The sequence below is a fragment of the Synechococcus sp. UW140 genome (genome assembly GCF_900474295.1).
GTDB lineage: Bacteria > Cyanobacteriota > Cyanobacteriia > PCC-6307 > Cyanobiaceae > Synechococcus_C.
Window position 1 is genome coordinate 1 of the sequence record NZ_UCOB01000003.1, and the last position, 56,745, is coordinate 56,745.

Below are 56,745 nucleotides of genomic sequence, written 5' to 3' on the forward strand. Positions count from 1 at the left end.
GGTCCTCGCAATCACGGCTGGCGAGGAAGCCACCTCCGTTCGGGCCGCGACCACCAATGGCGACTGAATCACAGCCGCCGGCATCGCCAAAGCTGTTGTAAGGATTGGCTTGTGCAGCAGGGCCTGCAACAGACATCAAGGTGGCACCAGCGGCGAGGGAGGCAGCGGCGGCGGCGATGGTTTTGATCGTGGTCATTGCTCTGATGGCGGTGATGCGTGGGGCGGGATCGCTCCCTCCGATGCATTCACCATCTCCGGAATCACCAGCTGGCCTGCTGATCTGACTCAAGGAGTGCTGTGAGCCTGCTCACAACAGCGCAGAAGCCTTTTGGAGACAGGGTTGAGTCATCGATCGCGTTTACCCACACGGCCAAGAGCGCTCGGTCAGACGCGCCACAACGTTCAGGCTCTCGAGAGCAATGCTGATGAGCAGCTGCTGAGCGTGTTCTTCGCAGCTGCCTGCCATTGGCACGCCATCTCCACAATCATGCGGTTCTGCTCAGAAGGCAATGCGCGATTCGACCGATGCCAAACACCCCCTAGCGGGTGGAAAGTAAGGCCATCGAGATCGGAGGTGCCCATGACGGCCGACACTCCACCAGCGCAGATCACAGAAGCAGACTGACTTTCTGGCCCCTGCTCCAACAGTCTCAACCATGACCAGGGTTGGTCCTTTGGTAGGCATGCATCGGTCCGCCACGCCAATCGACGCTCCACTTGCACCGCCCTAGGTGCCCTCGGAGTCAACGACCCAACACCTAGAGCCAATGGCCCCAGGGCGCCTTGAGCCAGACGCTTCCACCCTCTCTCTTCTGACGTGATGGGTTGAACCATGCACAAACGAGCGAGCTAGGCCGTCTCTCCATCGGGAGGGGCGGCCTTCCTCTTTGGAACCGAGTCAATCGGTCAGCCTCGGCTCGATTTTGAACCGAGATGCCCGGCCTCTCCGCCCATTGTTGACCGAGCTGACGTTGAGCATGCGTTGATCACAGATGCCCTCGACCTTTCTCTCGCTGCGAGAACTGATCCGTTTGATGTCTGGGATCGGACAATGAAAAACCCTGTCTGGAACAGGGTTTTAGGTCTCTGATTGGAACGGAGAGGGTGGGATTCGAACCCACGGATGCTTTCACATCGCTGGTTTTCAAGACCAGAGCCATCAACCACTCGACCACCTCTCCAGGTGGATCAGCCCGGCGTACCGGGACGATCCCATTTTAAGGCCTGAGGTCGACTCAGTTCGTCGGTTTTGCCAGCGGTAACAGGCATTTGTCGGAATCGCAGCCTGCAGGCCCTGCTTCGGTGAGCTCACCACTGTCGTAACGCTTGAGTGCGTCGAAGAAGTTGGTGTTGACTCGCCGCTTCACCACCTCTAACTGCATCTGCTCATAGGTCGCCGCATCAATCGGCTCAAATGGCAAACGTGGGAAGGTGGCGTTGGCATCGAAACGAGCTAGGAGGGCAGCGGAGATATAGCCTTCGCCACGCTCGATGGTTTGATGCAAGGCTTCAGCTAGTGGCTCGATCTCATGCTCACGAAACTCGATCGTGGCTGAGGTGTTATGCGCCGTGTAGTGGCTCTGAACCTGCATATAAAAGTCGAACTGTGCCATTGCTGAGAAGGCATTGATGTCGACCGCATCCGCTCCAGGCAGATTGGCCCAGCTCACCTCGGTTGGGATCTCAACCAACCATTCGGTGCAGCGTGAATCGAACGGATCATCGAGCAAACGGCCCTGGTCATCTTTGTCTGACTGAGATGGCACCACGGTGTAGCCGTAGTCCATGCAGGCCATGGCCACTGGATCGTTCTTGCGGAAGGTGATGCGACGGATGAAACGCTGAGCCTTGGGGGGGTGCCAGCCAGGAGCGGCACCTGTCAGCAGACTCTTGGTGCCGGCGGGTTGCACCGTGGTGCAACGGTTCGGCCGACGTAGCCCCTGACGGTCGCAGTAGTCCCACACCGTTTCATTGACGATGGTCTTCCAGCGGCTCAGGAAAGCGGCTTCTTGACGCTTGAATTCCTGTCCCTCTTCTGTGTCGGGGCGTCCGGCTTCCCACCAGTTGAGCCAGGGCGTCCCGAAGGCATGCACGAAGAAATCGAACAGCCCCGTGAAGCTCACCCCCACAATCGGATCCCAATCTCTGCTTTGGCGATAGCGTTCGACCTCGAACTTGTGGTTCAGCAGGCAGGCCACAGACAGAGCGCCTGCTCGGAAGGCATCCCGCTGGCCCTCTTCGTCGCTGGGGTCGATCTGGTTGAGGTGAATCTCAGCCAAATTGCAGTGGAAATCAGCTCCGAGGATTTCGCCACAGGGGTTGAGGCCGTAACGGCTTAAGCGGTGCTCAAGTTCTGCCGCCTCGATTGGGCCGTGGTTCAGGCTGAGCCAGCGAGCCGCTTCCTCGCGTCCCTGGTCGCAGTAGATATCGATGAACTCTTTGCGTAGTTCAGGTGTGGTGAGCAGGTCTGCATTGGAGCGGGCGATCGCTTCAGGGGCGAATTGGATTGCACCTTCACCGCTGTGGAACTGCTTGATCACTGCTTCGCGCAGCACGTCCTTACTGGGACGGGTGTGATAGACGCGTGTGTGGTTGGCCATCCGCAGGGCATCCCGTTCGGGATCAATGCGCCAGTTCCCTTCGTCATCCTGTTGCCAGAGATTGTCTTTGGCCGAGGAGGCTTCCTGGTCATTGGCTGCGAACTGGCGCATGCCTGCACTGCGCCGGATGTTGCCGGCCACGATGGTGACTGCGGCTTCATCAATCAGCAAGCAACATTCAATCGAGGTGAGCCTGCGGTTGATGGCTTTGCCCAGCAGCCGTGCAACCCGCGCGTAGAGATCTTTCAGCTTGACGGGATTGGCCATGCCGCCGAACCCCTTGAGGGTTTCTCCGACAGGGCGTACATCGGAGAGATCAACAGTGACTTGGACCAGTTCACCGTTGAAGCGTGCATCGCTTGAAAGCTCAAGCAGCAATTGATAGCTGTCGACCCAACCGCGACGCGTATCCCCGACTTTGATTGACACCTTGTTCCCCACGATCTCGTGGGTCGTGGTCTCCTGGCGTTGGCCAGCGGGGGTGATGCCGATATCGCTGACGCCCAGGACTTCAATCGGGTTGCGCACGATTGGCAGCCGATCGATCAGTCTCGGCTCAATGATGGCGCCGGTTCCACAGCCCATCATCGCCAGGTCCATCATCAGACCAAAGGCTTCCCAGTCGATCAGATTCGTGGATGTGCAGTTGTAGGCGCCTGAGAAATTTTCCTGCTGCTCGATCCAAGGGGTTCCACCGATCCAGAGCCAACGTCCCGAGGGCAAGGCCTTCTTTTCGGTCTGCATGCGCTGCATCAGCGCAATCTCGTCCTGATTGAGTTGTCCTAGCTGCCGCAGACCCTCGAGGTTGCGCTGACCGACTTGCTCCCAGCTTTCCCGTCCTGTGGTGGTTTTGCGGCTGTAGGTCCTGTAAAAGACCGGATTGGCGGCGGGGGCAGTGGCCGGGAAGTCACCGTTGGTGAGATGGAGCGTTTGTGCGTCCGTCGCACGGCTGGGTGTGAGGGTCACAGAGAGGACTCATTGTCAAGCGTCTCCGCACACTAACGCCACCCATGGGGGCTGCAAGTTATCAATGCCACCATTGGCAGTGGCTTGGTTCGGAAAGGTTGTTGCCTATAGCGGCTCCCGCCTCGTGGACGCTATTGGGCTTGATGGCCAGATTGCTGGATATGAGCCTCTTGATGATTGATGTGCCTGAATCGATCGCTGCGCTGCTTGCTTGCTCTGGCCCTGGGCCTACTCCTGGCATTCATCGGCATCGGTCCAGGTGATTCTGCGGAAACCCAGGGAGCGGGCCCAATTCTTCCCAAAGTTTCAGCGCCTATTCCAATAGAGGAGCAGTCGTTCTATCCCATCCTTGTGCGGGATGCCGATCAGTGGTCGGATGTGGTGCTGGGGCAGGTCGTGGGCGATAGCCCCCAGGCCACCCTGCTCAATTTTTATGCGGTGATGGCAGAGGTCGGTCGGCGTGCTGATCGACTTGGTCGTTTTAGTGAGCTGCAGGAAGCCCATAGTGCTGGCCTTGATCGCAAGGAACAGATTGAAGACACATCGCTGCTCTTCCATCTTGCGGTACGGGCTCTGGATGCGTCGGTGTTCCCGGAAAGTGTCCGACTCGATATGTCTGAAGAGGCGGCGATTCAGCTGAAACATGTGCTGGATTATGTATTTACTCACAGCCTGCACTCGCTTTCTGTTCCCGATGCGGTGGCCATGAAGGAACTGAACGCCAAACGCACCAACCCAAGCGACTCCTGGAGGATTCCTGGAACGGCAATCACTCTCACGACCAGCCTGAATGGAGACCCGACCAATCAGGAATACTTCTTCTCCGCGGAAACGGTGTCGCAGATTGGCGAAATGTACGGAGAGATTTCGCATTATCCAATAGTCGCTCAGCAGTTTGCGACACCAAGTTTTTACAAGGATTTTATTCATACCCCTGGTTATCTCGTTCCCCCTGATTGGTATCTGCGTCTCCCTCGCGCTTGGCGTCATGCTTTTGAAGTGCCAATTCTAGAGCAAACGCTTTTTCAGATTCTCTGTACGGTCGCGATCCTTTCAGCATATTTTGTGCTGACATTCCTTTTGGTCAGGCTCTTCTTGGCAACCTGGCGCGAAACTGCTGCCCAGAAGCGAAAGGCTGATGACCGAGCTCAGATTCGTCTTGTGTGGCAACGATTTGTCTTTATCTTGCCGCTAGCACCCCTAACTAAATTCGCGGAATATCTCATCGACGATGTTGTTAACTTTACCGGATTGCCGCTTGTGATCATTACTTATTCTGCCTATGTGATTCGGCATCTTTCGGCGGCCTTGTTGGTCTACCTCCTGCTTGAAGCTCTTGGGCGGTCTCTATCTCTCACTCGCAAGCGAGGCTCCCAATCGGCGTTGCGCCAGCAAAGAGTATCCAGTTTGCTCATCCCGATGAGCCGTGCAATCGGTGTGTTGCTGGCGGTGTTGATCCTCTATCAACTGCTTCTGCTGTTGGGGCTTCCCTCCAGCACTGTGCTTGCCTTTTCGGCCGTGCCAGGTCTGGCCATTGGCTTGGGAGCGTCGAAGCTGTTGGGCAATTTGTTTGCTGGTCTCTCGATCCAAACAGACCGCCCCCTGCGCGTGGGCGAGTTCTGTCGTGTTGGCGGCAATCTCGGTTACATCACCAAAATCGGTTTGCGATCACTCGAACTTCAGACGCTCGAAAGTCGGGTCACCATTCCAAATTCCGTTGCAGATGAAGCAACAATCATCAATTTCTCCAGCAGAGATCTTGAGCTTCAGCATCGCTCGATGCAGGGCTTGGATCTCAAGCTGCCTTTGTCTGATTCTTTCAACCCTTTTAAGCTTCGGCAGCTGCTTTCACAGGCACGCCGTGTGCTGAAAGAGCACTCTGATCTGCATGAGACGCTCGTCACGATTGAACCCCAGCCTGAAGATGATTCTTATTACCTGGTCGTCTTTGCTTTAGTTGAGATGCGAGGATGGCATTCGTATCTTTCGTTGCGCGAACAATTGCTTGTCCAGCTTGGGCAAGCAATTGCTCGCGCCAAGCGCTCGGAAATTTACCTCAGAATTGCCTACGGCACCAGTCCGGATCTGTTGCGAAAAATGCCTGAGTTGATGGAGGCAGCGGTTGCTTATGACCCTCAATTTCAATTTCTGTCATGTCGTCTAAAACGCATCGGAGACTTTAGTTATGACCACGTGATTCAGATTAGTTCGGAGCACAGCGCCCATGGTGAATTTATGGATGGCCTCAACGCTCTAAATCGTCGCATTATTGAAATCCTGGCTTCCAATGGCATCGAAATTCCTTTGCCCACTCAAACCTTGAAACTCACTCCTTCGGATGCAGCGAACTCCTGAGCCGGAATTGATGGAGGCCCCCCACCAGGTGGAGGCCTATGCCAGCGCTGACTTCAGTGCCAGTGATGCCGCTCTGCTTGAGCGTTTTGCAGGTCTTTGCAACCAACATGCATGCCACGCCGGTCGCGAGCAGGTGCTAATTGATCTTGGTTGCGGCCCTGGAAACATCAGCGAGCGTCTGGCCCAAGCATTCCCTGGTTCCACTGTCATTGGTGTGGATGCCTCCTCCCCGATGTTGGCCATGGCCCGCCAACGCCAGGCCTCGGCCATGCCACCCATGGGTCATGTGTCTTACCTGCAGGCGACGTTGGCCCAGCTCGTTTCGCCCACTACCGACTCGAAACCGTTGCCCCTCGGGGCCGCATCCGCCGTGGTGAGCAACAGCCTTCTCCATCATCTGCATCAACCTGCACAGTTGTGGCAAGCCACTCTGCGCTTGGCTGCGCCTGGTGCTTTGGTGTTACATCGTGACCTGCGCAGGCCGGATGATCCTGGGGCCGCCTTGGCCCTGCAGGACCTGCATCTGGGTGCAGCGCCTGAGGTGCTTCGCCGTGATTATTTAGCGTCTTTGCATGCGGCTTTCACCATGACAGAAGTTCGCCAGCAGCTCAACGACGCCGGCCTTCATTGTCTTGAGGTGGTTGAAGTGAACGACCGCTACCTCGACGTGATTGGTCGACTTCCCTAGCCCAAGAGGCCCGAACCGTTCTGGCAGGCTGTTGCCATCCTCTGAGCCACGCACCGGTGTCCGCCAACCTGAACAGCGCTTCAAAGGCAGATGGCACCTCTGTGGAGGAACTGGCTCAAGCCGTTGATCGGCGACGCAATTTCGCCATCATTTCTCATCCGGATGCCGGCAAAACAACATTGACCGAGAAACTGCTGCTCTACGGCGGCGCGATTCAACAGGCGGGTGCCGTTAAAGCACGCGGTGAGCAGCGCAAGGTGACGTCCGACTGGATGGAGCTCGAGAAGCAGCGCGGTATCTCGATTACGTCAACGGTGCTGCAGTTTGACTACGGCCCCAACACCATCAACCTTCTCGATACTCCTGGTCACCAGGATTTTTCCGAGGACACCTACCGCACCCTGGCTGCAGCCGATAACGCTGTGATGCTTGAGGACGCCGCCAAGGGGCTTGAGCCACAGACCCGCAAGCTGTTTGAGGTCTGCAGGATGAGGGAGATTCCGATCTTCACCTTCATCAACAAGATGGACCGGCCTGGGCGAGAGCCGCTGTCCTTGTTAGATGAGATTGAAGCCGAGCTCGGACTCACCCCCTGGGCTGTGAATTGGCCGATCGGCAGCGGCGAGCAGTTCCGTGGTGTGATCGACCGTCGCACCCGTCGGGTGATTCTGTTCAGTCGTGCTGAGCGCGGCCGTCAGTCGGAGGAGCAGGTGCTCGCCCTAGACGACCCAAAGCTCAAGGAGTTGGTGGAAGACGATCTGCTGGAGCAGGCGGTCGAGGAAATGGATCTGCTCGAGGCGGCTGGCGCAGAACTCGATCTTGAGATGGTGCATGCCGGCGAACTCACCCCGGTGTTCTTTGGGTCAGCCATGACCAACTTTGGTGTGCGGCCATTCCTCGATGCGTTTCTGGAGATGGCACAGCGTCCCATCGCCCGCAGTGGCAGTGAGGGCCCGATCGATCCTTTACGGCCTGATTTCAGTGGCTTCGTCTTCAAGCTTCAGGCCAACATGGATCCGCGCCATCGGGATCGTGTGGCGTTCGTGCGCGTCTGCAGTGGCCGCTTTGAAAAGGATATGAATGTCCGTCACGCCCGCACGGGCAAGACAATCCGCCTATCCCGCCCCCAGAAGCTCTTCGGTCAAGAGCGCGCCGTCGTTGAAGATGCCTATCCCGGGGATGTGATTGGACTGAACAACCCAGGCATGTTTGCGATTGGCGACACCCTCTACACCGGTACGAAAGTGGAGTTTGAAGGGATTCCCTGTTTCAGTCCTGAGATCTTTAGCTGGCTTCGTAACCCCAACCCTTCAGCCTTCAAGAATTTCCGGAAAGGGGTGAATGAGCTCCGAGAAGAGGGAGCTGTACAGATTTTGTACGACACCGATCAGAGCCGTCGTGATCCAATTTTGGCCGCTGTGGGTCAGTTGCAATTGGAGGTGGTGCAGCACCGTCTTGAAAATGAATACGGCGTGGAGACAAGGCTTGAGCCTCTTGGCTATCAAGTGGCTCGCTGGGTCAATGGTGGTTGGGCTGCCCTCGATAAAGTCGGGCGGATCTTCAACTGCAAGACGGTGCAAGACGCTTGGTCCCGACCGGTTCTGTTGTTCAAGAACACCTGGAACCTCAATCAATTGCAGGAAGAGCACGTTGATCTTGAGCTCAGTTCGGTGGCCCCAGTGGTGAGCGGTGTGGAGCCCATCTCTCTCTAGGCCCAGTGCTTGAAGGCTCACCTCACTCGCGCTCTTTGGATCGTTTCGCCAAACTCGTAGGACTGAATTTGAACCGCGATGGTCGACACCATCTGGTTGCACCGAGCCAGCGACGATGGAGGAATTGACTACGTCTGTTTTCGTTCCTGCCAAAACGATGTCGAGATTGTGGAGGGCTATCACCTTCCTCCCCAGATGCCTCTGATCAAAACTCGGTCGTCCCTTGGCTCTCTGCAGGCACGCGATCGGCGTGATCATTTCGAACATTGCCTCGGTTACCGTCACGGCCCACCGGTGTTTTGATTTGCCACTGTTTGATTGGACACGCTGGCTAAGCACGTCGCATCGGCGTCTGTGTCGATACGCTCTAGTTAGCGTTTAAAGGGCTTATGGCCTCCGGGGTTGATTCCGGCTCAGATTCCGGTTCCCAGGATCCCTACTCACGCCTTGGCATTACGCCTGACAGCGGTTTTGAGGCGGTACAGAAGGCCAAGGCATCGGCGCTAGAGGCTGCCGGGGAAGACCCTCAGGCCAGAGCCAAGGTAGAAGTTGCCTATGACGCTGTGCTGATGGCACGTTTACGCGAGCGTCAATCAGGTCGTGTGAGCATCGCTGCGGCTAGCGCCTCCGAGCGTGAACAGCAGGTGAACTCCCAGGCAACCCCCTCCAGCCCTGGTTCGGGAGTGCTAACCCGACTGCGTCAGTTCTCTCTTCCCACTCCATCCGGATCGGCAGGCAGCTGGATGCCGGAACTCTCCATGGTGGAGGGGCAGGGACTGGTTGTTCGAACCGTTGCCGGGGGGCTTGGGGTGCTGCTGCTGCTGGTTGCCTCCGGCACGGCTGAACTCGTGCTCTCTCTGTCCACCATCGGCTTGTTCCTGAGCCAGGTTCGACGGGGGCGTCGTCCACTCGCCTCTCTTGGCTGGAGTCTTCTGCTTCTGGCCGTGGGCTTGGGTTTAGGTGTTTTGATCCTCAGCTTGGTTGGTGCTGCGTCAGTTGGGCTGCCTTTGGCAGTGGATCAGCTGCAGGCTCTCCCGGCCGTGCTTGTGATGCTTGCAGGAGCCCTGTTGCTGGCTTGATCAACCGGCTTGACGAGCCTCGCTGATCAGCTGTTTGAGTCCGTTGGCATCGACGCGATACACCTCATTGCAGAAGTGGCAGATCAGTTCAGCCCCGCCATCCTCCTCAAGCATCGTGGTTAGTTCCTCGGGGCCCAGCAGCTGAAGGGCACCAAGACTGCGCTCATAGCTACAGGGGCAATGGAATCTGATCGCTTGGCTTGGTTCCCCCGCTGGGATCGGCTGGGGGTCAAGATCTGGGAAAACATCGTGCAGCAGTTCTTCGAGGTTGTTGTTGCAGGCAGAAAGCCGTCCGCTGAAGTTGGCGATCTCTCGGCAACGCTCCTCGAGTAACGCCACCAGTGCCGGTTCTTCCGCTGCCTTGGGAAGAACCTGCACCAACAAGGCTCCGCTGCATTGCAAACCGCTGCTGTTGATCTTCTCCCCGACAAACACGGCAGAGGGAGTTTGTTCCGAATGGAGCAGATAGGAGGCCACGTCCTCTCCGATCCCTCCCTTCACCAGTTCTACTGTGCTGCTGAAAGGCTCTCCCTTGCCTTCATCACGCACCACATGCAGATAGCCCGTGCCAGCGGCTTCTGCGAAATCAAAGCTGAAGTGGCCATCCGTATCGGGCACGGGATCCAGTTCGAGCGTGGGGTTGCCGACATGGCCGCGCACAGTGCCATTGCGACCGGCATCCACAATCAGGCCGCGCAAGGGGCCATCTGACCCAATGCGCAGATTGACGCGTCCATGGCTCACCTTCATCGAACTGGCGAGCAGCAGACCTGCACCCATGGCCCGTCCCAGCATCACGGTGGTGAGATAAGAAAGCCCATGCCGACGGCTTGCTTCCCTTGTGGTTTCGGTGGTTGACACGGCGACGAGTCGAATCCCCCCGCCCGCTGCGGTCGCCCGGACAAGGCGGTCACTCATGGCGATCACTCTGCTGCGGCCAATGGTGACAGAGCACGGAGCTGTCCTCCCTGCAGTTTCCACTGCTCGCACTCCCACCGATGGAACAGATCCGGTTCATGGGTGACCACGATCAAGACCTTGTCTTTGGCCAAGTGCTGCAGCAGTGCAAGCACGTCGTCGCGAACCGACCAATCCAAACCTGCAGTGGGTTCATCAAGGAGCAGCACATCAGGCTCCCTCAGCAGTTGAACCGCGAGGGCGAGGCGACGCTGTTGACCACCGCTGAGTCGTTCCGGTGCCTGCTTCAGATCCAGATCATTCAGCCCAACCCGGCGTAGACCTTGATGCAGTCGCTCTGTGCTCATGCGGCGGTGCCCGAGCTTGAGTTCTTGGCTCACGCTCAGACCCAGGAAATGGCGTTCTGGGAATTGGAACACCACACCACACAGCCAGCGACGTTGCCGGCGGTTCAGCTGTTGCCCTTGCCAGGTCACACTGCCCCGTTGTGCACCTGATAGACCGCTGATCACCTCGATCAAGCTTGTTTTGCCGCTGCCACTGGCTCCTGAGATCAGCGCTGGGCGTCCTGGAGACACCTTCAGATCGATCGCTTCCAACACCGACTGGGCTGCCGTGGCCGGTTGGTAGTGAAGGCTTTTCAGTTCAAGCATCGTTCCCCGCCTTGGCCGGTTGCGTGGATTCCGTGGCCACAGCTTGAAGGATCAGCGCCCCCCTGCAGCGATGATGAGGGAGTGATTGCTCGACCATGAACGTACGTTTTCGCGAGGTTGACCCGTTCAACTGCTGGCTGTGGCTTCGCTTCACCGAGATTCCCAGTCAGGGTGAGCGTAACTATGTCGATGGCGTCTTCGATAGTTGGTATGTGCTGGGTCGACTCGGGGGCTTCAATGCCGAAAACCTGCAGACCCAAGAAGAAGGTGATCAGCTCAGTTGGATGAGTTATGACAACGACGCGGCAGCGGCGGCGATGCCTGCCCTGATGCACAACATGGGGCAGCTGGAGTACCACCAGCAATGGGGACGTTGCTGGGTTGATCTCGGAACCACCGATGCCATCGCTCTTGATGTGCTGATCAATTCCTTGCGCCAGCTGGACAGTGATGTCGTGCAGTTGGAGGAATTGTTGGTGGGTGGTGAAAACGAGGATTGGCCAGTGGAAGAGCACCCTGACAGCGTCTTCCCTTCATCCAACTGAGCCGCATGGCGGAACTTCGTCGTCTGCTGATCAGGCCAGAGCGGCTGCAAGACAGCGGGTCTGGGATTCAGCTTCAGACGAAGGAAAGCCATTATCTGCGCCGAGTTCTGAGATTGAGGCCAGGCGATGCTCTGGCTGTGGTGGATGGACAGGGCCACCTTTGGACCGCCCGAGTAGTGGATGGTGAGCACCTAGAGCTGGGTCAGTCGCAGGCGCATCCCTGCCTGAGCGAGAGCTCTCCTTGCCCTCGTTTGGGTTTGGCTGTGGTGGGTGTGCGTCGTGGCATGGATGACCTGATGCGGATGGCGTGTGAGTTAGGCATCGATTGCATCCAACCGCTCAGGTCCCATTGGCGTACGCCCCAAGCTGAGGATCGTCCTGATCGTTGGCAGGTCATCCTCGAGGAGGCTGTTGAACAGAGCGAGCGTCTTTGGATGCCGCGGCTGCTGTCCACAAAGGCTGTGGCTGATTGGTGGGGTGAGCCGGATCCCGCTTGGGCCCGCTGTTACGCCACAACACGGAAGGCCTCGCTGCCCCGCCTGTCGACCTGGCTTGAGCAAAGGCTGATTACATCTGACAACCCTCGTCCAGCCGAGGTTTGGATCGCCATCGGACCTGAAGCGGGCTGGACCGAGGCTGAACAGCAGCAGGCCGGCGCATTGGGGTGGACTCCAGTGCAGATGGGTTGTTCGATCCTTCGAACTGCAACGGCGGCGGTGACGGCCACGGCTTTAATGACCAGCTGTCGGGCGACAGCCGTTGAGCTAGAGCGCAGTCAGTCACGCTCTGTGGAGAAGTAGTCGCACCTGGCTCTCTCTGGTCGGGATTGAACTCAGCGCAGTAGATCGCTGACTGCGACGCAGAAGGTCAGCACCTCGACCTTTCCTTCCTCCTTCAGGACGGCTAAGACAGGCACCTCGTCTGGCCAACAACCGCGAGCTTTGGAAACGAAATGAGCCAGGTCACCGGCACTGACGGTTCCGTGGCCTCGGCGCTGCACATCTTTTCTCCAGGCGTCGTAGAGACCCGCGAACTCACCAGCCTTCTCCAGGTTTGTGTCGCTCAGCATGGATTCGAGTGCTTTTGCGGGGCCCTCATTCAGGGTCAGATTGAGCCACTCCTGGATGAGGGGGTGGTCAACGTGCTCGCACACGGTGAGGTGATTGCCGATCGCACTGACAGGGATGACGACAGCCTCTCCGCACTCTTTGACAAGCACAACTGGTGAGCTGAAGCTCCAGACGTTTTCCTCCCCGATTCGCTGGGCGCATTGGCGCAGGCTGGTCTCGTGGAGCTCGACCAGCGCTTCAGACATCGACTCTGAGTGGCTTGGGTCCCCTGTCATGGGAACAGGTTAGGCATCCTCAGTGTCAGTTCAAACCAGGCCATCAGGTCTTAAGACGCCAGAGGATGTGATGGTGGCGTCTTGACTAATGCCCGGGGCACATAGCCCCTGATGGCTTGCCTCAGGTCGCTGTTCGCTTCGAAAGATCTGCTGCCAAAACCTGGCTGAAACCAGGTTGTCCACCTCCCTCGCAGTCCGACTGGCTCGCAGGATCTTGAGCTACAGAGTGGCAAAGGGAGAGTCTCTTGGTGTTGTCCGTGTCGCTCCTCCTGGCCTTGGTGGTGACAGCACCCCATCCAGGCAGTGTCGACTTCGTCCCCAATCGTTATGCCCTAACCCCTCCAGAACTCGAGCGGCAGGGACTGATTAGCCCAGCTGTGCGTGCGGTGCTGGAGCGTCATCAGGCAACGACCCCGCTTGAGCGTGTGGAGGTGCTTGATCAAGCCTGTAATCGCGGTGAGCTCTCCGCTAGCGAATGTCAGGCCATCGGGCGAGGTCGACGCAGGAGGCGGCGCGATGACTGACTGATTCGCCAAGCCCTTAACGGCGAAAACAGTAAAAACCGTTCCTTGTGGCCACTGAACGATTGAAGGCTCCTAACACAGGGATCGGTTGCCCCTCGGTGAAAGTCCTGAAGGGCCAGTAAGGCCTGGTGTCACAGATCAGCTTTTGGCAACTGCAGATGTACTTTTCTGCGCTGAGTCCTTTTTGATCCCATTCGGCAAAGATCTCGCTAATCGGGATGTTCTGATGCTCGAAGCGTTTTGTCGCTGGTTCCTGTCCGTAGGCAGAGACAGCGGTGAGCAGTGCAAAAGCCAACCCAACTGGTAGGTACAACGTCCGCATTTTCATTCCGACGCAAGTCACTGATCTCATAGTGCGCAGAGGTCTGGATGGGGGCCAGGGTTCAAACAAGGATGAGATCTTCTGGCGTTATGGCTGAGCTCTGGTTCTGGACAGGCTTGGTTGAGCTGGCTCAGAGGATGACCTTTCCGCAGAAACCTGATGGGCGGATCGAGTGCTGATCGGCGCCAGCGTCTTGCGGAATCGTGGCTAAGCAGGCTTGGGCCGGGCTGGAGCTGTTCAGGAGGATCGTATGCATCGCTAAGGCTGAACCCAGCATCAGCACAGAACCTCCTGCGACCCCCGCTGTGAAGGCGAGCAGCGATTTGATGGTGACTTGAACTTGCATTGGTCGTCTTTGTCGATGCCATCAACATCGACTGGGCTTTGGTGAAAGCCCGTGATCCTTTCTGTGCAAGTGCAGGAGGATGTCTGGTGAAAACCTGGTGAACGAGGCCCGACGGACGATCAGCTTGGGGTCGATGGGCGCAGCGCACTTAAGTCGGGTCGGTGCAGCCCCGCTGTTTGCCTGTCTGTGTCTTGTCTTTTGGATGCTGTTGAACCGGTCTCACAAACAGATTGGAGACCCGCTTGGCTGGTATGGGCTCAGAGGTTGAGCATGGCCTTGCTGCACGGAAGCAGCGTTAGAGACTGTTCTCACGACCTGTGTTCGGGCCTTTGAACAGATCGTTGGCCATCGAACGGAAGCCCTTAAGGCTGGCCCCAGGACGACGACGTTGTTGCCGCAGGGCATTCCCCGGTTGAAGGGCTTCGGGCGCAAAGGTGCTCAGGGTCGCCACGGGACGCTCAGCTTCGGCCGCTGCGAGTTCAGCGGCAATCGCCTCGGCGGTTGTGAGGGAGGGATCGCTGGCTGTTTTGGTCTTGTCAGCGGGGCTGGAAGCAGGCTTCGCTGACCCTGCTTTCTGCTTCGGATTGCTCGCTTTGGCCGCGGCAGACTCCTTAACAGGTTCAGCTTCCCTGACAGGCGCAACGGTCACTGAAGCAGTGCTCGAGGTCTTGGCACCATCCTCGAGTTCGAGGAAAAAGCCTTTCTTTTTGAACACCATGTCGTGATCTCGACAGTGACCTTGGCTGATTATCCGTTGCTTCAGCCCCTTCACGGTTGATGCTTAGGGCAGTGCAACACAGGCTGATGGCATTTCCGACTCAGGATCTCACCATCTGGGGGATCGCTTTCGCCCTCAACGGCGTGTTGATCGCCCTCGCTCAACGATTGCCTTTGCTGACCAGAGCTGGCTGGGTGCATGCAGGGATTCTTGGCACGATTCTCTGGGGTTGCCTTGGTTGGCGTGGCTGGCTGGCCGTGGTGATGTACCTGGTGTTGGGCTCCCTTGTCACCAGAGTTGGCCTTAAACGCAAGCAGGAAAAGGGACTGGCGGAGGCCCGTGGAGGACGTCGCAGCCCGGCCAATGTGTGGGGATCAGCTGCGGTTGGTGCCCTAATTGCTCTGTTGATCGGTGCGGGACTCGAGCCGGTTGGCCTCCTGCTGGTGGGATTCGCTGCCAGTTTTGCCGCCAAGTTGGCTGACACCTTTGGCAGTGAAATTGGCAAGCGCTGGGGACGCACCACCGTTCTGATTACGACGCTCCGACGCGTCCCTGCTGGCACTGAAGGGGCCGTGAGCCTTGAAGGAACCCTTGCGAGTGCTGCCGGCAGTGCACTGATGACGTTGGTGACCGTGGCGTTGCAGTTGGTGCCTGCTGGGCCTGAAGCCTTACTCGTCGCCAGTGTTGGCTTGGTGGCCACCCTGATTGAAAGCGTTGTTGGGGCTTTGGTGCAGGAGCGCATCTCCTGGCTCAGTAATGAACTTGTGAATGGGCTGCAGACAGCGATCGCGGCGATGCTGGCGATCGCTGCCGCGAACCTGCTTCAGTGCATTGGCTGAACCCACACCCCGTGTCTGCCTGCCGCCATCTCTTGCAACAGTTGCAGGGATTGCCTGAGCACCGTTGTTACCTCGAGGTGACTTAGGCCCTTCTGGCTCCCAATCTGGCGAACGGTCTCTCCAAGGACGTAATGGCGAATGAGTAGCTGACGGGCATGGTCAGGCAATTGGCGCATCGCTTGATGCAACCATTCCAGTTGGTGATCGGTCTTGGTGTCTGTGCGCGAGTCCGCGAGTTGTTCAATGAACGCCGTAGCTGCTGCACCTGTGGATGCTGCGGTGCTGGTTCCCGGTTGGTGAAGGCTGACCAGATGGCGATGCTGATGGGCCTCGAGCGCCTGCAGCCAGCGGTCCACTGAGACATCAAGAGCGTCCGCGAGCTGTCTGCTCAAAAAAGGAGGCAAGCCTTGTTGAAGCCGTTATTGCTGGAGTTTCATCCCCTTTGCATGCAGGTTCAGCAGCCGCCAAGGAAGTGTCTAGTCCCTGTTACAACAACGGATTTAGGACACCATTGTATCGTCATACCAATGAGATACCAGCTATGCCAAAGGTCACTCAAAAGCACGATGTGCTGAACGGCGCTGGCTCGCTTGTTCAATATGGGTCTGGCACCAGCAGTGGTAAATGGTTCTTCCGTCAGTGGATAAAGAGTGAGAAGCGATACATCCAACGGCAGATACCTGGCGCAAAAACTCTTGATGAAGCAATGTCAGGTGTTTTGGACGTAGCGTTTGAGGTCAAGAACGAGATTGAGCAACCCAACCTTCAGGCGGGTAGCAGCAGTAGGCGAGCTCGGACAAAGAACAAAGACAAGGTGAAGCGTGAAGCTATAGACACAGCGATTGGAAATTTCCTTGCCGTTCAACTAGATAGGGCGGAAGCAGGCTTGATTGAGTTTGAGACAGTGAGAAACCGCTCCAACCTGTTCACTAATTACGTATTGCCTTATCTCAACGGTAAAGGTATTTATTGCACTGATTCCATTGATCTCACGACCTTTGATGATTACTTGGTTTATCGTGCTGAGACCACACCATTGCAAAGACAGCAGGAGGTAAAGCTAATCAAGTATTGGTGTCGATCATACCTTGTGAAGAGAGGACTGATTAATCCAATCCTATTGTTTGATAAGAGCTTCTTGCCAAAGCAAAAGGTGACTGAGAGCGATAGGTTAAAGAATCCTGCGATACCGGCTGAAGATTGGAAGATGATAGTTGATTATGTCAGGGATGAGTGGAGGCATAAGGTAAAGGATAATTTCAACCAGCGTTATTGGTATTGGCGCAATCTGTTCTGGCATTACCTGTTGTTCTCAATCAATACTGGTATGTCGCCTGAAGAGGTCGTAAGGATGAAATGGAAACAAATAGAATTGGTTGATGAAGGAAGGATAGATAGCAAGGGAGATCGTCAGGTATGGGAGGTAGCTTATGTATCAACCATTAGGTCAAAGACTAAGGCACCAAGAGAGATACCGTGTAATCAGGCAAGGGAGCTGAGACGGTGGAAAGATTTCGTTGCTGACTATTGCATCTCTCATAAACTACCTTTGCCTACAAAGGATACGCCTGTATTTGGTAATCCATTCCCTAGGTCAGGTAGTCCTGAAGGGTGGAGGCCTTATCACCGCACTTCATTCAGTGGAACTTGGAGAGAGATCCGTGCTTCATTGAAGGATAAATTGAACGGCCATAGGTACAGCCCACACCCTTTTACCTTGTATTCATTGAGGTCTTCCTTCATTGAGAACCATTTGCTTAAGGGAACCCCAGTGATTGAGGTCGCAAGGATGGCAGGCCATAATATTCAAGAGACGCAGCGTAGTTATGAACGTCTTGACTTGAGAAGGAGGGGTATGGAAATTACTGCGCCAAAGTTTGGTAGCAGCAGAACAAATAAAAAGACATCAGAGCAGCTTTTCTGAAAATGATGACTAGAGAGACCCCAGAAATTAATGATTTCATAGCCATCTCAACGATGAGAAATAGGCAATTACCTGACTGGAGTAGAGCGCGACATCTCGAGATTGATACTGAAGTCTTCCTTGCTGATGATGATGCTGAACCAAAAGAAAAGGTAGGTCTGATGAAGCTGTGGAAGATTCCAGGAGTTTGGGACGACGATGTAATTGATGTGTTGGACGAGTTAAGTTCCGACAATCTCGAAGTGGGTGAGGCCATTGCCAAAGTGTGTGATATGTATAGTCCATTATGGGATGAAGAAGTCTTCAACAATCAAGCTTCAGGTAACTATCTCGTTGAATGGTTTGAAGTCTTGCAAGAGTTCAGAGGTAAACGATTGGGTCATGCAATCTTTCATGCCGCTCTTCAGGCGTCAGGAGCAGAAGGACATCCCGTGTTTCTGTTTCCATCACTAGACGATGAACGCCACGCTGGTCGAGACTATCTTAGAAAATTTTATGAGGATGCTGATGAAAAGTCTTATCTAGTTGAAGGCACTAACATCCACTGCTTCTCATCTTATAATGGCGAGGGAAGTGTTATGAAAAAACGCAAGGATCTCGGTAAGTAAAAGATAGCATTGTGATGCATCCTTTATTCAGTTATCAAGAGTCTAGTCAAAGGCATGCCAAGATCAACATTGACAGATAGCGGCATATTTTGAAGCCTTTACTAGCAGCAACTAGAAGACACCAGAGCACCAATTAGGGAAGGCGAGGTAGCCACACCCAACCCAATCCTTCCCCCACCGCCCTCACAGAGTCATACACCGACTCCTCAGAGGCCGCGGCAACCTACACATAAACCACATTCACAATCACTAAAGATGGATACAACTGATCGTGACTATCAAATCAAGCGTGCAGCACTAGGAGAGAATGCGACTAAGGAAGATATGGATGCTGTCGTTGCTTACGGGTTAGAACAACACCAAAAGAACTTTCCACATCTATACCAAAGCAATAAGTCGAAACTTAAACCACCAGCGAAACCACAAGAGAACAGAAATCACACTATCGAAGCATTCATGAAGTGGATGTAGCCTGCTTGATCTGGAGATCATCAGCTTCAAGAATTGGCGACTAAACGACTGAATAGTTCCTGTTAGATACCCCTAATGTCAAGCCACTAGATCCAGACAAGCAAAGGATACAAAAACTTCTAGGAATTTCCAAGTTCTACAAGTCAAGTCCATTAGCCATTGTGTTCAAAGTCAGGCAAAAGCCATTAAGTAATACATCAAAACTGATATCATGGTTGCCAGCATTTAAGCTCTAGTAAATAAACAACTTAGATGAATTTTGCCAAGCGCTTATTCCTTGGACTGGCTTCGTGCACAGCCTTGTCGATAATCTCTACGCCTGGCTCTGCTCAGGAGTGGACTGATATCTTGTATTGGATTAACGATGGCGATGGAGAAGATCAATCTTGGGTTTTTTATGATTTCAATGAGAATACTGGAAAAAAGAAATTATTCTCTAGGAAAAAGTTCGGAAAATCAAACAGTCTGTATAAAGGTTATTCGTTTTTCAATGAGCAGAATGGAAATCTAAGCGTTACAAGAGAGGACGGCAGGATTTTTGAATTCAATAGAGAATCCTCAAAATGGGTTAGGAAGGGGAGAAACAGTAAAGTAGATCAATTTTACAAGGGTGGGTCCGCTATAACGTTTCTGCCAATTCCTGGCATTCGAAGCAATTTGGATGGCACAGTTGATGTTGGCATTGGCCAACGTACAATCACATTGGATGGTGAAGGTGTTAGTTCAAAGGGTACAAACTTGATATCTAACAAAAATGACGTGATTCACATTGGCGAAAACTCACTCATCACCCACGAAGAAGATGGCATCCAAAAACTATATGCACAAGATGCAGAAGGTAATCCAATCCCAATCAACATCACTGAAGGAACTGACCTACAAATCAATGGGGTTAGCGTTCAGAGTCAAATCGAAACCAATCAACAAGACATCAAGACAAATGCAGCAGAAATCCGCTCGAACCGCCGTGCCATCAACGCGATCGAAGACAATGTGAATGATCTTGGCTTTGGTGTCGCTGGTGCAACAGCACTCTCCACTGCAATGACAGCACTTCCAACGGTTGCAGAAGACTCACCATTATCTTGTGGTGTTGGAACTGGTGGATATAGCAGTCGTTATGCAATGAGTGTTGGTTGTGCTGTGAAGGCAACTGAACGACTTTCTTTTAATGCTGGTGGTTCTTATGTCTTTGGTGGTGCTGCTGACTATGGGAATGGCTCTCTTTCCAATGTTGCTGGCAGAGCAGGTTTTGTGTTCAAGTTAGGTGAGGTTAAGTCCTCGTCAAAGGGTGATCTTCAAGCACGTGTTACTGACCTAGAGAAGGCTAATCAAACAATTTTGGAAGCCAACCAGACGATCCTGGAAGAGAATGCCTCTATCAAATCCATCAATAACGATTTGATGGCTCGCCTTGAACGTCTTGAAGCAATTGCTTCTTCATCACATACAGATAGAGACTTGGCTTCTAGGTAGTCATTCTATTGTAGATATAAAATACCGAGGAGAGCTTGATGCTGAGGTTTTGTAAAAGTCGGAACAATATCGAGAGAATTTCTCACATCTATACCAAACCAATAAATCAAAGCTAAAACCGTCAGCGAATCCACCCGAGACTAAGAATCATATTGTGGAATCAATTATGAAGTGGATGTAGCTATCTACTGTGCTGGCTGCTTGTCTCTAGAGGTCTCGACGGATTTAATCAACCCAATAGTAACTAGAACGAAGTTCTTAGCTGCCATTAATGCTATGTAACCGATCTTGGCGGCGATATTAAGAAGCAAGCGCAATGTTTGGAGTAATGCTTTCATGGTTTAGATCACTTTTGTTAATTCAACAGTATCCTGGACTGTCCTCAAGTCAAGAACAAATCCATGCAATCTCAATCCTTTGGGATCTTCGCATTGAAGGCTTGAGAGGTTTCCGGGATTCGTCTGCCGTGGCCAATTCTCACGGAGGTAGCTTGATGAATACCAATAAGCTCGGTGATTTGCCAGAAGACTCTTCTGTATGTCGATGTTGGATGCTCTCCAGAAGACCCTCAAGGCTCCGCAAATCACCTCGTTTTAGGCATGAATAAAGACCAAAGACAAGCTGCTAGGTCAAACTCTAGAAACTCAGTCCCCACCTGGGTTTAGCGCTAACAGGCACCTTATACAGGGAGGAGAGAGGGTGGACTCGATTCCTTGGACTAGGGGAAGACACAAATCTTCCCCTTTTACTAATGTCCCCGGGAATGGACATTCCGTAAAGACCACCAAAACCAACCCGACATAAATGAACTAACTCCTGATGATTTTGGACTTACTGTATTACCATTAATGTAATTACTGTAGTCACTTATCATCCTTTGATTACCTCCACCAACTACATGCATAAACTTACTTACTTACATAGTACAGAACAAGGTGATGATCTCATTGCTTACATGGCACGAGTCTCTAATCCATCTAATCAAAACAACACTGAAACCAGTGCTCGTCTGATTAAATATATTGCTAGACATAAATATTTGTTTGTAGCTCTATGAGGGAGGCTGCTCGTGAAAATGATCTTTGACTTGCCTCATTGCTTTCAGTCTAATTGCTATAGTCGATTATCATCTATTGATTGCCTTCGTTCATTAAATGAATAACAACTTCGAATCATTAGGTAGATGAATTGTTTACTTCATAGTGTCTTTGTTTACTTCTTGGCTACACTACAAGTAGACAAGTATTTACTGTGCAGCTAATCCCACTTGCCTTCCTTGCTGTATCGGGGATTTACAGCCTTTTAATGTGTATGTATTGGCTTCTAGTCACTCATTCTCCGTTACATATGGAGTTGGTACGTTTCGAGAGCTTGTTCACTGGTTTGATTTATGGCGTGTTGCAATTCACATTGCTGTTTCTTGCTCTTCTGATCTCATTGGTGGTTTTGTTTACTAAAAAATATTCAAACAAATCAGTGTCTCTAGGTATAACGTTTGTATTGGCTATATTCAATGTCACGTTCTTTATTTGGGTGATAGACCACGTTCTTCTTCTGCTTTGAAGTTATTGTAGTCCAATTATTAAAGCAACTTCTTAGCCTCCCTCGCTCATTGGGACTTGAGTGGGATTCTCTTTGTGGTGATGAAACTTAAATCCTCCTGTGATTTCATTTGCCTCACTATCGGATAGCTCAACAAGTTTTTCATCCTTGTTTTCAGAGTCTTTTTTCGTCTGATCTTTTGTCATTGATCTTATGGCTTTACGCCTATTATAGCTACAATTTTTTCGATAGAGCAACCTCTTAGTGATTCAATACAGGTGCAATTCCTGTTGGTTGTATTGCCAATGGAATTGATGAACCCATTGGTAGAACTTGAAGGGTGGATCAAGTTTTAACTACTCATCATGTCATTAAAAAAGCTAGCTCTCTTTGAGCGGCGGTGTCCTAGTGGATAGGAACAGTGATCATCTGGTGATCTTTGTGTTGGTTCGATTCCGACAGTTCACATTCGGTGAGTTTTCCACGTCCTTAGTGATGTGGTTAAAACTACACCCTTCAAATAATAATGAAAACAGCTAAGCAAATTAAAGTAGACAACAGAATTACCACAATCATCACTTGTGATAACTGCGGTAAGGAAACACAAGTCAAGGCGAGTATCGATACCAAGACTGTCTCTAAGGCACTTGAGCGATCTTGTTCATCGTGTCAACCACACTTCTATGTCGATGGGTGGTGGCAACAGTTTGGACTTAAAGCCAATCCCTACGTATATGGTCCTATGCAACGTCTACGGACTAGTAGAGACTATCGAATGCAAGAAGCGAGGCGAATGGGATGGATGGCTTGGACTTGGGATGACGAGTACACAGAGTCTGGAAAGTGTCCGTCCTAAAATCCCAAAAACTGCCCCTTTCGTCCAGCACGTAGCGTATGTCGTGCACCCTTAGTGTCAAATCTATGGTCGTGCACCCTCACATCCCGGTTGCTTGGCGTTGATGTTAATGCATTGATCACAGGCAGTTGTTGAACATCTTTGCGCTGTGCTGTTGTACTAGCGCCGCCAAAGCGAACTTTAATATCAGCTGAAACTCTTGTATCGAATGCTTCGTCGTAGGAGAGATTTACTCCTGCTGTGACGCCACTTGTCATTTCATAAGCCAAGCGTCCACGCACACCAGAACCATCAGCGGATCCAAGGTCGCCATGTTGGTAGTAGTAGCCAACAGAGGAATTCAGCTCAGGCGTGATGAAATAGCCAACATCAAGCCCATAGGTATCCAGTGCACCACCTTGGTAATACCAGTTCAGTTTCTGCTCGGTATCTCCAATAGGAATCAAGGCATAGGCATTGAGGTTCCAGGCATTGGAAACAGCTTCTGCATTGACAGCCACCTGCTGGAAGAAGGCACTCTTCTCTGTGCCGCTGACATCGACCCAGGTGTCGGTTCCGCCTGTATTCATCGGGCGGCTGTCATAACCAGCATTCAGCCCGTACATCCAGCTGCGGTCACCATTCAGCCAGCGATAACCCAGACGTGATGAGGTGGAGATGGTGGTACCAGCCACATCGGTATTGATGATGCTGCTATCGCCCTCACGGTCAGCGAAGTTGACGTTCGCCAGCACGTCAGCAAAGAAGACGCTGTTCTCGCCAACAGAGATCGGAAGGAAGCCGCCGATACCTGCTTGATTCGGTGTTCCAGCACCCTGCAAGGCACCTTGGAAGCCAACCCGTGGCTTGACGAAGTCTTTGAGGCTGATGCTCATCACCCCAAGGTCGTCCGCACTGCCGTCCTCTTGAGCAGCGGTAGGCAGCAGAGGAGTATTTGCAACTGCCATTGCAGCAATACCAATCAGCGATAGATACAGTCTTCCAGGAGGCCGCACTGGGATAGATGCGAAATTCCACTCATTGTCTGGTCTTTGTATAAGCGTGCAACCAAGTCACATCAATTGTGGTAATTAACATCCTCACGAAGTCTCTATGTCTTGACCGGTTCAGATGCGGCAGTTCAGGCACATACGGTTGGGAGTCGGATTATCCCCAAAAAAATAAAATAAATCTCTGAAGTCCTATACGTATATATGAGGACCTATGATTTACCCGATAGGGTCCCTACTTGCTGTTGTATCCGAGGCTTTGATCCGGGAGGCGCACACAGTCCGTAATGTCTTGAATAGATCCTCCATCTCAATTTCTCTATATCCACTTCAATAGTAAGTGCAGGCTCCCGGTTGTACCAAGCTTTTTGGCCTGGCGTTGGTATCGATTAGGTGTGTTGTTGGTATGTGCAAATCAATCCGAGTGTTCTCTAGTTTTTTAATCGTAGCCTTCGTTAAACATCGCTTAGTTGCAGCTAATGGTCCCTCTTTGGGTTCGGATAACAGCAATCTCCGCTGTGATGGCCACGTCTGTTGCGCTCAGCTGGTGGTCTTGTGGTCCAATCCTCGGCTTGTGTCGTTGGTAACGATGAGTCGACATAAGGGTTGAGGGAGCTCGCTCCTAGAAGGCATCCCTGTTGCTGATCTCAGTGGTAGCTGTCCAGGTACTGACTGTTGGTATGTCTCGTTGGTATTCAAGCTTGTGTCTCCATACCAACTGCATACTCGCTAGTAAAATCGCTACAAAGCACTGTCATGACTAGACTTCTAGGACGGCCAAGGAATGTGCAATGTGCGCTCTCGATCCCGACGAAAGTGCATGATCTGGCCATTCGCCAGAGCCATCACATAGCTGCTGATGCGGTGCCCGCGCGATGGGTCAAATCGTTCTGAAGCTTTGATGAGACCCAGTTGGGCTTCCTGGAGAAGATCATCATGTTCGCCTGTGCCGCGGGCCAGCTGACGGCTTGCAGCCAGGTGTGCCAGACCGAGATTGCGCAGAACCCGTTCATTGCGTCGTCGGACGCTGGGATCGAGCTGCCTTCGGTTTTCTTGGCGGATCCGTTGTTGCTCGACTGTTGCTTGATCTGAGTCTTGGACCTTGCGTCTACGAACCATGAATGGTGGAACCACTGCATTCACGCTCCGTGTTTTCAAGGGCGGTTCCATCACCCTCAGGAGTGATTCTGTTCAACCCAGAGGGGGTATGAATTCCTGCTTCAGCACGGCAATCAGCTCTAGGCATGAACGCATGGGCATGCCGTTGTCGAGACTTGGCTGAATTTCCGCTTCCAATGTTCGGATCACAGACTCAGCACTTTCCCCCCGCTGCATGAGTTCCCTCACCGCGAGGATGGCGGCCTCTTCGGTAAAGCCGAGCAGAAATTCCTTCAACTGGTCTGTGCTGGCCTTTGCAATGATCGCGGCAGTGGGGTTGGGCACAGGCTGGTCCCTTTAGCAGGCAACTTTAGGGAAACTGATTGTGCCCAATTAGCTCCAGAGCGGCGTCGTCTGGGTTTGAGCTTCTAATCCTGCCCAGCTGAGTAGAGCTGGCCAATGCATCACCCGTTGGTGGATCCAGTGGTGCCCATCGGCATTGAGATGAATCCCGTCCGGCTCGATCCATCCCAGCCAACCCGTTTCCTGTTGCATCGCCTGATGCAAAGGCAGGAATGGCACATCCGCTTCTAGGCAGGCCTCTTCCAGCTGTGCCTCGTAGACCGCAACGGAGGCATTGTCGTACCAGAGGCACTGCGCGAATGGCATCGCAGCTTCATCCACGGCCGTGAGCCCCAGCACCATCACCTGCGTTCGCGGTGCCATCGCCCGAATCAGTTGTTCGACCCCAAAGCGATAGGCCTCAACCGAGAGTTGGCGTCGCCCATCGGCACGACCGACCCTGGCGCTGTCGTTGAGGCCAACGGCCAGAAGCAAGCCAGCCGGTGTCTGACGACGGAGCTCTCCGCGACCCTCCCATTCTTGTTCCCATCGTTTTGCCACGTTTTCCAGGCCATCACCGCGCACGCCGAGTGGATAAATCAACGGCATATCCGGTGTTTGCATCCAGCTCAGGCGCAGTCGCTCACACCAACCACCGCCCACTCGGTCTCCCCATCCGTAGACGCCGCTGTCGCCGATCACCGTGAGTTGGCGTGGTGCTCGCATCGCTGAGGGCATGTTCTCTCACAGCTTTGCAGGCTCAGGTGGACGCGGTCTCGCCTGGGGTTCGTAACCAGCGCTGTCGGAGTCCATCACTGATGTGTTCTCCCGCCAGGGTGAGCAGTGCGAAACAGATGATGATGAGCAGTACCGCCGCCCAGTGAAAGGAACTGAGGGATTCGATCAGCATCCAGCCCAGTCCGGTGCCGCCTACCAGACCGACGACGAGCGTTTCTCGCAGAATCACGTCCGTGCGATAGGCCCCGTACGCCAGGTAGGAACGGCTCTGTGGGCTGAGGCAACCAAGCAGCCATGCCTGTCTTGGCCCTGCTGCCGTGACTTCGATGGCCTTCATCGTTCCACGGTTTTGCTGGTCCAGTCCCTCCACCAGCAGGCGTCCCATCACCCCGGCGTTCTGAAGGCCGAGGGCCAGGGCTGCCAACGCCAGGGAGGGCAGATTGGCCAATAGAAGCATCAAGAGCGTGAGCGGTGGCGGAAGGACTCTTTGAAGCGTCCAGAGACCGAGGAAGACCTGTTTCGCGATCCTTCCGGGGAAGATCAGCAGGCAGAGGGGCGGAAGGGCAATGGCAATCCCTGCTGCCAAAAGCGTGAGTCGCAAGGTTTGCTCGATCATCCGCAGCCATGGCAGCTCTGTGGCAGCGAGCTGTAAGGCGCTGATATCAGGGAGCGGTGGCAGCATCAGTTGCAGGGTTGTGCCGCTGGTGGGCAGGAGTTGCTGGAGCCAGTGGCCACCACCCAGAACAGCCAGCACGGTCATGGTCAGAACGCTGACACCGTTCCATTGGCTGGGGTTTGTTTGTTGTCGATGCCTCCAGAACGTCAGACCTTGTTCCAACAGCACGCTGAGGAGGATTAACAGCCAGAGGCCCGACCAGAATTCAGCGAACCGAAGGGACTGGAGGGTGAGTTGCAGCTCTGTGCCGATCCCGCCCAGACCGAACACACCCAGCAAGGTGGCGCTGCGAAGGGCGCATTCCAGTCGATAGCCGCCATAGCTCAGCAAGATCGGCTGAAGCGGTGGGCCGATGCTGGAAACAAGTGCTGCGGGAGCTGAAGCTCCGCTCTGCAGCACCGCGGTCAGCCTTCGCCGGTCGATGCTGTCGATTTGGTCTCGAAACACCCGGGCGACCAGAGCCGAATAGGGAATGGTGATCGCCGCAACTGCAACCCAGGGATGCAACCCCAAGACTTGCAACAGCAGCAGACCCCAAAGCAGTTCGTGGATCGCTCTGGGCAGTGCTAGCAGGCTGCGTATGGCGGCAGCAGGCCAGGTGGGGATCTTGGCACTCTCCCAGAGCACATCACTGCTGAAGACCCCCAGCAGCAGGCCGATCAGGGTGCTAAGCCCCCAGCTAACCAAGGCTGTGGCCAGGGTGACCTGCAATCCATCCCACAGCGATTTCAGCAAGAGAGGGTCCTTGCTCGGCTGCACGGCTCCTTGCAGGAATCGCCACCAGGTTTCGAACCCGCCGCCATGCAGTCCCTGCCCCACCACGATCAACACGGGAACGAGAGCGAGAGCCGGTAGCAGGCAGAGCAGAGGAGCGCTGAGGACGGGTCGCTTCATGGCTTGGGAGCAGCCCGGCGTCCTTCTGATGAGGCGCGGTAGAGCAGGTCTAGATCCTTGGTCTTGATCGATGCGGAAGGCGCATCCATCACGACCTGTCCATCGCGTAGGGCAATCACCCGGCCAAAACGATCGATCAGATCTGGACGGTGCAGGCAGACCACCGTTGTGCTCGCCAAGATGTCCCCTGCAGATGTCGGTGTTTGCCGCAACAGGGTGTTGAGCAAGTCCTGCACCAGTGCTGGGTCGAGATTGGAGAGCGGCTCATCCGCCAGCACAAGATCCGGTCGTTGCCGAAAGAGGCGTGCCAGCGCAACGCGTTGGCGTTGCCCTCCTGAGAGGGTTGTTACGGAGCGATCAATCAAGTCTTGCTGCAGACCTGCCTGCTTCAGGCAGGTCATGCAGGCATCTCGTTCCAAAGGCACCAGCAGATTGGCCAGGGCCCAAAACAGGGAACGACGCCCAAGCGCACCGCAATTGATGTTTTGGGCCACCGACAATTCCTCCACCAGGTGGAGGTCCTGCCAGAGGGTGCCGATGCGTCGACGCTGGCGACGTGGAAGTTGATGCACTGGTGTGCCCTGCCAGAGCACAGTGCCGCTGCTCGGTTTGAGACTTCCATTGGCGATGGAGAGCAGAGTGCTCTTGCCGGCACCACTGGGTCCGATCAGGGCAATGGTCTCCCCTGCCCTGAAGGTCAGGGAGACGTGATTGAGGCGAGGGCTGTCGCGGCTAGTGAGACAGACATCGCGCAGCTCAAGCATCACGGTCAACGGATCTTGCCCAGTTGCCTCCCGACGGTTTCGATCGGCGCATACTGTGAGGCCGATGCAGGGATGAACTCTTCAGCGGCAAACAGGCTCAGGATTGTTTTGCCGTTGGCGGTTGTTGGTTTGATCCCAAGAATGGCTTTTTGCAGCTTTGTTGTGAATCCGCCACCGAATCGTTTGTCCAGGCCTGGACGAGCAACCCAGTGGTAATCCACATACGTAGGCGTACGCCAGATCACCGTCACTTTGTTCGGATCGGCTGCTCCGGATTTCAGCGCACTGGTCCAAACCTGTTCGTTTAAGGCACCGGCTTCGTAGGAGCCGCTATGCACAAGAGCGATCGTTGCGTCATGGCTGCCGCTGAAGCCAGGCCGTCCCCCAGCGAATTGATTGGGAGTGACACCGCCCTGCTGGAGGAAGTGCTGAGGCATCAATCTCCCGGACGTGGAGCTTTCCGATCCGAACGTGAACCGTTTCCCCTTGAGGGTCTGCAGTCCTTCCAGGCTGCTGATCGATTGCAGACCAGACTGGGTATTGGCGATGAAGACGCTGCGGAATTTGGCATCGATGTCCCTCTGGGCAAGCACCGTGGCCCCGGGGGTCTGGAGACGTGCCTGCACCCCGGTCAGTCCGCCAAACCAAACGACGTCGAGGCCTCCGGTGCGAAAGGCACTGACCGCCGCTGGGTAATTGCTAACAGGCACGTAGCGAACGGGCACCTGAAGCTTCTGGCTGAGCTCTTGGGCCAGAAGTCCGTAGAGCCTGTTCAGTTTCTCGGGGTTCTGATCGGGAATGGCACCGATCCGCAGGGTTTCAGCTGCCCAACTTGGAAGGGCCGTCGTTGAAAGACAGCAGAGCAGTGCAAGGCAGACGACGGCCCGGTGTTCTCGTGCTGGCATCAAGGAATGGAATGGTCTGAAGATGATTCGGTTCAGAGCTGGCTGGCGAGCAGGGGCTCGAGCCGACTGAGACCGTCTTCGATCGTCTCATGCGAGACGGCACAGGAGAGGCGGACACAGCGGTCATCACCAAAGGCGGCGCCAGGGACAAGAGCTAGGCCTTCCCTTTCCAAGGCAGCCTCACAAAATGCCAGTGAGCTGCTGACATGATCCGGCAGTTTCGGGAATGCATAGAAGGCTCCACGGGGAGGGACCAAGGTGAGTCCATCCAGGGCCTTGAGTCCCTGTGTCAACAACCGACGACGGCTATTGAAGCTGGCTGCCATGCTTTTGACGCAATCCTGAGAGCCACGCAAGGCGGCTAGAGCACCTCTCTGGGCGAAGCTGCACACATTGCTGGTGCTCTGGCTCTGAAGCGCTGCTGCCGCTTTGATCACCTCGGGTGGTGCGACTAGATAGCCAAGTCGCCAGCCAGTCATTGCCCAGCCTTTCGCGAATCCGTTCACCACCATCGTGCGTTCTGCAAGATCGGGTGCCAGTGCAGCAAAGCTGTGGTGGGTTTCACCCTCTTCGAGGAGATACTCGTAGATCTCGTCACTCATCACCAGCAACTGGGGATGACGTCTCACGATCTCGGCAACTGCCAACATTTCGCTGCGTTCAATCACCCGACCGGTTGGGTTGCCGGGGCTGTTGATCACCAGTAGGCGCGTGTTCGGGGTGATCGCTGCTTCCAGTGCGTCCAGATCAAGGCTGAAGCCCTCTTCGGCCGAGGAGGGAATTACCACGGGTTCGGCTCCGGCCAGTCGGGCCATTTCTGGATAGCTGAGCCAGTAAGGGGCAGGGATCAGAACCTGATCACCAGGGTTGAGTAGCACCTGGAACAGGTTGAAGATCGCTTGCTTCCCACCGTTGGTGACCAGCACGTTGGTGGCAGTGGAGGGAATGTTGTTGTGCTGAGTGAGTTTGTCGGCAATGGCCTCGCGGAGCTCAGGGTCGCCTGCCGCAGGCCCGTAGCGGGTGACTCCATCGCGAAGGGCCTTAATCGCTGCCTCAACGATGAAATCGGGAGTGTTGAAGTCAGGCTCCCCTGCCGACATGCTGCAGATGTCACGACCATCCTGTTGCAGTGCCTTGGCGCGGGCACTGATGGCGAGGGTGAGGGATGGCTTGAGGGCTTCGGCCCGATTTGAGAGCACGGTCGGGCGGGGCATCAGCGCGGCACCCCTCCACCGGGTGCGCATTAAGACACCATCCTGCCTGATCTGGTGTCGTGGACAACCGTATCTGCGTCAACATTTGTGGGTGTAGATACAGCGCCGAATGTCCGACCCAGGATCCGCTGGCGTACAACTCAGCTGGGTTCTTGCCTCGAGCCAACCTGAGCGGATCGCCCTCTTTTATGCACGGCTTCTCGGCCTGACTCCCCAGCCAGGAACCTCCTCAGCTCACTGGCTTGTGACCACTGCTGAAGGGGAACGCCTGCAGTTTTATCGACCGTCCAGCCAACGACCCCAGCAAGCTCAGGGTCGGGCCTGGTCGCCCTGCTTCACCATGGCGACAGAAACGGCACCAATGCAGCGCTTGGATTGTTGGTGCAGAGACGCTTTGGACCAGGGTGCATCGCTCCACGAGGCCGCCCGGATGGAACCTTTTGGGGCTGAGTGCTGGATGAAGGACCCCGATGAGAATGACTTCCTTCTGTTGGTGACTCCGTTGCTGCTCTGATGCTCCGATGGCCGTAATGCCTTCCCCTCCTGGTTCTTTCAAACAGTCCTGGCTCGAGCGTTGCCGGCAGTGCAGTCGTTGCGGCCTCTCCGCTGAGCGTCAGCATGTCGTGATCAGTCGCGGCGACCCAAGGGCCAAGGTGATGGTGATCGGTGAAGCGCCTGGAGCCAGCGAAGACATTCAGGGCCTTCCATTTGTCGGACGCTCCGGGCAGTTGCTCGATCAGTTGCTCCGTTCCGTTGGCTTTGACCCTGACTCTGATCTCTTCATCTGCAACGTTGTGAAGTGCCGTCCACCCGACAACCGCAAACCGTCCTCGGCTGAATTGCGCGCCTGTCGCCCTTGGATTGAAGAGCAGTTAGCGCATGTCGATCCCCTTGTTGTGGTCCTTGTGGGTGCGACTGCTGTGGCGGCGATGCTGAAGCGCAAACAAGCCATGCGCAGTCTGCGCGGTGTTTGGATTGAGCAGGCTGGCCGCCTATGGATGCCGGTCTTTCATCCCGCCTATCTGTTGCGCAACCCTTCTCGAGAACCAGGCAAGCCCATGGCCATGACGCTCGAAGATTTGCGTCAGGTGCGGCTGCGGTTATGCCAGTGTTATCCGGCATCCGGCGCGCTGTTCCCTAGTCCGCCATCACCGTGACCGCCACCACCGTGACCGCCATCAACGCGCAGTCCCGTCGTTACGACACTCAGATTCATCGGCGGGTGACCCGCTCGGTGATGGTGGGTGATGTCCCCGTCGGCAGTGAACACCCAGTGGTGGTGCAGTCGATGATCAACGAGGACACGCTTGATATCGAAGCCGCCGTGGCCGGAATCCGTCGTCTTGCTGATGCCGGTTGTGAGATTGTGCGCGTCACAACGCCTTCTATGGCCCATGCCAAGGCCATGGGGGACATTCGGGCGGCGCTTCGTTCCCAGGGCTGCACTGTTCCTTTGGTGGCTGACGTTCACCACAACGGAATTCGCATCGCGCTCGAGGTGGCGAAGCATGTCGACAAAGTGCGAATCAATCCAGGACTGTTTGTCTTCGACAAACCGGACCCCTCCCGTCAGGATTTTTCTCAAGAGGAATTTGATGCCATTGGCCAGCGCATCAAAGATGACTTCAGGCCGCTTGTAGAAGTTCTCAAGTCTCAAAACAAGGCGCTCCGCATCGGGGTGAACCATGGCTCCCTCGCCGAGAGGATGCTTTTCACCCATGGCGACACACCCCAGGGAATGGTGGAGTCGGCGATGGAGTTCGTGCGCATTTGCGACGAACTTGATTTCCACAACATCTTGATCTCGATGAAGGCCTCACGTGCCCCGGTGATGCTTGCCGCCTACCGATTGATGGCGGACACCTTGGATGCCGAAGGGTTCAACTACCCGCTCCACCTCGGCGTGACTGAGGCTGGAGATGGCGACTACGGACGTGTGAAAAGCACGGCTGGTATCGCAACACTTCTTGCTGAAGGTTTGGGTGACACCATCAGGGTGTCGCTGACTGAAGCGCCTGAGAAGGAGATTCCTGTCTGCTTCTCGATCCTGCAGGCCCTAGGTCTGCGCAAGACGATGGTCGAATACGTGGCCTGCCCGAGTTGCGGTCGCACTTTGTTTAATCTTGAGGAGGTGCTGAATCAGGTGCGCGACGCCACCTCTCACCTCACTGGTCTCGACATCGCCGTAATGGGTTGCATTGTGAATGGGCCCGGCGAAATGGCAGATGCTGACTACGGTTACGTTGGTAAGACCCCCGGAGTGATCTCTCTCTATAGGGGGCGAGAGGAAATCCGAAAGGTGCCTGAGCAGGAAGGGGTGTCGGCCTTGATTCAATTGATCAAGGACGACGGACGCTGGGTGGAACCTGCTTGAGCTCGTTCGGCTTTGTGTAAACCATGAGGTAAGGCCTGCAAAGTCCAGCAGTAATGCGGTGGTGGCCCTAAACGCTGATCGAGAACCGCAGCAATGGGCAGCCGCATGTTGAAACGATTGGTGAGCAGTGCAAGCACTAGAAGTAAGAGGAAGAGGATTTCACCAGGCCTGTCATTGCTCATGGGCTGTTGATGCGAGGTGGCGATGGACGCGATCGATTTCGTGTCTGCATATTCATACGTGCCTTCCCGCTCGTTTTTTTGGATCTGTCGCCCCGACCTACTGCAGCAGAACACCGATCGAATTTGGTCATAACTGATCGAGTAGTTTGTAGTGTTCATGCGGGTTGACAACCGTTAGGCTGAAGAATCAGGCCTGAGCAGTTGTCATGTCCGAGTTAAAGCCCAACCGTTCGAGCCATTCTTCCTGGTTGGTCTTGCTTGGTGCCGGAGGCTTGTCAGCTGCGGTGGCCCTGTCTGCCCCGGGGTTGGGTTTGCCAACCAGTGGCTCTTCCTCGATCACGGATAGTCCCAAGGAGGTCATTGATCAGGTCTGGCAGATTGTTTATCGCGATTATCTCGATTCCACCGGTGAATACGATCCTCAGAAATGGAAAAAACTGAGGCGAGATCTTCTCGCAAAGCCTTACACCGGCACTTCTGAATCGTATGAGGCAATCCGTGGCATGCTCGCAAGCCTGGATGACCCATATACCCGTTTTCTTGATCCGAAAGAGTTCAAGGAAATGCAGATTGAAACCTCAGGTGAGCTGATGGGGGTGGGTATTCAGATTTCACTCGATAAGGACACAAAAGAAATTGTTGTTGTGTCCCCGATTGAGGGCACTCCAGCTTCCCGGGCAGGCGTACAGCCCAAGGATGTGATTGTTTCAATTGATGGTCGCTCCACAAAGGGAATGACCACAGAGGATGCCGTTAAATTAATCCGAGGCAAAGAAGGAACAGAAGTCACTCTCGGTCTGCGCCGGAAGGGTGAGGTGATCGCCTTGCCAATGGTGAGGGCTCGAATCGAAATTCATGCGGTCGATAGCCAACTCAACACCTCTCCTGGTGGCGAGAAGGTTGGATATATCCGTTTGAAGCAGTTCAATGCCAATGCTGCAAAGGAGATGCGAGCGGCGATCCGTCAGCTCGAAGCCGAAGGGGCAAGCGGCTATGTCCTTGACCTGCGCAGCAATCCCGGTGGCCTGCTGGAAGCGAGTGTGGATATTGCGCGGCAGTGGCTTGATGAGGGAACGATTGTTAGCACCAAAACGCGCAATGGCATCCAGGATGTGCGCAGGGCAACGGGTTCAGCGCTGACTCAGCGCCCGGTGGTCGTGCTCGTGAATGAAGGCTCTGCTAGTGCCAGTGAGATTCTCTCTGGTGCCCTTCAAGACAATCACCGAGCCCAGCTTGTCGGTCAGAAAACATTCGGAAAGGGCCTCGTTCAGTCGGTTCGAGGTCTTGCCGATGGCTCAGGACTCACCGTCACCATTGCTAAATACCTCACTCCGAACGGCACCGATATCCACAAGAACGGGATTCGGCCCGATGTGACCGTGGAAATGACGCAGGAGGAGGTGAAGTCTCTGACTATCGAGGACCTCGGGACCAACAAAGACAGTCAGTACCGGATTGCGGAAACGACCCTGATGAAAGCTCTCAAGTCAGCGAATGCAACGCAAACGTTCCGACCTGGGCTCAGCAATCTCACATCGGCATTGACTACGAAACGCTGAATGGATCTTGATCTTCAACCGTGATCCCCATCGCCGCGGCCCACTCCTCGAGGTGTCTCATTTAATCCTCGTTGAATTTGAACTCTTGGTAGACCTCGCTGATTCGCCGTAGCCCATTGCCTCGAGGGAGCCCGCCTCACAGAAGTGATTTGCAAATTCCTGCTCCCCCATTCCTCCATTGATGCCGCTGAGCTTGGCTCCCGAGTCGGTGCATCGAACCTCCCATCGCGCTTTGATCCTCCAATCCTCTGCGTCGTAGAGGTTGAACGTGCCGCCTTTGGCACTGACGCCAAGCTCAGGGCAGATGCGACCGCTTTTGGATGTGCTCGAGAAGAGCTTCTTCTCGCTCGTCACGCACAAGTTTTCCAGGACTGGCTTGCGTACCGGAACGCTTCGATCCAGAGAAACGATTGTCGTTTCGAGCAGCGAGCATCCCGAGCAGAGCAGCACGACGACTGGCCAAGCAAGGGGGAAAAGACGTTTTTGCAATGGATTGAGCTCGCTGATGCTCAAAATCGCCAAATTGAATCTGATTCTGCCGCTCTACCGACTGATGGATCTGGTCACGAGCGGTCAGGAGACCGGTTGCATCAGCCCACCACCAGGTGTTGAATCATCATCATCATTTTCAGTGTCGCTCTGAAGCAGAGCGAATAGACCAAGGGCAGCAGCGCCGATCAAGCTTCCGTACAGGCCAATGGGGCCGGATGACGTGATTGGTTCAATGATTTCGCCCATTCCTGAACCCATCCAAGTCGACACAGTGTAACGAAGAATTGCGGGCTGTGGCGAATTGTTCTCATCTTCGCGCTTAAACGCTGAGAACCTTGTCGTTGGAACGATTCTGCTGCTCCTGGCGCTGCTCCGTGGTGAGCCCATCGGCACCGGGGATCTGTGCTGCCATCTGTTCGAGCCAGCTCTTGAGTTCCTCCAATTGCTTGTCCATGGCCAGTACACCCAACCCTCGGGCCAGCACCTTGGCGGTACTGCCACTTCCAGCCTGATAGATCAGTCGGCCATGGAGGTGCTTGGGAAGGCCCTGACGCAGCAGTCTGAAGGCGGGTTCCTCCATCGGTGTTTCCAGCGCAATGTTCGGTTTCTCGGGGCGGATTCGGGCAAAGCCACAACGCTTGGCCAGCAGCTTCAGTTCCATCAGTTGCAGCAATGACTGCACAGGTCCTGGTAGGGCGCCGTAGCGGTCGGCCCAGCCCGCGGCCATCTCGACCAATGCTTCCTGGCTCTGACATTCGGCTGCGGAGCGATAGGCACCCATCTTTTCGTCCGCATCCGTGATCCAGTCGGCAGGGATGAAGGCAGTGACCTGGAGATCCACCTGGGTGTCGTCAACGGCGGGGATGTCTTGCCCTTGGATGTCGGCCAGGGATTCCTGCAGCATCTCCATATAAAGGTCGAAGCCAATCGCCTCCATCTGGCCGCTCTGTTCCACGCCTAGAAGGTTTCCCACACCTCGGATTTCCATATCGCGCATGGCCAGCTGGTAGCCGCTGCCCAGTTGGGCAAATTCCTGAATGGCTCGTAAGCGCTGGCGGGCTGCATCGCTGAGGGAGGCGTTGCCTGGATAGAACAGCCAGGCATGGGCCTGAATACCACTGCGTCCTACACGGCCCCTCAGCTGGTAGAGCTGGGCAAGGCCGAAGCGGTGAGCATCTTCGATCAGGATGGTGTTGACGCGGGGAATATCCAGACCGCTTTCCACAATCGTGGTGCAGAGCATCACATCGGCCTCGCCGCCGTTGAACGCCACCATGGCGCTTTCAAGTTCACCCTCGGCCATCTGGCCATGGGCCACGAGCAGCTTGAGGTCCGGCAGCATCTGACGCAGATTTTCTGCGACCTCCTCAATGCCCTCCACGCGCGGTACGACATAAAACACCTGGCCGCCGCGATCCAGTTCCTGTCGGATGGCACTGCGCACCACTTCATCGTCCAATGCGGCTAGATGGGTTTTGATCGGCCTGCGTAAGGGCGGAGGTGTGGTGATCAGGCTCATTTCACGCACACCCGAGAGGCTCATATAAAGCGTGCGCGGAATGGGGGTTGCCGACAGGGTGAGAACGTCGACGTCCTTACGCAGGGCTTTGATCTTCTCCTTCTGATTCACTCCGAAGCGTTGTTCTTCGTCCACCACCAGCAGGCCGAGCTTGTCGAAGGCTGTGCTCTTACTCAGGAGCTGATGGGTTCCCACCACGGCATCGATGGTGCCCGAACCGAGCCCCTCAAGGATCACTTTGCGCTCGCTGGTTGTTCTGAAGCGGTTGAGCAGCGCCACCTTGATTGGATAAGGGGCAAAACGCTCTGAAAGGGTGCGCCAGTGCTGCTGAGCCAACACGGTTGTGGGGGCCAGCATTGCCACTTGCTTCCCAGCGGTGATCGCCTTGAAGATTGCCCTGATCGCGACTTCGGTCTTACCGAATCCCACATCTCCACACACGAGGCGATCCATCGGCTGTGCCTTCTCCATATCGCGCTTCACTTCGGCAGTCGCCTTGACCTGGTCTGGGGTCGGTTCGTAGGGGAAGGAATCTTCCAGCTCCAGCTGCCACGGCCCATCAATCGGGAAGGCAAAACCAGCTGCCTGATGCCTCTCGGCATAGAGCTTGACCAGATCAACGGCCACCTTGCGTACGGCCTTGCTAGCCCGTTCTTTGGCTTTCACCCAGGCCGAACCACCCATCTTGCTCAGCTGGGGTGGGCTGTCACTGTTGGCTCGATAGCGACCGAGGCTGCCCAGTTGATCGGCCGCTACACGCAGGATGCCGTCGGCGTATTGCACCACCAGGTAGTCGCGTGCTTCGCCACTGATCGCTAATTTTTCGAGCTGCTTGAACCGACCGATTCCGTGGTTGCGATGGACCACGAAATCCCCCTGCTGCATCTTGTTGGGATCCACCGTGCGGCTCGCTGCCTTGCGTCGCCGGCGGATGTAGCCGCTGCTCGTGAGGTTCTGTTGCCCGAAAAACTCTCGGTCGGTGATCAGCACCACTCGCCAGGCTGGCAATTGCAGCCCTTCGAGTTCGGCGGTTCCTTTGGTTTTGAGTGCAACAGGAGTGCCCTGCTCAATTAAGCGGGCAATGGCCTGATGGTCCGCAGCATTGGGTACAAACCTGCTGACGCAGTCGTGTTCTTCAAGTAGCGCGACGGCGCGGCTGGGCTGGGCTGAGATCAGCCACACCGCCTGACGCTCGCGTTGGTAGTCCTTCAGTAGTTCCCCTAGTTTTCCGAATTGATTGGGGTAGGCCGGGACGGCTCGACTGGCCAGGTCAAAAGCGTTGAGGTGGTCATCACTTTCATGAAGTTCCGCTAGATCAAATCCGGGGAAGACATCGGTCAGCCCCATCGCCTCCTCAATTCCGCGGTGCAATAACGGCAGTGGCAGGGCGAGTTCGCTGTGGTGTTCGGTGGCATGGTCCAACCACTGCTGACCATGGGCTTTGCCGTGACGTCTTTCATCAATCGCCACACAGCACTGCTCGGGTAAGTAATCCAGCAGAGAGGCCGGCTCTGACCAGGCCAGCCCCATCAACCGACGCATGCCTTCTGGGGTATTGCCTTCCAAGAGCGCACTGATTTGCTCTTCGTCGAGCAGTTGATCGAGCCCTTCCGGCATCGTTTCGCGCAGTTGTTCGGCGATCAGTGGGCTGAAGCCGGTGGGAGTCAGTCGCAGCTGTTCCACTGGATCGAGGGATCGCTGACTTGCTGGGTCAAATTCCCGCAGTTTGTCGAGCTCATCCCCGAAGAATTCCAGGCGTACCGGTAGTTCGCTGCTCACCGGATAGATGTCAACGATGTCGCCGCGGCGGCTCCAACTGCCTTCCTGGTCAATGCTGGAGACCCGCTCGTATCCGAGTTGGCTGAGGGTGAGGGCCAGCTCTTCAAGGTCGATGCTGTCGCCTTTGCGGACTGTGCGGCAGCGCGCGGCAAGCGCCTGCGGTGGGGGTAGATGGGGCTGCAGGCAACGCTCAGTGGCGACAATCGCCATCCCCTCACGGCCGCACTGATCCTGCAACTCGCTCAGCACTTGCAGTTGTCCCCAAGTGATTTCTGTCGTGGGGTCGAAGGGTTCGTAAGGAGACCCTTCGCTGGTTGGGTAGAGCTGAGCTGATGGCCAACCCATCAGCTCTAGGAGTGCCGTCCATCGACCGGCCTCTTCCAGGGTGGGAACGACCACCAGCAGGGATTGATCTGCGCGTCTGGCCAGGGCACTGGCAATCAACGCTCTGGCGGCACGATTGGCGCCCCGTAGTAGCAGGCGTTCTGGTCGCTGGCTGCGCTCCTGTAGCTCTCCGGTCAACGCCGTCGTCTGCAGCAGGCGCACCAGGGAGTTCAGGGGCATGGACGATTAACAGCTGCCAACGGTTGATCTTCGCAACTGGATGTGCTCGCTGTGGAGAGCCGGCTCGGCTTCAGCGCGGATTAGGGTCAAAGCGCTGGATGGATGGGTTCAGGAATGGACCGGATCATCGATGACCCACTGGCGATTACGCCCACCTGGCTTGAGGGGCAACTCAGGTGCATTTCCTCATTCAAGGATCTCAAGGTCACAACTGTCGAAACAGAAACGATTGGTGCGGCGACTGGATTCCTCTCGCGAATTGCAAGGCTGACGCCAACCTATGGCGCCAAGGCTCCACAGGCGCCATCAACATTGATTCTGAAGGTTCAAACCAATCGAGAAGGTTTTACGGATGTGGCTGAACGGCTGCAAGCCTTTGAACGTGAGCTTGGCTTTTACAAAGATTTTGCGCCAGATCTACAAGCCCGATTGCCCAGGGTTTTCGGTGGCTATGCCGAAGGTGGCAAGGGCTGGATCTTGATGGAGGATCTCTCGGCCTGGAGCCAGGGTGATCAGGTCTTCGGCATCAGTCATGACCAAGTCAAGTCCACATTGAAAATAATGGCTGCAGTGCATGCCGGTTATTGGCAGTGCGATCAGTTGGGTATGAAATCATGGCTTCCTTGCCATGATTTCTGGTTTCATGATGACCTTGGCGTCACTTGGGCAACCATTAAAAAGAGCTATGCCCTACGTCTTGGCGAAGCGGCGGTTGCCCTTATAGACCGTGTGGTGAACAACTACGAAAATCTGATCGAAGAGTTGGACAGACTCCCTCAGACCTTGGTGCATGGAGATCTGAGGGCGGACAATCTTCTTCTCTCTTCCCCTGCTTCTTCCGGGTCCGATGTGATCGTGATCGATTGGCAGACAGTCACCCGCAGTCTTGCTTGTATCGATCTAGCGTTTCTGATTGGTGGTAGCGAACCCACCGCAGAACGGCATGGCCATGCTCAAGACCTTTTGCGTTTCTGGCATCAGCAACTGGTGGCTCATGGTGTGTGTGATTACCCCTATCAACAGGCTCTGCATCACTTGCGTTTGGCATTGCTGATTTGTCTCGCTGTGCCGATTGTTGCCTTCAAAGAACTTGATGGACCCAGCTTTCACAGTGCGCGAGAAGCGCAGCTGGCCGAATGCTTTCTTTTTCGACACACCCAGGCAGCGCTCGACTGGTCTGCCGAGATTGCGTTGCAAGACTGAATTGAGCTTTACGATCAGTGCAGACTCCTTGGCTGATGCCCCGTTTTCGTTGTCCGGATTGCTGTTGTGGGCCAGCGATCGTGCTGCATCCCCCCAGAGGGGCTACGCCGATTTGCTCACGATGTGGAGGTGTATTAGAGCGCCAACCTCTGATTCGTCCAGTGCCGATGCTGGTGTTTTTAGCCGTGACGACTGCTTTCATCGGTCTCTCCTTTCCGGTGCTGTTTGTGCCTCGTCCCGAACCCAGGCGCCGTCCATTGATTCCAGCGTCTCCCACGGCTGAGCTCGATGCACGCCATCGTGAGATAGTCCCTGTTGCTTGATCTGAGCTGATGACGTCTCTTGAAACTCAGCTTGTGGCTTTTCTCGCCTTTGGGGCCGCGGTGTCAACGCTTGCTGCCTGGATGCTCTCCAGCCTGGGGACAAGTGCAAGAAGCAAGCGCTGAGGATAAACCCCTCAATTGGTTATGCACATGCATGCCAATGTTTAGGAATGGATATCGATTTTGCCTCGAACTGGAAAGAGTTCCTGCCTTTTGTCAGCCCTGTCTATCTGCCTTTGCTCAAGGCATCAGAGACGCCTAAGTACTTTTTCTTTGCTTCTTGTGGATACTTTGTGGGGTGGCTGTCTGGCTGCTGGATGATTGATTTAAAAAATTGATTCAATCTCGAGTGCTGTCCAAGCGAGAGTTTGCTAATGCTCTCCATTTCTGTGTAATTGAAAGCTGAAAAGTGAACGCTAAAAAAGATCCACCCATTGAGGGCGGATCATGATACTTCGAGTTGGTTCAGATTTGTTGAGTGAACCGCTTGCTCAGGAACTCTTGCTATCGCGGATTCCTTGGATAGCAGCTGCGTAATCGGGTTGGTTGAACACTCCAGATCCACTCACGATTGCGTTAGCACCTGCTTCGATCACCTTCCAGGCATTAGCTCCCTTGATGCCCCCGTCCACTTCAATCCATGGATCGACACCCTTCTCTTCACACATCCGGCGTAGATCACGGATTTTTTGCACTTGATTGTCGATGAAGCTCTGGCCTCCGAAACCGGGATTCACACTCATGATCAGCACCAAGTCGCACAGTTCGAGGCAGTACTCCAGGGTGTCGATCGGGGTACCGGGGTTGAGGACGGCTCCAGCCATTTTTCCCAGATCCTTAATCTGGCCAAGATTGCGGTGTAAGTGGGGGCAGGCTTCCACCTGCACAGAGATGATGTCTGCTCCAGCCTTGGCAAAGTCAGGGACGTATTTCTCCGGCTCCACGATCATCAGATGAACGTCCAGAGGCTTTTCAGTCACAGGACGCAGCGCATCAACGATCAGTGGCCCAATGGTGATGTTGGGCACGAAACGGCCATCCATCACATCCACATGGATCCAGTCAGCACCGGCCTGATCCACCGCTTTCACTTCTTCACCAAGGCGAGCAAAGTCAGCTGAAAGGATGGATGGAGAGATCACCAGGGGCTTGGTGCTCATGGGGGGATCCGCGGGAATGCGCGGCGATTGTAGGAACCGCTGAATGCGCTGATACAGTGAGCCGCGCTCTTGAGCTGAGAAGTCCTGCGGCATCGGGTTCCTTGCCCTTCCCGTGGATCGCCAGGTCAGCTCACCGTTCGCTGCACCCTTTACCCCAACGCCGCATACCCGTGGATCGCACTCTTATCCAGGAAATTCTCGAGGTCGTTGAGCAGGCGGCTATCGCTTCCGCAAAGCTCACCGGTCTCGGTAAAAAGGACGAAGCTGACGCCGCAGCTGTTGAAGCAATGCGTCAGCGCATGGGCCAGATCCAGATGCAAGGTCGCATTGTGATCGGTGAGGGCGAGCGTGATGAAGCTCCGATGCTCTACATCGGTGAGGAAGTCGGCAGCGGCACCGGCCCTGGAGTGGACTTCGCTGTGGATCCTTGCGAGGGCACCAACCTTTGTGCCAACAACCAGCGAGGCTCCATGGCAGTCCTCGCCGCTTCCGACCGAGGTGGTTTGTTCAACGCTCCAGACTTCTATATGAAGAAACTGGCTGCTCCCCCGGCCGCCAAGGGCAAGGTGGACATTCGCAAGTCGGCCACTGAGAACATCAAAATTCTGAGTGAGTGTCTTGGCATTGCGGTCAGCGACCTCACCATTGTCGTGATGGATCGTGCCCGTCACAAAGATCTGATTGCTGAAATCCGTGCCACCGGTGCCCGTGTTCAGCCCATTTCCGATGGCGACGTTCAGGCAGCAATTGCCTGTGGTTTTGCCGGCACTGGCACCCACTGTCTGATGGGTATCGGTGCAGCCCCCGAAGGCGTGATTTCTGCCGCTGCCATGCGTGCTCTTGGTGGCCATTTCCAGGGCCAGTTGGTCTATGACCCTGCCGTTGCTCAGACCCAGGAATGGGCTGACCTCACCAAGGAAGGCAACCTTGCACGCCTTGAGGAGATGGGGATCACCGATCCAGACAAGATCTACGAAGCCGAGGAGCTTGCCTCCGGAGAGCATGTTGTCTTCGCTGGCGGTGGCATCACTGATGGCCTGCTCTTCGACGGCGTTAAGTTCGAGAAGGACTGCACCCGGACCAGCAGCCTGGTGATCAGCAACCTTGACAACACCTGTCGCTTCACCGACACGGTCCATATCAAGGACGGCGCTCAGAGCATCGCGCTGAACTGACCTTCAACGACTGGATAAGAGGAGCATCTCCATGCACATTGCCGTCGTCGGCCTCAGTCATCGCACGGCACCGGTCGAAATCCGTGAAAAGCTCAGTATTCCTGAGCAAACCATGGAGACCTCTCTCCAGACCCTCCGTGGTCATGAGCAGGTGCTTGAGGCTTCCATCCTCAGTACCTGCAACAGGCTTGAGATCTATACCCTGGTGCGTCATCCCGAACTCGGAATCTCCGCCGTACGGGAGTTCCTCAGTGGGCACTCAGGCCTGGCTACAGAGGCCCTTTCTCCTCATCTTTTCGCTTATCACCATCACGAAGCTGTCGATCACCTGCTCAAGGTCTCGGCTGGTCTCGACAGTCTTGTTCTAGGCGAGGGGCAGATCCTCTCCCAGGTCAAGAAAATGATGCGTCTGGGTCAAGAACACAAATCCATCGGTCCGATTCTCAACCGGTTGCTGACACAAGCCGTCAGTACTGGGAAGCGAGTTCGCTCTGAAACCAATCTGAGCACGGGTGCGGTATCAGTCAGTTCTGCTGCTGTCGAACTGGCCCAGCTCAAGCTCGGCCAATCCCGAGGCCTCGACCAGCTCGTCACCCTTGAGACTGAAAAGGTCGCCGTGGTTGGAGCTGGCCGAATGAGTCGGCTGCTGCTTCAGCACCTTCAGTCCAAAGGTTGTTCCGGCGTTCAGTTGCTCAATCGCACGCGCGAGAGAGCACTCGCGCTCGCTGAAGATTTTCCTGGGTTGCCAGTGGAGTGCCGATCCCTTGAGGATCTTGATCACTGCCTCAGTACATGCTCGTTGGTCTTCACCAGTACGGCCACCGAAGAACCGATCATCGATGCAGCCCGTCTCAATCAGCTGGATCGCTTGAACTCCCTCCGCCTGATTGATATCGGTGTGCCGCGAAACATCGCCGCCGATGTTGAGGGCATTGCAGGCGTTGAATCCCATGATGTGGACGATCTCCAGGAGGTCGTGGCCCGCAACCAGGAGGCACGCCAGCAGGTGGCGATGGAAGCCCAAGGTTTGCTTGATGTTGAATCGCGGCTTTTCCTTGAGTGGTGGGACAGCCTTGAGGCAGTGCCAACCATTAACCGCTTAAGGGCGTCACTTGAACAGATCCGTACTGAGGAGCTTCAAAAGGCTCTCAGCCGCATGGGGCCTGACTTCTCCGCGCGGGAACGCAAAGTTGTGGAGGCCCTCACGAAGGGCATCCTCAACAAGATCCTGCACACGCCAGTCACCCAGTTGCGTAGCCCTCAGCCCCGCTCTGAGCGCCAGGAAGCCCTCCGTGTGGTTGAGCGCGTGTTTTCCCTTGGGGAGGACCAATCCACCAGCTGAGATCGCCTGAGAGGCAAGGGCTGAGCCCAGTCTCGATCAGAGTCTCATCGTTCTTGGTTGATCTGGGGCTGCTGATGGTTTTTTAAGCACAAAGTCCGTTAGGTTTGCCCCCGTCTCCAGTGTTAAGGCACCGGCATGAAGCGCGTTCTGTCAATAATTCTTGGTGGAGGAGCGGGTACCCGTCTTTACCCACTCACCAAAATGAGGGCTAAGCCAGCTGTCCCTTTGGCGGGTAAATACCGACTGATTGATATCCCCATCAGTAACTGCATCAACTCCAACATCACCAAGATGTATGTGTTGACTCAGTTCAACAGCGCATCACTTAACCGCCATCTTTCCCAGACTTACGACCTCAGCGCTGGTTTCGGTCAGGGATTTGTTGAGGTTCTAGCTGCCCAACAAACCCCGGAGAGTCCGTCATGGTTTGAAGGCACAGCTGATGCTGTACGTAAATACCAGTGGCTATTCCAGGAATGGGATGTTGATGAATACCTGATCCTTTCCGGTGATCAGCTGTATCGCATGGATTACAGCTTGTTTGTTGAGCATCACCGTAAATCCGGCGCCGATCTCACTGTTGCTGCACTCCCTGTCGATCCGAAGCAGGCTGAATCGTTTGGCTTGATGCGCACTGATGATGACGGTGCAATTCAGGAATTCCGAGAGAAGCCAAAGGGTGATGCTCTTAAGGAAATGGCTGTTAATACAGCCCGTTTTGGCCTGTCTCCCGAGTCAGCCCAGGAGAAGCCCTATCTCGCTTCGATGGGAATCTATGTTTTCAGTCGAAAGGCCCTTTTTGGTCTCCTGAATGATTACCCCACCTATAAGGATTTTGGTAAGGAGCTGATTCCTGAAGCTCTTAAGTCTGGTATGAATCTTAGGAGTTATGTGTTTGACGACTATTGGGAAGATATTGGGACTATTGGGGCTTTTTACGAGGCTAATCTTGCCTTGACAGAGCAGCCTAAGCCTCCATTTAGTTTCTACGACGAAGACTTTCCTATTTATACAAGGCCGCGTTATTTGCCCCCTAGTAAGTTGGTTGATGCGCAGATCGTTAACTCCAGCATTGGTGAGGGGACGATTCTGAAATCTTGCAGCATCAATCATTGCGTCCTCGGTGTTCGAAGCCGCGTCGAGAACAATGTCGTTCTCCAAGATTCGTTGCTGATGGGGAGCGACTTCTTTGAATCCACCTCAGAGCGTGAGGAGCTGCGTCAAAACGGCGGTACGCCACTTGGTGTGGGCGAAGGCTCAACTGTGAAGCGTTCCATCCTTGACAAGAACACCCGAATTGGCCGAAATGTCACCATTGTCAATAAGGACAATGTTGAGGAGGCCGATCGTCCGGAGCTTGGTTTCTACATCCGCAACGGCATTGTTGTCGTGGTGAAAAATGCCACCATCCCTGATGGCATGGTGATCTGAAGCCTGACTTTGGTTTCCTCTTTCTGACAGACGGTGTTCTGAGGGCAGCGGTTTCTCTGCCCGATGGTCACACTGAGGACATTGCAAACCACCTTTGACGATGTCCAAGGCTCATTTCGGCCTGATCGGTCTCGGAGTAATGGGCGAGAACCTTGTGCTCAACGCAGAGCGCAACGGCTTCTCGAGTGTGGTTTACAACCGCACCTACTCCAAAACCGAAGAATTTCTTGCCGGCCAAGGGGCTGGCAAGAACATTCAAGGAGCGACAGATCTTCAGGATTTTGTTGGCAAACTCCAGCATCCCCGCCGCATCCTCATGATGGTGAAGGCGGGGGCACCTGTTGATGCTGTGATTCAACAGATCTCCCCCTATCTCGAGCAAGGTGATCTACTGATCGACGGCGGTAACTCGGAGTATCACGACACGGAACGTCGAGTTGCCGAACTGGAAAGCAAGAGCTTTGGCTTCATCGGCATGGGTGTGTCTGGTGGTGCCAAAGGAGCCCTTGAAGGGCCAAGCATGATGCCTGGTGGAACAAAAGCTTCTTACGACGCGATTGAAAGCCTGGTCACCAAAATGGCAGCCCAGGTTGAGGACGGACCTTGCGTCACCTATATCGGGCCTGGTGGTTCGGGTCATTTTGTCAAGACCGTTCATAACGGAATTGAATACGGAATTGAGCAGATCCTTGCCGAGGGCTACGACCTGATGAAGCGGGTCGGTGGCATGAATGGTTCTCAGATGGCTGATGTGTTTGCCCATTGGAACAGCACTGAGGAGCTGGCCTCTTATTTGGTGGAGATCACAGAGGTCTGCTTGCGGACAAAAGACCCGGATGATGGTGCTGATCTCGTCGAGCGGATTCAGGACAAGGCTGGTCAGAAGGGTACTGGGCTTTGGACAGTGGTCAGTGCCTTGAAGATGGGTGCGTCTGTACCCACGATCTATGCCGCATTAAACGGGCGGGTGATGAGTTCGATGAAGGATCAGCGTGTCAAGGCCGAAGAGGTTTTGCACGGACCTGCCACGACCCCGTTTGACATGGGAAGCCCCGACGATGGAATGGCTCCTTTGATGGATGCGATGGTTTTAGCTTGTGTGGCTAGCTATGCCCAAGGCATGGAGCTAATGCGCATAGCCTCTGCTGAGCATGACTACAACCTGAACATGCCTTCCATTGCTCAGATCTGGAAGGGCGGTTGCATCATCCGAGCTCGCTTACTGAAGCGCATTCAGGATGCGTTCAATGCTGATCCACAACTTCCCAATCTTCTGATTGACCCCTGGTTTGCGGATCAGGTCAACCGTCGGTTGCCTGGTTTGGCCAAGGTCGTGGCCGGAGCTGCCCAAGCAGGGATTCCAGTTCCTTGCCTGAGCAGCACCCTCGACTACATCAACAGCTATCGCACGGGCCGACTTCCCCAGAATCTGGTGCAGGCCATGCGTGACTGTTTTGGCTCCCATACCTATGAGCGGACCGACAAACCGGGTACTTTTCACACGGAATGGCTGGATTGAGGTTGATTGATGAGCATGACTCCGTATCAACTCGTGCGCACCGGGGATTCTCAGGATCTCGCTCGTCGTGCCGCAGAAACGATTGCGACAGCCATTGATCTCGCTCTTGATCAACGCGATCGGGCCCAGATTGCTTTGTCCGGTGGCACGACCCCGGCTAAGGCCTATGCGTTGCTCTCTCAACAGCATCTCCCCTGGGACCGGGTCGATGTCTTGCTTGGTGATGAGCGCTGGGTCTCTGCTGAGGACCCCTCCAGCAATGCCCGGATGCTCCGTCACACGCTTATGGATCCAGGATCTCCAGGTGCTCAGGCCTGTTTTCATCCTGTCCCCACAGTTGAACTGGAGAGTCCTGAAGCCAGTTCCGAGGCTTTTGCTGATCTGATTGGGGGGCTTTGCCCGGGAGATCCACCCGTGTTTGATCTGATGTTGCTTGGTCTTGGTGATGATGGTCATACGGCCTCACTATTTCCAGGCACGGACGCTCCTCTGGTGACCAATCGCTGGACGACCATTGGTCGAGGTAAAGGTCTTGATCGGATCACCCTCACCGCACCCGTTCTCAGCGCTGCTCGTCAAGTCGTTTTCCTGGTTGGTGGCGAAGGCAAGCGTCAGGCTCTGAGTCGATTGCTCGATCCCATGGAGTCACCAGAACGCACACCTGCCAAGTTGGTGCAATCTCAACAGCCGATCACGATCCTTTGTGATCAAGCTGCTGCACCTGATCAGTGAAGCTTCCTATTGGAATGAAGTTGATCGGATCAATTTTGCTTTGTTAGAAGCAGTTTGCTTGATTACCACTTTTCTTTGAATTTAGTCTATTTTGATTTCGCTTCACCTCTAGGCTTGAATTGAAGGATCGTATTGGTCTCGATTTGTCAAACTAGGCCCGCCGCTTTCAGGGCCATCTTCAAAACTCAATCTTATGCTGTTGTCTAGAACCATTGATCCCGTTTAGGCCCGATGGTGTATTCGATTGGAGGCCTTCGTGAATGGTCTGTGCTTAACGACACAATCATGGGTGGGTCCAGTTCTTCTGCTTGTCGACTCACCGCGGAAGGCCTTCTTCTCGAGGGAAATATAGTTGAACAAGGTGGAGGATTTGTGAGTTGTCGATCTCCACGTTTCCAGCCTCCTCTCAACCTTTCGGCGTATCGTGCCTTGAGAATTTGTGTTGATGGAGAGGGTCGTACTCTTAAGTTTGCCGTGGCCTGCAGTGATGGTGTGATGGGCCTGAGTGAATTGATCCCCGGTGGTTTGCGTTGGGTACATGCCATCCCCACCCACAGCACAGGAACCACGGTGGCTGAGATTCACTTCAAGGATTTACGGCCTGTGATACGTGCCAAACCTCTTCGTCTCCCGTTGAATTTTGAAGCATCAGCCCTGACCCGTCTTCAGCTTCTCCATTCCCGCTTCGACGACCACGGAGATGCCAATCCTGGATTCAGAGCAGGTTCGATTCGACTGCTCTTGCGTTCCATCGAGGCGTTCTGAAGGATGGATTTGGCATTTCGGGATGACAGTGCCGATCCGTCGGTCGACCTTCTTGTTCTGATTGCATCTGCTGCTGACGTGTGCCGAAAACCATTCCGCCACGCTGTTGTGTTGTTGGACAATGCCAACGAGATCTCAGATGCTCCAAGGCTTCTCACTGACCTTCTGGAGAGTGGTCATGACCTTCACCTCAGAATTGAGTGCAGAGATCCGGATGGAGAGCGCTGTCCAGATGAGGACCTTGAGCTGGAGCTCTACCGCAGCGGTCAGGATCTGAACCTCATGCTTGCTTGGTGGAATCAGCCAGACCGCCCTCTGCTCTGGCAGGGGCAGCATCCGGTCTGGATGAATGCCGACAGTGGTCAGCGCTGTTCGGCCCCAGAGGATGGCGCGCCACTTGAGGCTCTGACTCGCCGGCTAAGGGCCCTATTCAAGGTTTGAATGGTGGGATCTCTGAACTGTTTTTCGTGAGCAAAGTATTGCCCGTTGTCCTTTTGGCGCCATGGGTGGCTGCGGTCGCTGTCTCCGGATCCGTTCAGGCCCGCCCACTCTCGCCTGCACAGAGAATCAATATTGCAGCATTCATGGGTCGAGAAAGCGCAGCGCTCTACTGCCAGGGCAATGACCTCAAAGCAGCGATCGAGAAGAGCGTGATCAAAACGATGCTCGATCAGGATCTGGATCCCGAGTCGATGGATCAGATCGATTTAGACCAGAAGGAAATAGGAATTGCCTTTTTTGAAAATGTCTTTGCTGATGCCTTCGCCAACTGCCCTTCAAGGGCTAGGCAAATCTGGCGCCAGATGACGGAGATGTGAGTTTGGCCTCGGCACAGCTCAGGGTTGGTCTGTGACCGCCCCTTCGCTGGCGCATGACACCAGTCGGCTGTACTTGCCGAGAATACCGGTGCGGTATTTCGGTGTTGGAGTGCTCCAAGCACTGCGACGTCGATCGAGCTCACTGTTGTCCACATTCAATTGCAACAACAGTTGGTTGGCATCCACAGTGATGCTGTCGCCTTCTTGAATGAGGCCGATGGTGCCGCCCACCGCAGCCTCCGGGGATACATGGCCGATGACCAGCCCATAGGAGCCACCTGAGAAACGGCCATCGGTGATCAAGGCCACCTTGTCGAGCAGACCCTGCCCCACGATTGCTGAGGTTGGGCTCAGCATTTCGCGCATGCCGGGTCCCCCCACCGGTCCCTCATTGCGAACCACCACCACATCTCCAGCCTTGATCTGGTTGTCAAGGATGGCGGCTAGACAGCTTTCCTCACTTTCAAACACCCTTGCCGGGCCAGTGATGACGGGATTCTTGACGCCACTGATCTTGGCAACGGCCCCCTGCTCGGCCAGATTGCCCTTCATGATCGCCAGATGTCCCTTGGCGTAGAGCGGATTGGACAGGGGGCGAATCACGTCCTGATCGGCAGGTGGCATGGCAGGAACATCGGCCAGCCGTTCTTTCAGGCTCTTGCCTTCGATCGTGCGGCAGTCGCCATGGAGAAGGCCTGCATCAAGCAGGAGTTTCATTACTTGTGGAATGCCACCAGCTTGATGTAGATCAACGGTTACATACTTGCCGCTTGGCTTGAGATCGCAGATCACAGGGACGCGCTGGCGAATGCTTTCAAAGTCGTCGATGTTGAGATCGATTCCCGCGGTGCGCGCGATGGCCAGCAGATGCAGCACCGAATTGGTGGAGCCTCCCACCGCCATGATCACGCTGATGGCGTTTTCGAATGCTTCTCGGGTGAGCAGCTCTCGTGGACGGATATCGGATTTGATCGCCTCGACCAGCACTTCGGCGGAGCGGGCCGCACTGTCGGCCTTTTCGGCATCCTCTGCAGCCATAGTTGAGCTGTAGGGGAGGCTCAGACCCAGCGTTTCGATTGCGGCACTCATCGTGTTGGCCGTGAACATTCCTCCACAGCTGCCGGCTCCCGGACAAGCGTTCTTTTCGATCGCGGTGAGCTGTTCTTCGTCAATCTTGCCGCTTGTGATCTGACCGACAGCTTCAAAGGCACTGACCACAGTGAGATCGCAACCTCCAAGCTTCCCTGGCTTGATCGTGCCGCCGTACACAAAGATTGAGGGGATGTTCATCCGGGCCATGGCGAGCATGGCGCCGGGCATGTTCTTGTCGCAGCCCCCGACGGCCAGCACTCCGTCCATGCTTTGGCCGTTGCAGGCGGTTTCAATCGCATCAGCGATCACTTCCCTGCTCACGAGGGAATACTTCATCCCCTCGGTGCCCATTGAGATGCCATCACTGACGGTGATGGTGCCGAAGGTCTGAGGCATCCCTCCGGCCATGCGTGTGGCCTCTTCGGCCCTCATGGCCAGATCGTTCAGCCCCACGTTGCAGGGAGTAATGGTGCTGTAGCCGTTGGCGATGCCAATAATCGGCTTGCCGAAATCGGCATCACCGAACCCGACTGCACGCAACATCGCTCGGTTTGGTGAGCGCTGGATTCCCTGCGTGACGGCGTCGGAGCGGAGCATCGATGGCAGCCGGTGGCCGGTGAATGACTGTCGCCAACCTACCGACTGCAGGGTTCAGCTTCTGGCTCCCAGATCCTCGAGCTGCCGACGTACATCGGCGATCGCCGCATTCAGCTGTTCGACGCGATGCTCTAGCTGGCCATCCTGGACCACTTTCTCAGTGGCATCGAAGGCTTCACTGCCGTCTTGGATGCGCGGCGCGTAAAGCATGGATCGCTGGCGTTTGGAATGTTGTCGACGATCCGCTTCCGAAAGCAGCCACCAAGCCAGACCGGCAGCGCCCATGACGGCGCCGCTGATCAGGGTGGCAAGGGTGCCGGAAGCCGTCTCGCGCTGGGCCATGGTCTGCTGCTGATGCTTTCAGGTTAGGTGGCTGATCCAGTTCTGATCTGCATTCGCTGTACAGGGTCACCGATGCCAGGCAGAACCCTGCCTTTTTCATCCAGGCTTTCATCGATGCAAGCGGTGTGAATGGTCAAATCAGGGATCTGCTCGCCGATCTGCTTTAGGCCTGGGCTGGCGGCCACCGCCGTGATCATCCGAACCCGGCGCATGTCATCCACTCCGCAACCTGCAAGTTTGTCCAAGGCCTTCAGGCATTGGTTGCCATCGCTGATCTGGTCACAAAACAGCACCACGCCGGCTTGGGGCTCAATCATCTCTGGAACACCATCAAGGCAAACCAGTGCATTGGGCAGCACCTGACGTGCGCCCTGCCAGAGACTGAGTCCTCCCGGCATCAACGGGATGGTCAGTAGTGGCACAGAAGCCTCGATCACGCTGCCTTCTGTGTCTTGAAGCGGTGTGGTGACGGCTTCCCTGCGATGGGGTAGCCAATCGCGCATCGCCTCATAGCAGAGCCATCGGCCAAGCTCCTCCATACCGGTCGCGTAAAGGGCTGCTGGTGTTCCCGCATGCCTCAGCACCGTGAGCCAGTGGGCGATCAGGGGATGGGGGGGAACCACCACCCTCAGAGTCTTGGCCATGTCGCGTGGATTGGTGGGCAGCTGCCATAACGTGACGTTTCAAACTACGGCAGGTGCTTCGCCGCTTGGCCGTCAGATCCAATCCCACGACCATGGTCGCCTTTTTTTGCGGTCTTGCCGCACGGCTCAAGCACACTCGTGCCATTGCCGCTGGACTGCTGACAGCGTTGGTTTGCCTAGCTGGCACTTTGTTGTCTTCGGGAGCGGAGCCTGCTCTGGCGATCACCGCCCCTGAGCTCCGTGGCCAATTTGCTGTGCAGGAGATCAGCGCTGATATGCATGGGTTGGACCTGAAGGAGAAGGAATTCCTCAAGGCTGATCTCCAGGGCGTTGATCTATCGGACAGCGATCTTCGTGGTGCCGTGATCAATACCTCAATGCTTCAGGGTGCAGACCTCCAAAGGGCAGACCTCGGTGACGTAGTGGCCTTTGCGAGTCGTTTTGATGGTGCTGATCTTCGCGATGCCCGTTTTGAGAACGCGATGATGATGCAGAGCCGATTTACAGATGCCCGCATTGATGGTGCTGATTTCAGCAACGCCGTGATAGATCTTTCACAGCAGAAAGCACTGTGTGCCCGGGCTGATGGGGTGAACAGTGTTACTTCCATCAGTACCCGCGAGAGTCTTGGTTGTCGATGATGCGTCGTCTCCCTGTCACCGTGATTACCGGCTTTCTTGGTGCCGGAAAAACCACCCTGCTTCGCCACTTGCTGACCAACAGTGGTCAGCGACTTGCCGTGATGGTGAACGAATTCGGAACCGTCGGTCTTGATGGAGATCTGATCCGCAACTGCGGATTTTGTCCTGAGGATGAGCTCGAGGGACGTCTTGTTGAACTCAATAACGGCTGTCTCTGCTGCACTGTGCAGGATGATTTTCTGCCAACCATGGAGACCCTTCTCCAGCGAGCAGATTCCCTAGACGGCATCGTGGTTGAAACCAGTGGTCTTGCTCTGCCGCGCCCCCTTTTACAGGCTCTCGAATGGCCAGACGTGCGTTCCAGAGTTGTGGTGAACGGTGTGATTACGGTTGTGGATGGTGAATCTCTTGCTGGCGGCAGCCCCGTGGGGGATCTCGAGGCGATCGAGCGTCAACGACAGGACGATCCGAGCCTCGATCACATCAGTGCCATTGAAGAATTGTTTGCTGACCAGCTGGAGGCTGCAGATCAGGTTCTGATCAGTCGTGCCGATCTGATTAACGCCGATCAGATCAGTGGTGTTCGTGAGCTGCTCAGCAGCAAGGTTCGAAGTGGCACGCCCTTGCTGGCGATCGAGCGGGGCGTTGTTGATCCGGCTTTGGTGCTCGGCATCGATCGACAAGCTGTTGCATCTGCAACGCCTGAGGTGGACCATCATCACGACCATCACGACCATCACGACCATCACGACCACACCCATGTCGAGGCGGTCAGTGGCCTTCTGCGCATGGAGAGCTCCGTCTCTCGAGAGGCTCTGGAACAGTTGCTCCCCGACTTCGTAGCTCGCAATCAGGTGGTGCGATTGAAAGGTCGGGTTTGGCTCCCGGGTAAAGCCCTGCCCCTACAACTGCAGATGGTTGGTCCACGTCTTGAATCGTGGTTCGAAGCTGCGCCTGATCAAGCCTGGCGGCCTGATAGTGGGGCCGGTCTTGATTTGGTGGTGATCGGCTTTGTTGCGGATGCTGCAGACCGTTTGGGTGAACTCTTGCCCGTCCCTGCGTGAATCGGAAGCCTTGTATTCGGGGGGAATGCTTCAGCCGCGATGATCCTCGCCATCCATCCTCTCCAGGCAAGCTCTGTCCAAGTCACTGAGGTGGAAGGCTCGTCTTGAAGGGAATTCCAGTCAGCCCTAAGCCCACAAGACTGGTCAATCCGGAGGCACCATCACCAACGATTGAGGAGGGCAGGCTCTGATCTCACGAAGACAGTCGACAAGAGATCTGATTGCCAATGCTCAGTGGGTCACAACGAGTTCCCGAATTTTGGCTCGTTCCACTTGTTGCGCTAAATCCAAGAGGTCATTGCGATCGATCAGGCCAATGCAGCCAAGCGTTCCGCTGTTGCCATTGCGTCCGGCGCTTGGATCTTGGTGAATCCCTAGAACCCTGCGACCGGTCGTAAATGTTGGTTCGATGCTGATCCAGATGGGACCGAGCTCCGGGTAGGCGCCTGCCGCCAGTGGTTCCACGGGGCCAAGGGTGTAGTGGCCAGCGGGAAGAGGTGCGCGGCTTCCCATCTGGTCGCGATCGGCATGCTGGCGGTTGGCTCGACCACTGAGTGCGTCGTAGTGACGGACCGGATGGCCAGGTATTTCAAGGCGCAGATCCCAGATGGGATCACCCGTGCCTGCTAACTGTCGATGGGTCTTTTCGAGAACGAGTACCGATTCCCCTTCCTGTTGCAGGCGTGCCAGTAGTTCCTCTGGCGCAATGCTGCTGGTGGCGGGCGTCGTGCTTTGGGTCCTTGCCAGGGCAATGGTGGCCAGGGCCTGCTCGAGGGTCTGAGCCGTTGCTAATCCAGGTGCTGTCAGAACAGCAGAGAGCATCACAAGCGTGATCGAGAAGCGTCCCTTCAGCATCCGCACCACCGCAATGGATGCAGAAAGCTACGGATTGTTTTTTCCGCTCACGGAAGAAAAAGCCAGTTCCTTGTCTGACCTCCGGTCTCGCCTGAGACGTCAATGCGTTCCACCTGGGTCAGTGGATTAAGGGTGTGAAGGCTGTCTCACGGGTGTAGCCAATGCAGGTGATCAAGGTGATCAGACCTGCAGCTGCTGCCAGTAGAGCTGGACTGAGGGGCTGACCTGTGTGCAGCACTAGCCATGTGGCGGCAAGAGGGGTGAGGCCTCCAATCCATCCCTCTGCAACGTTGAAGGCAAGTGCCAGGCCGGTGTTGCGCACCTCGCCAGGGATTAATTCGACGTTGGCCGGATTTTTGGCGCCAGCCAGGATTGCCACAGCCATCACAAGCCCCACCTCGCCACGAAGAATGTTGTTCAGGCTGTCGCTTTGGAGCAGGGTAAAGATGGGCCAGGCGCCAAGAACCAGCCAGCCGCTGCCGATCACAAAGAGTGGTTTTCGGCCAACCCGGTCGCTGATCCAGGCCGCGATTGGATAAAGAATCAACAGGAGCGCCATCACACGTGTATTCAGTGACAGGGCAGTTGCGGCTGAGAGTTTGTCGATGGTTTCAAGATCGCTGACAACGTAGACAAATAAGAGATAAAAACTGACGCTGCTGGCCACATTGAGCAACATCACTTTGGTAATCGGCGAACGGTGCTTCAGCACCATGCGCAGTGGTTGAGACGTCTTGTTGTGACTCAGCACCGCTGGTTTCAGATGCCTGCGAAGCATCACCCCAGCGAAAGCAATCAATGAACCCAGTGCAAACATTAGTCGCCAACCCCATTGCTCCAGCTGATCGGGTTGCAACAGTTGCGCCAGTCCGTCGCTGAGTGCCGAAGCCAGCAACATGCCAGCAACGGATCCCCATAATCCCCAGATTGAAAGAATGCCTCGTCTCCGTTCCGGTGAACGTTCGCAGAGAAAGACAATTGAGGTTGTGTATTCACCTCCTGCAGAGAGACCCTGAAGCAGGCGAAGGCTGACCAGCAGCACTGGTGCTGCCACGCCGATCTGTTCATAGGTGGGTAAGAACGCCATCAATGTTGTGGGAATGGCCATGGCCACAACACTGATCAAAAGTGCTCTTTGGCTGCCGTGGCGATCGCCGATCCGACCGATGATTAGTCCACCAAGTGGTCTGACCAGGAAGCCCGCTGCAAAAGCAGCAAATGTTTCCAGAAGGGAAAGACCAGGATTATTGGAAGGAAAGAAGTGGTGACTGAGCGCGACAGCGAAATAGCCATAGAGCGAAAAGTCGTACCACTCCATGACGTTGCCGACGATGCCTGCAGCGATCACGGACAATCGTTGATTGGTTGGGGCGCTCATGATGCGTCCTCAATGGACCAGTTCAGCCCTGGGATCCACGCCACGATGGCCGGTTGACCAGAGAACATTGTTCTGTAGTCAGGATGGCGTCTGACCAGGCCTTGTTCTTCGCGTTTCGCCTTTCCTCGCAAGGTCATTGCTAGTGCGATCAGCAGCGCAAGGTGCAGAGTGCTATGGCGTATCAACATCACTCCGGCTGCGCAGATCAGGACAGCTAGATACAGCGGATGGCGGCAGAGTCGATAGGGACCTGACTGGACGAGCTTGATTCCAGGTTTTGGCTCTGGTAGGGGCGAAAGATTGCCTCCCAGTGCAAAAAACGACGCCACCGCTAGCACGACACCTCCAGCCAGGAGGCTTCCTCCGCTGATCATCAGGCAGTTGCGCCAGGTCAGGCTTAGGCCTGTCAAGGCACTCTGAGGCCATGCCGGCAGGATGATCACCGCCAGGATCAAGACGCCTTGGCCGAGCAGCCACCACTCTCCCTGTTGATTGCTGCAGAACCCTGCCCAGCTGAGGTTCCAACCGCTCAATGCGGCTTTGATGCCGATCCCCCTTGCTCTCACTCCCATTAGTCCAATCACAATTGCATTGTGATTGCTCTTTGACGATGGAGAAGAAGAGACGCACGATCCTGCTGAGCGGTGCCTCTCGTGGGATCGGTCGTGCGATTGCTGAGCAGGCATTGCGAGATGGACACCGTCTCAGCCTTGGCCTACGCAATCCCGATGTTTTGAAAGGGTCGCTGCTTGATCCCGCCATCTCCGGCTCTGATCGCATTCAATTGGTGCCTTACGAAGCCGTTGATCCAGAGGCGGCCTCCCGGTGGGTGGAGGCCGCTGATGCAGCATTCGCTGGCTTTGATGCGCTGATCCACTGTGCTGGGATCCTTCTCCCCACGCCTTTGCTGTTCTCCGATGCCCAGGGTCATGAGCCGGAACTGTTGCTCAAGGTGAATTTGATGGGTCCCTGGTGGCTGACTAGAGCGGCTTGGCCAAGGCTGCAGGCCCACGGCGACGCAAGGATTCAGGTGCTGGTCTCGATGAGTGGCAAACGCAGTAAAGGTTGCTTGGCGGGTTACGCCAGCA

54 protein-coding genes, 1 tRNA gene and 1 pseudogene (1 of these 56 only partly in view) are annotated in these 56,745 nt (G+C 55.3%); 31 read left to right on the forward strand and 25 right to left on the reverse strand.

All coding sequences use genetic code 11. From position 1 onward, the window contains the following. The 3 genes and pseudogenes from DXY10_RS00100 to nrdJ all read right to left on the reverse strand — a co-directional run. Window positions 1–289, reverse strand: a pseudogene (locus DXY10_RS00100) (hypothetical protein); the annotation flags it as partial. A gap of 807 nt (window positions 290–1,096) precedes the next feature. Continuing rightward, window positions 1,097–1,181: transfer RNA gene (locus tag DXY10_RS00110), tRNA-Ser, on the reverse strand. A gap of 54 nt (window positions 1,182–1,235) precedes the next feature. After that, window positions 1,236–3,566: a ribonucleoside-triphosphate reductase, adenosylcobalamin-dependent gene (gene nrdJ / locus DXY10_RS00115; protein ID WP_115014611.1), complete on the reverse strand. Its 2,331-nt coding sequence runs from the start codon at window positions 3,564–3,566 to the stop codon at window positions 1,236–1,238. Window positions 3,567–3,944: 378 nt separating this feature from the next. On the opposite strand from nrdJ, the gene DXY10_RS00120 reads away from it, so the two are divergent. From DXY10_RS00120 to DXY10_RS00140, 5 genes are all read left to right on the forward strand, one after another. Further along, on the forward strand, window positions 3,945–5,921 hold the full coding sequence (locus DXY10_RS00120; RefSeq protein WP_244281843.1) for a mechanosensitive ion channel domain-containing protein: 1,977 nt from the start codon (window positions 3,945–3,947) through the stop codon (window positions 5,919–5,921). 10 nt (window positions 5,922–5,931) lie between these two features. Then, on the forward strand, window positions 5,932–6,609 hold the full coding sequence (locus tag DXY10_RS00125) for a trans-aconitate 2-methyltransferase (protein ID WP_244281844.1): 678 nt from the start codon (window positions 5,932–5,934) through the stop codon (window positions 6,607–6,609). Between the two features lie 56 nt (window positions 6,610–6,665). Beyond that, window positions 6,666–8,321, forward strand: a complete 1,656-nt coding sequence (locus DXY10_RS00130; RefSeq protein WP_244281845.1) for a peptide chain release factor 3 — start codon at window positions 6,666–6,668, stop codon at window positions 8,319–8,321. A 78-nt stretch (window positions 8,322–8,399) separates the two neighbouring features. Then, window positions 8,400–8,624 carry a hypothetical protein gene (locus tag DXY10_RS00135; RefSeq protein WP_115014619.1) on the forward strand — a complete coding sequence of 75 codons (225 nt, stop codon included), beginning with the start codon at window positions 8,400–8,402 and terminating at the stop codon, window positions 8,622–8,624. Between the two features lie 86 nt (window positions 8,625–8,710). Continuing rightward, a complete protein-coding gene (locus DXY10_RS00140; RefSeq protein ID WP_115014622.1) occupies window positions 8,711–9,400 on the forward strand; it encodes a CPP1-like family protein in 690 nt (229 codons plus the stop codon). On the opposite strand, the gene hslO is transcribed toward DXY10_RS00140, so the two are convergent. Next, window positions 9,401–10,318 (reverse strand): Hsp33 family molecular chaperone HslO, encoded by a 918-nt coding sequence (gene hslO, locus DXY10_RS00145; protein WP_115014625.1) that lies wholly within the window; start codon window positions 10,316–10,318, stop codon window positions 9,401–9,403. Between the two features lie 5 nt (window positions 10,319–10,323). Beyond that, window positions 10,324–10,971: an ABC transporter ATP-binding protein gene (locus DXY10_RS00150; protein ID WP_115014628.1), complete on the reverse strand. Its 648-nt coding sequence runs from the start codon at window positions 10,969–10,971 to the stop codon at window positions 10,324–10,326. Between the two features lie 95 nt (window positions 10,972–11,066). On the opposite strand from DXY10_RS00150, the gene DXY10_RS00155 reads away from it, so the two are divergent. Continuing rightward, entirely contained in the window at window positions 11,067–11,516 is a 450-nt protein-coding gene (locus tag DXY10_RS00155) for a DUF3531 family protein (protein ID WP_115014631.1), read from the forward strand. Window positions 11,517–11,521: 5 nt separating this feature from the next. Next, window positions 11,522–12,316 carry a 16S rRNA (uracil(1498)-N(3))-methyltransferase gene (locus DXY10_RS00160; protein WP_115014634.1) on the forward strand — a complete coding sequence of 265 codons (795 nt, stop codon included), beginning with the start codon at window positions 11,522–11,524 and terminating at the stop codon, window positions 12,314–12,316. A gap of 32 nt (window positions 12,317–12,348) precedes the next feature. Here DXY10_RS00160 and DXY10_RS00165 read toward each other — a convergent pair whose 3' ends face one another. Next, window positions 12,349–12,831 (reverse strand): hypothetical protein, encoded by a 483-nt coding sequence (locus DXY10_RS00165; protein WP_115014637.1) that lies wholly within the window; start codon window positions 12,829–12,831, stop codon window positions 12,349–12,351. A 287-nt stretch (window positions 12,832–13,118) separates the two neighbouring features. Here DXY10_RS00165 and DXY10_RS00170 point away from each other — a divergent pair, with 287 nt between their 5' ends. After that, window positions 13,119–13,385, forward strand: coding sequence for a hypothetical protein (locus DXY10_RS00170; RefSeq protein ID WP_136988950.1), 267 nt, complete (start codon window positions 13,119–13,121; stop codon window positions 13,383–13,385). A 963-nt stretch (window positions 13,386–14,348) separates the two neighbouring features. Here DXY10_RS00170 and DXY10_RS00185 read toward each other — a convergent pair. Continuing rightward, the gene (locus DXY10_RS00185; protein ID WP_115014647.1) at window positions 14,349–14,771 is read right to left on the reverse strand and encodes a hypothetical protein; all 423 of its coding nucleotides are present in this window, start codon (window positions 14,769–14,771) and stop codon (window positions 14,349–14,351) included. An 86-nt stretch (window positions 14,772–14,857) separates the two neighbouring features. Here DXY10_RS00185 and DXY10_RS00190 point away from each other — a divergent pair, with 86 nt between their 5' ends. Continuing rightward, window positions 14,858–15,610 (forward strand): DUF92 domain-containing protein, encoded by a 753-nt coding sequence (locus DXY10_RS00190; protein ID WP_244281846.1) that lies wholly within the window; start codon window positions 14,858–14,860, stop codon window positions 15,608–15,610. Here the strand turns inward: DXY10_RS00190 and DXY10_RS00195 are convergent. Beyond that, a complete protein-coding gene (locus DXY10_RS00195) occupies window positions 15,595–16,002 on the reverse strand; it encodes a hypothetical protein (RefSeq protein WP_115014653.1) in 408 nt (135 codons plus the stop codon). The genes DXY10_RS00190 and DXY10_RS00195 overlap by 16 nt on opposite strands. Window positions 16,003–16,151: 149 nt before the next feature. Between DXY10_RS00195 and DXY10_RS00200 the strand changes: the two genes are divergently transcribed. From DXY10_RS00200 to DXY10_RS00215, 3 genes are all read left to right on the forward strand, one after another. Continuing rightward, entirely contained in the window at window positions 16,152–17,534 is a 1,383-nt protein-coding gene (locus tag DXY10_RS00200; RefSeq protein ID WP_115014655.1) for a hypothetical protein, read from the forward strand. Between the two features lie 2 nt (window positions 17,535–17,536). After that, window positions 17,537–18,142, forward strand: a complete 606-nt coding sequence (locus tag DXY10_RS00205; RefSeq protein WP_115014658.1) for a hypothetical protein — start codon at window positions 17,537–17,539, stop codon at window positions 18,140–18,142. A 723-nt stretch (window positions 18,143–18,865) separates the two neighbouring features. Continuing rightward, window positions 18,866–20,089, forward strand: coding sequence for a YadA C-terminal domain-containing protein (locus DXY10_RS00215; protein ID WP_115014663.1), 1,224 nt, complete (start codon window positions 18,866–18,868; stop codon window positions 20,087–20,089). A gap of 2,394 nt (window positions 20,090–22,483) precedes the next feature. Here the strand turns inward: DXY10_RS00215 and DXY10_RS00230 are convergent. The 8 genes from DXY10_RS00230 to DXY10_RS00265 form a co-directional block, all read right to left on the reverse strand. Continuing rightward, window positions 22,484–23,434 (reverse strand): carbamoyl-phosphate synthase, encoded by a 951-nt coding sequence (locus tag DXY10_RS00230; protein WP_244281847.1) that lies wholly within the window; start codon window positions 23,432–23,434, stop codon window positions 22,484–22,486. Window positions 23,435–24,244: 810 nt separating this feature from the next. After that, a complete protein-coding gene (locus tag DXY10_RS00235; RefSeq protein ID WP_115015285.1) occupies window positions 24,245–24,595 on the reverse strand; it encodes a sigma factor in 351 nt (116 codons plus the stop codon). Between the two features lie 72 nt (window positions 24,596–24,667). Continuing rightward, entirely contained in the window at window positions 24,668–24,919 is a 252-nt protein-coding gene (locus tag DXY10_RS00240) for a hypothetical protein (RefSeq protein ID WP_115014675.1), read from the reverse strand. A gap of 48 nt (window positions 24,920–24,967) precedes the next feature. After that, a complete protein-coding gene (locus DXY10_RS00245) occupies window positions 24,968–25,642 on the reverse strand; it encodes a GDSL-type esterase/lipase family protein (RefSeq protein ID WP_115015287.1) in 675 nt (224 codons plus the stop codon). Between the two features lie 34 nt (window positions 25,643–25,676). Beyond that, window positions 25,677–27,224, reverse strand: coding sequence for a phosphonate ABC transporter (locus DXY10_RS00250; RefSeq protein ID WP_115014677.1), 1,548 nt, complete (start codon window positions 27,222–27,224; stop codon window positions 25,677–25,679). Then, window positions 27,221–27,997 carry a phosphonate ABC transporter ATP-binding protein gene (locus DXY10_RS00255; protein WP_115014680.1) on the reverse strand — a complete coding sequence of 259 codons (777 nt, stop codon included), beginning with the start codon at window positions 27,995–27,997 and terminating at the stop codon, window positions 27,221–27,223. Before DXY10_RS00255 ends, DXY10_RS00250 begins: the two co-directional genes overlap by 4 nt. Next, entirely contained in the window at window positions 27,994–28,893 is a 900-nt protein-coding gene (locus DXY10_RS00260) for a putative selenate ABC transporter substrate-binding protein (protein ID WP_115014682.1), read from the reverse strand. Before DXY10_RS00260 ends, DXY10_RS00255 begins: the two co-directional genes overlap by 4 nt. A 32-nt stretch (window positions 28,894–28,925) precedes the next feature. Next, on the reverse strand, window positions 28,926–30,107 hold the full coding sequence (locus DXY10_RS00265; RefSeq protein WP_115015289.1) for a pyridoxal phosphate-dependent aminotransferase: 1,182 nt from the start codon (window positions 30,105–30,107) through the stop codon (window positions 28,926–28,928). A gap of 109 nt (window positions 30,108–30,216) precedes the next feature. Here DXY10_RS00265 and DXY10_RS00270 point away from each other — a divergent pair, with 109 nt between their 5' ends. Genes DXY10_RS00270 through ispG form a run of 3 tightly spaced genes read left to right on the forward strand, consistent with a single transcriptional unit; the run spans window position 30,217 to window position 32,481 of the window. Next, window positions 30,217–30,621, forward strand: coding sequence for a VOC family protein (locus DXY10_RS00270; RefSeq protein ID WP_115014684.1), 405 nt, complete (start codon window positions 30,217–30,219; stop codon window positions 30,619–30,621). 16 nt (window positions 30,622–30,637) lie between these two features. After that, entirely contained in the window at window positions 30,638–31,264 is a 627-nt protein-coding gene (locus DXY10_RS00275) for a uracil-DNA glycosylase (RefSeq protein ID WP_115014687.1), read from the forward strand. A 20-nt stretch (window positions 31,265–31,284) separates the two neighbouring features. After that, window positions 31,285–32,481 carry a (E)-4-hydroxy-3-methylbut-2-enyl-diphosphate synthase gene (ispG, locus tag DXY10_RS00280; protein WP_115015291.1) on the forward strand — a complete coding sequence of 399 codons (1,197 nt, stop codon included), beginning with the start codon at window positions 31,285–31,287 and terminating at the stop codon, window positions 32,479–32,481. Here the strand turns inward: ispG and DXY10_RS14365 are convergent. Continuing rightward, window positions 32,439–32,822: a hypothetical protein gene (locus tag DXY10_RS14365; RefSeq protein WP_170955636.1), complete on the reverse strand. Its 384-nt coding sequence runs from the start codon at window positions 32,820–32,822 to the stop codon at window positions 32,439–32,441. The two genes, ispG and DXY10_RS14365, sit on opposite strands and share 43 nt — an antisense overlap. A 47-nt stretch (window positions 32,823–32,869) precedes the next feature. Here DXY10_RS14365 and DXY10_RS00285 point away from each other — a divergent pair, with 47 nt between their 5' ends. Together DXY10_RS00285 and DXY10_RS14370 are read left to right on the forward strand one after the other, a co-directional pair. Then, window positions 32,870–34,222 carry a S41 family peptidase gene (locus tag DXY10_RS00285; RefSeq protein WP_115014690.1) on the forward strand — a complete coding sequence of 451 codons (1,353 nt, stop codon included), beginning with the start codon at window positions 32,870–32,872 and terminating at the stop codon, window positions 34,220–34,222. Window positions 34,223–34,538: 316 nt separating this feature from the next. Further along, window positions 34,539–34,865 (forward strand): hypothetical protein, encoded by a 327-nt coding sequence (locus DXY10_RS14370; protein ID WP_170955637.1) that lies wholly within the window; start codon window positions 34,539–34,541, stop codon window positions 34,863–34,865. 168 nt (window positions 34,866–35,033) lie between these two features. Here the strand turns inward: DXY10_RS14370 and mfd are convergent, their stop codons facing one another. Beyond that, on the reverse strand, window positions 35,034–38,576 hold the full coding sequence (gene mfd, locus DXY10_RS00295; protein WP_115014695.1) for a transcription-repair coupling factor: 3,543 nt from the start codon (window positions 38,574–38,576) through the stop codon (window positions 35,034–35,036). 114 nt (window positions 38,577–38,690) lie between these two features. On the opposite strand from mfd, the gene DXY10_RS00300 reads away from it, so the two are divergent. The 3 genes from DXY10_RS00300 (at window position 38,691) to DXY10_RS14375 (ending at window position 40,440) form a co-directional block, all read left to right on the forward strand. After that, window positions 38,691–39,779 (forward strand): phosphotransferase, encoded by a 1,089-nt coding sequence (locus DXY10_RS00300; RefSeq protein WP_170955638.1) that lies wholly within the window; start codon window positions 38,691–38,693, stop codon window positions 39,777–39,779. Window positions 39,780–39,946: 167 nt separating this feature from the next. Continuing rightward, window positions 39,947–40,102, forward strand: a complete 156-nt coding sequence (locus DXY10_RS14745) for a hypothetical protein (RefSeq protein WP_206749682.1) — start codon at window positions 39,947–39,949, stop codon at window positions 40,100–40,102. Between the two features lie 170 nt (window positions 40,103–40,272). Beyond that, entirely contained in the window at window positions 40,273–40,440 is a 168-nt protein-coding gene (locus DXY10_RS14375; protein ID WP_170955639.1) for a hypothetical protein, read from the forward strand. Window positions 40,441–40,593: 153 nt separating this feature from the next. Here DXY10_RS14375 and rpe read toward each other — a convergent pair whose 3' ends face one another. Continuing rightward, window positions 40,594–41,262: a ribulose-phosphate 3-epimerase gene (gene rpe / locus DXY10_RS00310; RefSeq protein WP_115015293.1), complete on the reverse strand. Its 669-nt coding sequence runs from the start codon at window positions 41,260–41,262 to the stop codon at window positions 40,594–40,596. A gap of 170 nt (window positions 41,263–41,432) precedes the next feature. Between rpe and glpX the strand changes: the two genes are divergently transcribed. The 8 genes from glpX (at window position 41,433) to DXY10_RS00350 (ending at window position 49,044) form a co-directional block, all read left to right on the forward strand. Continuing rightward, the gene (glpX, locus tag DXY10_RS00315) at window positions 41,433–42,437 is read left to right on the forward strand and encodes a class II fructose-bisphosphatase (RefSeq protein ID WP_115014699.1); all 1,005 of its coding nucleotides are present in this window, start codon (window positions 41,433–41,435) and stop codon (window positions 42,435–42,437) included. 31 nt (window positions 42,438–42,468) lie between these two features. After that, window positions 42,469–43,779, forward strand: coding sequence for a glutamyl-tRNA reductase (locus DXY10_RS00320; RefSeq protein ID WP_115014702.1), 1,311 nt, complete (start codon window positions 42,469–42,471; stop codon window positions 43,777–43,779). Between the two features lie 135 nt (window positions 43,780–43,914). Then, window positions 43,915–45,210 carry a glucose-1-phosphate adenylyltransferase gene (locus DXY10_RS00325; protein ID WP_115014705.1) on the forward strand — a complete coding sequence of 432 codons (1,296 nt, stop codon included), beginning with the start codon at window positions 43,915–43,917 and terminating at the stop codon, window positions 45,208–45,210. Window positions 45,211–45,310: 100 nt separating this feature from the next. Continuing rightward, window positions 45,311–46,729, forward strand: a complete 1,419-nt coding sequence (gene gndA, locus DXY10_RS00330) for an NADP-dependent phosphogluconate dehydrogenase (protein ID WP_115014707.1) — start codon at window positions 45,311–45,313, stop codon at window positions 46,727–46,729. Between the two features lie 15 nt (window positions 46,730–46,744). Continuing rightward, a complete protein-coding gene (gene pgl / locus DXY10_RS00335; protein WP_115014710.1) occupies window positions 46,745–47,461 on the forward strand; it encodes a 6-phosphogluconolactonase in 717 nt (238 codons plus the stop codon). 231 nt (window positions 47,462–47,692) lie between these two features. Continuing rightward, entirely contained in the window at window positions 47,693–48,226 is a 534-nt protein-coding gene (locus DXY10_RS00340) for a CIA30 family protein (RefSeq protein ID WP_115014712.1), read from the forward strand. A gap of 3 nt (window positions 48,227–48,229) precedes the next feature. Beyond that, entirely contained in the window at window positions 48,230–48,667 is a 438-nt protein-coding gene (locus tag DXY10_RS00345) for a hypothetical protein (RefSeq protein WP_115014715.1), read from the forward strand. A 26-nt stretch (window positions 48,668–48,693) separates the two neighbouring features. Beyond that, a complete protein-coding gene (locus DXY10_RS00350) occupies window positions 48,694–49,044 on the forward strand; it encodes a hypothetical protein (protein ID WP_136988954.1) in 351 nt (116 codons plus the stop codon). Between the two features lie 18 nt (window positions 49,045–49,062). Here the strand turns inward: DXY10_RS00350 and ilvD are convergent, their stop codons facing one another. From ilvD to DXY10_RS00365, 3 genes are read right to left on the reverse strand one after another with little or no spacing between them, the layout of a single operon-like run. After that, window positions 49,063–50,733, reverse strand: a complete 1,671-nt coding sequence (gene ilvD / locus DXY10_RS00355) for a dihydroxy-acid dehydratase (protein WP_115014720.1) — start codon at window positions 50,731–50,733, stop codon at window positions 49,063–49,065. 54 nt (window positions 50,734–50,787) lie between these two features. Then, complete coding sequence (locus tag DXY10_RS00360) at window positions 50,788–51,075, reverse strand: hypothetical protein (RefSeq protein ID WP_115014723.1); 288 nt, start codon at window positions 51,073–51,075, stop codon at window positions 50,788–50,790. A gap of 23 nt (window positions 51,076–51,098) precedes the next feature. Next, window positions 51,099–51,719: a uracil phosphoribosyltransferase gene (locus DXY10_RS00365; RefSeq protein WP_115014725.1), complete on the reverse strand. Its 621-nt coding sequence runs from the start codon at window positions 51,717–51,719 to the stop codon at window positions 51,099–51,101. Between the two features lie 92 nt (window positions 51,720–51,811). Here DXY10_RS00365 and DXY10_RS00370 point away from each other — a divergent pair, with 92 nt between their 5' ends. Beyond that, entirely contained in the window at window positions 51,812–52,360 is a 549-nt protein-coding gene (locus tag DXY10_RS00370) for a pentapeptide repeat-containing protein (protein WP_115015295.1), read from the forward strand. Further along, entirely contained in the window at window positions 52,357–53,424 is a 1,068-nt protein-coding gene (gene cobW / locus DXY10_RS00375; RefSeq protein WP_115014728.1) for a cobalamin biosynthesis protein CobW, read from the forward strand. Before DXY10_RS00370 ends, cobW begins: the two co-directional genes overlap by 4 nt. Window positions 53,425–53,655: 231 nt before the next feature. Here cobW and DXY10_RS00380 read toward each other — a convergent pair whose 3' ends face one another. From DXY10_RS00380 to DXY10_RS00390, 3 genes are all read right to left on the reverse strand, one after another. Next, on the reverse strand, window positions 53,656–54,279 hold the full coding sequence (locus DXY10_RS00380) for a L,D-transpeptidase (RefSeq protein ID WP_115014731.1): 624 nt from the start codon (window positions 54,277–54,279) through the stop codon (window positions 53,656–53,658). Between the two features lie 118 nt (window positions 54,280–54,397). Then, window positions 54,398–55,657 carry an MFS transporter gene (locus tag DXY10_RS00385; protein WP_170955640.1) on the reverse strand — a complete coding sequence of 420 codons (1,260 nt, stop codon included), beginning with the start codon at window positions 55,655–55,657 and terminating at the stop codon, window positions 54,398–54,400. Further along, a complete protein-coding gene (locus DXY10_RS00390) occupies window positions 55,654–56,229 on the reverse strand; it encodes an isoprenylcysteine carboxylmethyltransferase family protein (protein ID WP_115014736.1) in 576 nt (191 codons plus the stop codon). The genes DXY10_RS00385 and DXY10_RS00390 overlap by 4 nt, the downstream gene beginning before the upstream one ends. Window positions 56,230–56,267: 38 nt before the next feature. Here DXY10_RS00390 and DXY10_RS00395 point away from each other — a divergent pair, with 38 nt between their 5' ends. Next, window positions 56,268–56,745, forward strand: partial view of an SDR family NAD(P)-dependent oxidoreductase gene (locus tag DXY10_RS00395; protein ID WP_115014739.1) — the 5' portion only. 242 nt of this gene lie beyond the right edge of the window; 478 of the gene's 720 nt are visible here — the first part of the coding sequence; the start codon lies at window positions 56,268–56,270; its stop codon lies beyond the right edge, outside the window.

Bases quoted from the DNA above. Each gene is read 5' to 3' on its own strand.
- DXY10_RS00390 (WP_115014736.1), bottom strand. From the start codon at position 56,229: ATGGGAGTGAGAGCAAGGGGGATCGGCATCAAAGCCGCATTGAGCGGT.
- mfd (WP_115014695.1), bottom strand. From the start codon at position 38,576: ATGCCCCTGAACTCCCTGGTGCGCCTGCTGCAGACGACGGCGTTGACC.
- DXY10_RS00365 (WP_115014725.1), bottom strand. From the start codon at position 51,719: ATGGCCAAGACTCTGAGGGTGGTGGTTCCCCCCCATCCCCTGATCGCC.
- DXY10_RS00230 (WP_244281847.1), bottom strand. From the start codon at position 23,434: ATGGCAGTTGCAAATACTCCTCTGCTGCCTACCGCTGCTCAAGAGGAC.
- DXY10_RS00205 (WP_115014658.1), top strand. From the start codon at position 17,537: ATGATGACTAGAGAGACCCCAGAAATTAATGATTTCATAGCCATCTCA.
- DXY10_RS00360 (WP_115014723.1), bottom strand. From the start codon at position 51,075: ATGGCCCAGCGCGAGACGGCTTCCGGCACCCTTGCCACCCTGATCAGC.
- DXY10_RS00160 (WP_115014634.1), top strand. From the start codon at position 11,522: ATGGCGGAACTTCGTCGTCTGCTGATCAGGCCAGAGCGGCTGCAAGAC.
- DXY10_RS00185 (WP_115014647.1), bottom strand. From the start codon at position 14,771: ATGGTGTTCAAAAAGAAAGGCTTTTTCCTCGAACTCGAGGATGGTGCC.
- DXY10_RS00125 (WP_244281844.1), top strand. From the start codon at position 5,932: ATGGAGGCCCCCCACCAGGTGGAGGCCTATGCCAGCGCTGACTTCAGT.
- DXY10_RS00260 (WP_115014682.1), bottom strand. From the start codon at position 28,893: ATGCCAGCACGAGAACACCGGGCCGTCGTCTGCCTTGCACTGCTCTGC.
- DXY10_RS00140 (WP_115014622.1), top strand. From the start codon at position 8,711: ATGGCCTCCGGGGTTGATTCCGGCTCAGATTCCGGTTCCCAGGATCCC.
- DXY10_RS00340 (WP_115014712.1), top strand. From the start codon at position 47,693: ATGGTGTATTCGATTGGAGGCCTTCGTGAATGGTCTGTGCTTAACGAC.
- DXY10_RS00250 (WP_115014677.1), bottom strand. From the start codon at position 27,224: ATGAAGCGACCCGTCCTCAGCGCTCCTCTGCTCTGCCTGCTACCGGCT.
- DXY10_RS00165 (WP_115014637.1), bottom strand. From the start codon at position 12,831: ATGTCTGAAGCGCTGGTCGAGCTCCACGAGACCAGCCTGCGCCAATGC.
- DXY10_RS00285 (WP_115014690.1), top strand. From the start codon at position 32,870: ATGTCCGAGTTAAAGCCCAACCGTTCGAGCCATTCTTCCTGGTTGGTC.
- DXY10_RS00380 (WP_115014731.1), bottom strand. From the start codon at position 54,279: ATGCTGAAGGGACGCTTCTCGATCACGCTTGTGATGCTCTCTGCTGTT.
- DXY10_RS14365 (WP_170955636.1), bottom strand. From the start codon at position 32,822: ATGAACACTACAAACTACTCGATCAGTTATGACCAAATTCGATCGGTG.
- pgl (WP_115014710.1), top strand. From the start codon at position 46,745: ATGACTCCGTATCAACTCGTGCGCACCGGGGATTCTCAGGATCTCGCT.
- cobW (WP_115014728.1), top strand. From the start codon at position 52,357: ATGATGCGTCGTCTCCCTGTCACCGTGATTACCGGCTTTCTTGGTGCC.
- DXY10_RS00370 (WP_115015295.1), top strand. From the start codon at position 51,812: ATGGTCGCCTTTTTTTGCGGTCTTGCCGCACGGCTCAAGCACACTCGT.
- DXY10_RS00275 (WP_115014687.1), top strand. From the start codon at position 30,638: ATGCCTTCCCCTCCTGGTTCTTTCAAACAGTCCTGGCTCGAGCGTTGC.
- DXY10_RS00325 (WP_115014705.1), top strand. From the start codon at position 43,915: ATGAAGCGCGTTCTGTCAATAATTCTTGGTGGAGGAGCGGGTACCCGT.
- DXY10_RS00320 (WP_115014702.1), top strand. From the start codon at position 42,469: ATGCACATTGCCGTCGTCGGCCTCAGTCATCGCACGGCACCGGTCGAA.
- DXY10_RS00135 (WP_115014619.1), top strand. From the start codon at position 8,400: ATGGTCGACACCATCTGGTTGCACCGAGCCAGCGACGATGGAGGAATT.
- hslO (WP_115014625.1), bottom strand. From the start codon at position 10,318: ATGAGTGACCGCCTTGTCCGGGCGACCGCAGCGGGCGGGGGGATTCGA.
- DXY10_RS00215 (WP_115014663.1), top strand. From the start codon at position 18,866: ATGAATTTTGCCAAGCGCTTATTCCTTGGACTGGCTTCGTGCACAGCC.
- DXY10_RS14745 (WP_206749682.1), top strand. From the start codon at position 39,947: ATGCTGGTGTTTTTAGCCGTGACGACTGCTTTCATCGGTCTCTCCTTT.
- ilvD (WP_115014720.1), bottom strand. From the start codon at position 50,733: ATGCTCCGCTCCGACGCCGTCACGCAGGGAATCCAGCGCTCACCAAAC.
- rpe (WP_115015293.1), bottom strand. From the start codon at position 41,262: ATGAGCACCAAGCCCCTGGTGATCTCTCCATCCATCCTTTCAGCTGAC.
- DXY10_RS00235 (WP_115015285.1), bottom strand. From the start codon at position 24,595: ATGGTTCGTAGACGCAAGGTCCAAGACTCAGATCAAGCAACAGTCGAG.
- DXY10_RS00270 (WP_115014684.1), top strand. From the start codon at position 30,217: ATGTCCGACCCAGGATCCGCTGGCGTACAACTCAGCTGGGTTCTTGCC.
- DXY10_RS00150 (WP_115014628.1), bottom strand. From the start codon at position 10,971: ATGCTTGAACTGAAAAGCCTTCACTACCAACCGGCCACGGCAGCCCAG.
- DXY10_RS00200 (WP_115014655.1), top strand. From the start codon at position 16,152: ATGCCAAAGGTCACTCAAAAGCACGATGTGCTGAACGGCGCTGGCTCG.
- DXY10_RS00265 (WP_115015289.1), bottom strand. From the start codon at position 30,107: ATGCCCCGCCCGACCGTGCTCTCAAATCGGGCCGAAGCCCTCAAGCCA.
- DXY10_RS00345 (WP_115014715.1), top strand. From the start codon at position 48,230: ATGGATTTGGCATTTCGGGATGACAGTGCCGATCCGTCGGTCGACCTT.
- DXY10_RS00300 (WP_170955638.1), top strand. From the start codon at position 38,691: ATGGACCGGATCATCGATGACCCACTGGCGATTACGCCCACCTGGCTT.
- DXY10_RS00245 (WP_115015287.1), bottom strand. From the start codon at position 25,642: ATGCGAGCACCACGCCAACTCACGGTGATCGGCGACAGCGGCGTCTAC.
- DXY10_RS00190 (WP_244281846.1), top strand. From the start codon at position 14,858: ATGGCATTTCCGACTCAGGATCTCACCATCTGGGGGATCGCTTTCGCC.
- DXY10_RS14375 (WP_170955639.1), top strand. From the start codon at position 40,273: ATGGATATCGATTTTGCCTCGAACTGGAAAGAGTTCCTGCCTTTTGTC.
- gndA (WP_115014707.1), top strand. From the start codon at position 45,311: ATGTCCAAGGCTCATTTCGGCCTGATCGGTCTCGGAGTAATGGGCGAG.
- DXY10_RS00155 (WP_115014631.1), top strand. From the start codon at position 11,067: ATGAACGTACGTTTTCGCGAGGTTGACCCGTTCAACTGCTGGCTGTGG.
- DXY10_RS00385 (WP_170955640.1), bottom strand. From the start codon at position 55,657: ATGAGCGCCCCAACCAATCAACGATTGTCCGTGATCGCTGCAGGCATC.